The 57,671-nt window shown below is 36.0% G+C and carries 59 protein-coding genes and 1 pseudogene (1 of these 60 running past the window's edge); 39 read left to right on the top strand and 21 right to left on the bottom strand.

Annotated features, from left to right (window positions below):
• Positions 1-698 carry the 5' portion of a class I SAM-dependent methyltransferase gene (locus tag F6K18_RS06765; RefSeq protein WP_375341295.1) on the bottom strand. It extends 82 nt beyond the left edge of the window, so only the first 698 of its 780 coding nucleotides appear in the window; it begins with the start codon at positions 696-698; the stop codon falls past the left edge of the window.
• A gap of 874 nt (positions 699-1,572) precedes the next feature.
• On the opposite strand from F6K18_RS06765, the gene F6K18_RS06760 reads away from it, so the two are divergent.
• The 4 genes from F6K18_RS06760 to glgA all read left to right on the top strand — a co-directional run bounded on the left by F6K18_RS06760 (position 1,573) and on the right by glgA (position 5,196).
• Positions 1,573-1,908: a nucleoside triphosphate pyrophosphohydrolase gene (locus F6K18_RS06760; protein WP_287519678.1), complete on the top strand. Its 336-nt coding sequence runs from the start codon at positions 1,573-1,575 to the stop codon at positions 1,906-1,908.
• A gap of 57 nt (positions 1,909-1,965) precedes the next feature.
• Positions 1,966-2,214 carry a Rid family hydrolase gene (locus tag F6K18_RS06755; protein ID WP_287519677.1) on the top strand — a complete coding sequence of 83 codons (249 nt, stop codon included), beginning with the start codon at positions 1,966-1,968 and terminating at the stop codon, positions 2,212-2,214.
• 260 nt (positions 2,215-2,474) lie between these two features.
• A complete protein-coding gene (locus tag F6K18_RS06750; protein WP_124146587.1) occupies positions 2,475-2,939 on the top strand; it encodes a DNA phosphorothioation-associated protein 4 in 465 nt (154 codons plus the stop codon).
• 841 nt (positions 2,940-3,780) lie between these two features.
• Positions 3,781-5,196 carry a glycogen synthase GlgA gene (gene glgA, locus F6K18_RS06745; protein ID WP_287519674.1) on the top strand — a complete coding sequence of 472 codons (1,416 nt, stop codon included), beginning with the start codon at positions 3,781-3,783 and terminating at the stop codon, positions 5,194-5,196.
• 178 nt (positions 5,197-5,374) lie between these two features.
• Here glgA and F6K18_RS06740 read toward each other — a convergent pair whose 3' ends face one another.
• On the bottom strand, positions 5,375-5,803 hold the full coding sequence (locus F6K18_RS06740) for a DUF1824 family protein (protein WP_124146585.1): 429 nt from the start codon (positions 5,801-5,803) through the stop codon (positions 5,375-5,377).
• A 797-nt stretch (positions 5,804-6,600) separates the two neighbouring features.
• On the opposite strand from F6K18_RS06740, the gene F6K18_RS06735 reads away from it, so the two are divergent.
• Positions 6,601-7,770: a glycosyltransferase family 4 protein gene (locus F6K18_RS06735; protein WP_287276800.1), complete on the top strand. Its 1,170-nt coding sequence runs from the start codon at positions 6,601-6,603 to the stop codon at positions 7,768-7,770.
• A 58-nt stretch (positions 7,771-7,828) separates the two neighbouring features.
• A complete protein-coding gene (locus F6K18_RS06730; RefSeq protein WP_287519673.1) occupies positions 7,829-9,850 on the top strand; it encodes an ABC transporter ATP-binding protein in 2,022 nt (673 codons plus the stop codon).
• 314 nt (positions 9,851-10,164) lie between these two features.
• On the opposite strand, the gene F6K18_RS06725 is transcribed toward F6K18_RS06730, so the two are convergent.
• Positions 10,165-11,040: an alpha/beta fold hydrolase gene (locus F6K18_RS06725; RefSeq protein ID WP_287519671.1), complete on the bottom strand. Its 876-nt coding sequence runs from the start codon at positions 11,038-11,040 to the stop codon at positions 10,165-10,167.
• A 1,273-nt stretch (positions 11,041-12,313) separates the two neighbouring features.
• On the opposite strand from F6K18_RS06725, the gene speB reads away from it, so the two are divergent.
• From speB to F6K18_RS06700, 5 genes are all read left to right on the top strand, one after another.
• Positions 12,314-13,225 (top strand): agmatinase, encoded by a 912-nt coding sequence (gene speB / locus F6K18_RS06720; protein ID WP_287519670.1) that lies wholly within the window; start codon positions 12,314-12,316, stop codon positions 13,223-13,225.
• 81 nt (positions 13,226-13,306) lie between these two features.
• Complete coding sequence (locus F6K18_RS06715) at positions 13,307-13,864, top strand: thioredoxin family protein (RefSeq protein WP_375341299.1); 558 nt, start codon at positions 13,307-13,309, stop codon at positions 13,862-13,864.
• 585 nt (positions 13,865-14,449) lie between these two features.
• Complete coding sequence (pyrH, locus tag F6K18_RS06710) at positions 14,450-15,172, top strand: UMP kinase (RefSeq protein ID WP_287519668.1); 723 nt, start codon at positions 14,450-14,452, stop codon at positions 15,170-15,172.
• Positions 15,169-15,717, top strand: a complete 549-nt coding sequence (frr, locus tag F6K18_RS06705; protein WP_124143812.1) for a ribosome recycling factor — start codon at positions 15,169-15,171, stop codon at positions 15,715-15,717. The genes pyrH and frr overlap by 4 nt, the downstream gene beginning before the upstream one ends.
• A 260-nt stretch (positions 15,718-15,977) precedes the next feature.
• On the top strand, positions 15,978-17,093 hold the full coding sequence (locus F6K18_RS06700; RefSeq protein WP_287519666.1) for a geranylgeranyl reductase family protein: 1,116 nt from the start codon (positions 15,978-15,980) through the stop codon (positions 17,091-17,093).
• A 33-nt stretch (positions 17,094-17,126) separates the two neighbouring features.
• On the opposite strand, the gene F6K18_RS06695 is transcribed toward F6K18_RS06700, so the two are convergent.
• The 4 genes from F6K18_RS06695 to F6K18_RS06680 all read right to left on the bottom strand — a co-directional run bounded on the left by F6K18_RS06695 (position 17,127) and on the right by F6K18_RS06680 (position 19,775).
• The gene (locus tag F6K18_RS06695) at positions 17,127-17,249 is read right to left on the bottom strand and encodes a hypothetical protein (RefSeq protein ID WP_275670435.1); all 123 of its coding nucleotides are present in this window, start codon (positions 17,247-17,249) and stop codon (positions 17,127-17,129) included.
• A 468-nt stretch (positions 17,250-17,717) separates the two neighbouring features.
• On the bottom strand, positions 17,718-18,485 hold the full coding sequence (locus tag F6K18_RS06690; protein WP_287519664.1) for a pentapeptide repeat-containing protein: 768 nt from the start codon (positions 18,483-18,485) through the stop codon (positions 17,718-17,720).
• 632 nt (positions 18,486-19,117) lie between these two features.
• On the bottom strand, positions 19,118-19,321 hold the full coding sequence (locus tag F6K18_RS06685) for a hypothetical protein (RefSeq protein WP_287519663.1): 204 nt from the start codon (positions 19,319-19,321) through the stop codon (positions 19,118-19,120).
• 208 nt (positions 19,322-19,529) lie between these two features.
• Positions 19,530-19,775: a hypothetical protein gene (locus tag F6K18_RS06680; protein WP_287519662.1), complete on the bottom strand. Its 246-nt coding sequence runs from the start codon at positions 19,773-19,775 to the stop codon at positions 19,530-19,532.
• A gap of 969 nt (positions 19,776-20,744) precedes the next feature.
• On the opposite strand from F6K18_RS06680, the gene F6K18_RS06675 reads away from it, so the two are divergent.
• The 5 genes from F6K18_RS06675 (at position 20,745) to F6K18_RS06655 (ending at position 23,590) form a co-directional block, all read left to right on the top strand.
• The gene (locus tag F6K18_RS06675) at positions 20,745-21,911 is read left to right on the top strand and encodes an RNA polymerase sigma factor, RpoD/SigA family (protein ID WP_353735020.1); all 1,167 of its coding nucleotides are present in this window, start codon (positions 20,745-20,747) and stop codon (positions 21,909-21,911) included.
• 32 nt (positions 21,912-21,943) lie between these two features.
• Positions 21,944-22,441: a GNAT family N-acetyltransferase gene (locus F6K18_RS06670; protein WP_124143817.1), complete on the top strand. Its 498-nt coding sequence runs from the start codon at positions 21,944-21,946 to the stop codon at positions 22,439-22,441.
• The gene (locus F6K18_RS06665) at positions 22,438-22,674 is read left to right on the top strand and encodes a hypothetical protein (protein ID WP_287519660.1); all 237 of its coding nucleotides are present in this window, start codon (positions 22,438-22,440) and stop codon (positions 22,672-22,674) included. Before F6K18_RS06670 ends, F6K18_RS06665 begins: the two co-directional genes overlap by 4 nt.
• Before the next feature lie 212 nt (positions 22,675-22,886).
• The gene (locus F6K18_RS06660) at positions 22,887-23,093 is read left to right on the top strand and encodes a glycogen debranching protein (RefSeq protein ID WP_124143818.1); all 207 of its coding nucleotides are present in this window, start codon (positions 22,887-22,889) and stop codon (positions 23,091-23,093) included.
• A 323-nt stretch (positions 23,094-23,416) separates the two neighbouring features.
• Complete coding sequence (locus F6K18_RS06655; protein ID WP_287519659.1) at positions 23,417-23,590, top strand: hypothetical protein; 174 nt, start codon at positions 23,417-23,419, stop codon at positions 23,588-23,590.
• A gap of 176 nt (positions 23,591-23,766) precedes the next feature.
• Here F6K18_RS06655 and F6K18_RS06650 read toward each other — a convergent pair whose 3' ends face one another.
• The 3 genes from F6K18_RS06650 to F6K18_RS06640 all read right to left on the bottom strand — a co-directional run bounded on the left by F6K18_RS06650 (position 23,767) and on the right by F6K18_RS06640 (position 26,359).
• Positions 23,767-24,399: a class I SAM-dependent methyltransferase gene (locus F6K18_RS06650; protein ID WP_287519657.1), complete on the bottom strand. Its 633-nt coding sequence runs from the start codon at positions 24,397-24,399 to the stop codon at positions 23,767-23,769.
• Positions 24,400-24,469: 70 nt separating this feature from the next.
• Positions 24,470-25,261 (bottom strand): 3-methyl-2-oxobutanoate hydroxymethyltransferase, encoded by a 792-nt coding sequence (gene panB, locus F6K18_RS06645; protein WP_287519656.1) that lies wholly within the window; start codon positions 25,259-25,261, stop codon positions 24,470-24,472.
• 201 nt (positions 25,262-25,462) lie between these two features.
• Positions 25,463-26,359 (bottom strand): NB-ARC domain-containing protein, encoded by an 897-nt coding sequence (locus tag F6K18_RS06640; protein WP_287519939.1) that lies wholly within the window; start codon positions 26,357-26,359, stop codon positions 25,463-25,465.
• Here F6K18_RS06640 and F6K18_RS06635 point away from each other — a divergent pair.
• Positions 26,340-26,465, top strand: a complete 126-nt coding sequence (locus tag F6K18_RS06635; RefSeq protein WP_287519654.1) for a hypothetical protein — start codon at positions 26,340-26,342, stop codon at positions 26,463-26,465. The two genes, F6K18_RS06640 and F6K18_RS06635, sit on opposite strands and share 20 nt — an antisense overlap.
• Positions 26,466-26,548: 83 nt before the next feature.
• On the opposite strand, the gene F6K18_RS06630 is transcribed toward F6K18_RS06635, so the two are convergent.
• Positions 26,549-26,875, bottom strand: a complete 327-nt coding sequence (locus F6K18_RS06630) for a hypothetical protein (RefSeq protein WP_287519652.1) — start codon at positions 26,873-26,875, stop codon at positions 26,549-26,551.
• A 271-nt stretch (positions 26,876-27,146) separates the two neighbouring features.
• On the opposite strand from F6K18_RS06630, the gene F6K18_RS06625 reads away from it, so the two are divergent.
• Positions 27,147-27,974 (top strand): hypothetical protein, encoded by an 828-nt coding sequence (locus F6K18_RS06625; protein ID WP_287519651.1) that lies wholly within the window; start codon positions 27,147-27,149, stop codon positions 27,972-27,974.
• Positions 27,975-28,043: 69 nt separating this feature from the next.
• Positions 28,044-28,415 carry a hypothetical protein gene (locus F6K18_RS06620; protein WP_287519650.1) on the top strand — a complete coding sequence of 124 codons (372 nt, stop codon included), beginning with the start codon at positions 28,044-28,046 and terminating at the stop codon, positions 28,413-28,415.
• Between the two features lie 113 nt (positions 28,416-28,528).
• On the opposite strand, the gene F6K18_RS06615 is transcribed toward F6K18_RS06620, so the two are convergent.
• The 3 genes from F6K18_RS06615 to F6K18_RS37240 all read right to left on the bottom strand — a co-directional run bounded on the left by F6K18_RS06615 (position 28,529) and on the right by F6K18_RS37240 (position 29,068).
• Positions 28,529-28,696: a CopG family ribbon-helix-helix protein gene (locus F6K18_RS06615; RefSeq protein WP_287519649.1), complete on the bottom strand. Its 168-nt coding sequence runs from the start codon at positions 28,694-28,696 to the stop codon at positions 28,529-28,531.
• 62 nt (positions 28,697-28,758) lie between these two features.
• Positions 28,759-29,016: a hypothetical protein gene (locus F6K18_RS06610; protein ID WP_287519648.1), complete on the bottom strand. Its 258-nt coding sequence runs from the start codon at positions 29,014-29,016 to the stop codon at positions 28,759-28,761.
• Positions 28,979-29,068, bottom strand: a complete 90-nt coding sequence (locus tag F6K18_RS37240) for a hypothetical protein (protein WP_375341294.1) — start codon at positions 29,066-29,068, stop codon at positions 28,979-28,981. The genes F6K18_RS06610 and F6K18_RS37240 overlap by 38 nt, the downstream gene beginning before the upstream one ends.
• Before the next feature lie 198 nt (positions 29,069-29,266).
• On the opposite strand from F6K18_RS37240, the gene F6K18_RS06605 reads away from it, so the two are divergent.
• The 6 genes from F6K18_RS06605 to F6K18_RS06580 all read left to right on the top strand — a co-directional run bounded on the left by F6K18_RS06605 (position 29,267) and on the right by F6K18_RS06580 (position 31,872).
• Positions 29,267-29,476 carry a type II toxin-antitoxin system HicB family antitoxin gene (locus F6K18_RS06605; RefSeq protein ID WP_287519647.1) on the top strand — a complete coding sequence of 70 codons (210 nt, stop codon included), beginning with the start codon at positions 29,267-29,269 and terminating at the stop codon, positions 29,474-29,476.
• Positions 29,469-29,585, top strand: coding sequence for a type II toxin-antitoxin system HicA family toxin (locus F6K18_RS06600; RefSeq protein ID WP_287519645.1), 117 nt, complete (start codon positions 29,469-29,471; stop codon positions 29,583-29,585). Before F6K18_RS06605 ends, F6K18_RS06600 begins: the two co-directional genes overlap by 8 nt.
• Entirely contained in the window at positions 29,557-29,697 is a 141-nt protein-coding gene (locus F6K18_RS06595) for a type II toxin-antitoxin system HicA family toxin (protein WP_287519643.1), read from the top strand. Before F6K18_RS06600 ends, F6K18_RS06595 begins: the two co-directional genes overlap by 29 nt.
• Before the next feature lie 150 nt (positions 29,698-29,847).
• Positions 29,848-30,141: a UPF0175 family protein gene (locus F6K18_RS06590; protein WP_287519642.1), complete on the top strand. Its 294-nt coding sequence runs from the start codon at positions 29,848-29,850 to the stop codon at positions 30,139-30,141.
• Positions 30,142-30,202: 61 nt separating this feature from the next.
• The gene (locus F6K18_RS06585; protein ID WP_287519938.1) at positions 30,203-31,312 is read left to right on the top strand and encodes an RNA-guided endonuclease TnpB family protein; all 1,110 of its coding nucleotides are present in this window, start codon (positions 30,203-30,205) and stop codon (positions 31,310-31,312) included.
• Positions 31,313-31,401: 89 nt separating this feature from the next.
• Positions 31,402-31,872: a DUF3368 domain-containing protein gene (locus F6K18_RS06580; RefSeq protein WP_287519640.1), complete on the top strand. Its 471-nt coding sequence runs from the start codon at positions 31,402-31,404 to the stop codon at positions 31,870-31,872.
• Between the two features lie 305 nt (positions 31,873-32,177).
• Here F6K18_RS06580 and F6K18_RS06575 read toward each other — a convergent pair whose 3' ends face one another.
• The gene (locus F6K18_RS06575) at positions 32,178-34,013 is read right to left on the bottom strand and encodes a serine/threonine-protein kinase (RefSeq protein ID WP_287519638.1); all 1,836 of its coding nucleotides are present in this window, start codon (positions 34,011-34,013) and stop codon (positions 32,178-32,180) included.
• 836 nt (positions 34,014-34,849) lie between these two features.
• Here F6K18_RS06575 and F6K18_RS06570 point away from each other — a divergent pair.
• From F6K18_RS06570 to F6K18_RS06535, 8 genes are all read left to right on the top strand, one after another.
• Positions 34,850-36,280, top strand: coding sequence for a form I ribulose bisphosphate carboxylase large subunit (locus F6K18_RS06570; protein ID WP_124155538.1), 1,431 nt, complete (start codon positions 34,850-34,852; stop codon positions 36,278-36,280).
• A 138-nt stretch (positions 36,281-36,418) separates the two neighbouring features.
• Entirely contained in the window at positions 36,419-36,799 is a 381-nt protein-coding gene (locus tag F6K18_RS06565) for a chaperonin family protein RbcX (protein ID WP_124145528.1), read from the top strand.
• A gap of 116 nt (positions 36,800-36,915) precedes the next feature.
• Positions 36,916-37,251 (top strand): ribulose bisphosphate carboxylase small subunit, encoded by a 336-nt coding sequence (locus F6K18_RS06560; protein WP_287519636.1) that lies wholly within the window; start codon positions 36,916-36,918, stop codon positions 37,249-37,251.
• Between the two features lie 402 nt (positions 37,252-37,653).
• Entirely contained in the window at positions 37,654-37,857 is a 204-nt protein-coding gene (locus F6K18_RS06555; RefSeq protein ID WP_287519634.1) for a hypothetical protein, read from the top strand.
• Positions 37,858-37,891: 34 nt separating this feature from the next.
• Positions 37,892-39,148, top strand: coding sequence for a class I SAM-dependent methyltransferase (locus F6K18_RS06550; protein WP_287276592.1), 1,257 nt, complete (start codon positions 37,892-37,894; stop codon positions 39,146-39,148).
• Between the two features lie 16 nt (positions 39,149-39,164).
• Complete coding sequence (locus tag F6K18_RS06545) at positions 39,165-39,281, top strand: tetratricopeptide repeat protein (protein ID WP_287519632.1); 117 nt, start codon at positions 39,165-39,167, stop codon at positions 39,279-39,281.
• 44 nt (positions 39,282-39,325) lie between these two features.
• Entirely contained in the window at positions 39,326-39,682 is a 357-nt protein-coding gene (locus tag F6K18_RS06540) for a hypothetical protein (RefSeq protein WP_287519630.1), read from the top strand.
• 135 nt (positions 39,683-39,817) lie between these two features.
• Complete coding sequence (locus tag F6K18_RS06535) at positions 39,818-40,231, top strand: hypothetical protein (protein ID WP_287276596.1); 414 nt, start codon at positions 39,818-39,820, stop codon at positions 40,229-40,231.
• 52 nt (positions 40,232-40,283) lie between these two features.
• Here the strand turns inward: F6K18_RS06535 and F6K18_RS06530 are convergent, their stop codons facing one another.
• A complete protein-coding gene (locus F6K18_RS06530; RefSeq protein WP_287519628.1) occupies positions 40,284-41,198 on the bottom strand; it encodes a class I SAM-dependent methyltransferase in 915 nt (304 codons plus the stop codon).
• 338 nt (positions 41,199-41,536) lie between these two features.
• Between F6K18_RS06530 and F6K18_RS06525 the strand changes: the two genes are divergently transcribed.
• From F6K18_RS06525 to F6K18_RS06510, 4 genes and pseudogenes are all read left to right on the top strand, one after another.
• Positions 41,537-41,683, top strand: coding sequence for a tetratricopeptide repeat protein (locus F6K18_RS06525; protein ID WP_287519627.1), 147 nt, complete (start codon positions 41,537-41,539; stop codon positions 41,681-41,683).
• 136 nt (positions 41,684-41,819) lie between these two features.
• Positions 41,820-42,862 (top strand): annotated as a pseudogene (locus F6K18_RS06520) (IS701 family transposase).
• 722 nt (positions 42,863-43,584) lie between these two features.
• Complete coding sequence (locus tag F6K18_RS06515) at positions 43,585-44,412, top strand: spondin domain-containing protein (RefSeq protein ID WP_287519626.1); 828 nt, start codon at positions 43,585-43,587, stop codon at positions 44,410-44,412.
• Positions 44,413-44,434: 22 nt separating this feature from the next.
• Complete coding sequence (locus F6K18_RS06510) at positions 44,435-44,614, top strand: hypothetical protein (RefSeq protein ID WP_287519625.1); 180 nt, start codon at positions 44,435-44,437, stop codon at positions 44,612-44,614.
• Positions 44,615-44,891: 277 nt separating this feature from the next.
• Here the strand turns inward: F6K18_RS06510 and F6K18_RS06505 are convergent, their stop codons facing one another.
• The 3 genes from F6K18_RS06505 to F6K18_RS06495 all read right to left on the bottom strand — a co-directional run bounded on the left by F6K18_RS06505 (position 44,892) and on the right by F6K18_RS06495 (position 51,173).
• Positions 44,892-45,314, bottom strand: a complete 423-nt coding sequence (locus F6K18_RS06505; RefSeq protein WP_287519624.1) for a DUF488 domain-containing protein — start codon at positions 45,312-45,314, stop codon at positions 44,892-44,894.
• 14 nt (positions 45,315-45,328) lie between these two features.
• Positions 45,329-46,072, bottom strand: a complete 744-nt coding sequence (locus F6K18_RS06500; protein WP_287519623.1) for a hypothetical protein — start codon at positions 46,070-46,072, stop codon at positions 45,329-45,331.
• Positions 46,073-46,628: 556 nt separating this feature from the next.
• Positions 46,629-51,173, bottom strand: coding sequence for a caspase family protein (locus F6K18_RS06495; RefSeq protein ID WP_287519622.1), 4,545 nt, complete (start codon positions 51,171-51,173; stop codon positions 46,629-46,631).
• 696 nt (positions 51,174-51,869) lie between these two features.
• Here F6K18_RS06495 and F6K18_RS06490 point away from each other — a divergent pair.
• Positions 51,870-52,736: a sulfotransferase domain-containing protein gene (locus F6K18_RS06490; protein WP_287519621.1), complete on the top strand. Its 867-nt coding sequence runs from the start codon at positions 51,870-51,872 to the stop codon at positions 52,734-52,736.
• Between the two features lie 335 nt (positions 52,737-53,071).
• On the opposite strand, the gene F6K18_RS06485 is transcribed toward F6K18_RS06490, so the two are convergent.
• Positions 53,072-54,139: an AraC family transcriptional regulator gene (locus F6K18_RS06485; RefSeq protein ID WP_287519619.1), complete on the bottom strand. Its 1,068-nt coding sequence runs from the start codon at positions 54,137-54,139 to the stop codon at positions 53,072-53,074.
• Between the two features lie 390 nt (positions 54,140-54,529).
• Between F6K18_RS06485 and F6K18_RS06480 the strand changes: the two genes are divergently transcribed.
• Positions 54,530-57,040, top strand: a complete 2,511-nt coding sequence (locus F6K18_RS06480; protein ID WP_287519618.1) for an arylsulfatase — start codon at positions 54,530-54,532, stop codon at positions 57,038-57,040.
• 84 nt (positions 57,041-57,124) lie between these two features.
• Here F6K18_RS06480 and F6K18_RS06475 read toward each other — a convergent pair whose 3' ends face one another.
• Complete coding sequence (locus tag F6K18_RS06475; RefSeq protein WP_287519616.1) at positions 57,125-57,313, bottom strand: hypothetical protein; 189 nt, start codon at positions 57,311-57,313, stop codon at positions 57,125-57,127.
• Between the last annotated feature and the right edge of the window lie 358 nt (positions 57,314-57,671).

Here is a 57,671-nt window from a genome sequence, read left to right as displayed (position 1 = left end):
CAAACCAAACCCACAGAATTCATTTCTTTTTTTACCTGTTTCTCAGTCATCTTGTGCAAACCTTTAATCATAATCATCGGATTTTCACCCCGATATTCCAATAAAATAACCCGCCCACCAGACTTCAAAGCAGCAACTATTCCCAACATCATTTCTCGCGGATATTCAAACTCGTGGTAAGCATCAACTAACAAAGCAATATCAACAGTAGAAGGAGACAAATTAGGATTATCTACATCCCCTAAAACCGTCTCAATATTAGTAATATTTTCCTCATTTTTAACAAAATTAATTAACTCCAACATCTCCGGTTGTATATCTACCGAAATCACCTTACCTTGAGGAATCAAAGGACTAATTCTAAAAGTAAAATAACCAGTACCAGCACCAATATCTGCCACAACATCTGTAGATTTTAAATCAAGACGATCGATAGCATTTTGAGGATTTTCTCTATAACTTCTGCTAGGTCTTTCTAACCAAGCAGCACCTTCATGACCCATAACTTTAGCTATTTCTCGACCTAGATAAAATTTCCCAATACCTTCCGGATTATGGATAGTTTTATATTTATAAACTCCATCGGAACTAGCAACTACATTAGTTTTTACAGAACAAGCATTTAAGATTAGACTTAGAAAAACTATAGATAAAATTATGCCTACATTTTTTAAATAGTTGATGAACAATTTATTCACACTTAACTAGGATTAAATAACTAGAATAATCTTATCATATTCCACCAAATTAGTAAGTAAAGCCAAAACAAAATTTAGTTATAACTACTTTCCTGATAGTCGCCTTATACCAAATTCAAGAAAGATTGTTACAGTAAAATATAGATGCTTAACGGAATTGAAAAATCTTCATTGTTTATTTATTAAACCTACCACCTACCACCTACCACCTAACACCTAATACCTTGAATAGCCAATGTAGCAATATTTTTTGAAAATGGTATTATATATCTGCTTCTAACCGTTTGATTGAATAGAGTGAATTAACGACCGCTGCTAAAGCAATAATTTACTCGTTAAACAATTAACAATTAATAATTACCTCTGATTTTTATTCAATCTTGTTATCAAAATAAATATCAATGTTTTTTATTCTTAAACGGAGACGGTTAAAAACTGAAATTATTAATTATAAGTTATGAAGTAAATAGGAAAAAAAAGCTATATATCCAAACAAAAAAAACATGATTTTCAATTTAATAAATTTAGTTATAGCACGATAGATAAACAAGATAAATATCCCCCTTTTTACCGAATGATTAAGGTTTAAAGCCTCTCCTTGGATGCGCCGCGAGTTGTCGCTCTACAAAGAGAAACAAGAAAAAAATTTCCCTACCGCGTCAATCCTCTTCTTTTCAAGAAGAGGTAATTGTTAATTATTAATGATTAATTATTAATGATTAATGATTAATGATTAATGATTAATGATTAATGATTAATGATTAATGATTAATTATTAATTATTGAAAGTCTTGGTATATATTTTAATTTGAGATACAGTAGTTTATATCAATTCAAGCAATCAATAACAATTAGTTGGTAAAGTAATACAATTATGCCTCAAAAATATAATAAATTAGTACGCGATCGCATTCCCGAAATTATCCGTAAAAGTGGTTTAGACTGTGAAACTATCACTCTCTCAGAAACAGAATATCGCCAAGCATTACGAGAAAAACTTATTGAAGAAGCCCAAGAAGCAGCAACAGCAAGTAACGCTGATTTAGCCATAGAAATAGCTGACTTATTAGAAGTAGTAGATGCTTTACTCAAAAGTTATGGAATTTCTCATAATCAAATTACACTCGAACGAGATCAAAAACGCGCAACTAAAGGAGATTTTGAGCAGAAAATCATGTTATTGTGGACAAAAGAAAATAATACTAAATAGAAACTATTAAAAATGTTGAGGAAAAACATCTTAACTAACACACCTTGAGAAGCAATTGTGGGTTATTCTCGTGCAGTAAAAATCGGTAATTTTATTTATGTCTCAGGTACTACTGCTACCGATAAAACTGGGAAAATTATGAGTACACACACTGATGAACAAACTGTACAAATTATCCAGAATATTGAAACAGCTTTACAGACAGTCGGAGCAAGTTTAAAAGACGTAGTCAGAACCATAATTTATGTAACAAATATCGATAAATGGGAAGAAATAGTTCAACAATTAATAATTAATAATTATTAATTATTTTCAAGGAGAGGATTGACGCTTAAGGAAAAATTTTTCTCTCTTGGTCGATTGGATATGGCGAGGAGACCCGTTCTTACAGACCCGCTCCGAAGATCGCCATCCCACCCTACGGGAAGCTACGCTAACGACCGCTTGTTTCTCCTTTAAAGGAGAGAATTTCAACCTTAATTATTCGGTAAAAACTTCATAGCTTCAATCTATAATTTTGAAAATTTTACACATCTCGAACAGATTAATATATTTAATTTTTAGTAATGAATAGAATTAGAATTGCCAGAGATAAAGCAGATTTAGTCAAAGCTTTAACCGAGTCAGAAGAAAAAACAGCTCCTTTTAAAACTTATGCTGATGTAATGGTATTTGCCGCATCTTTAGCCATTAAGAAAAACCACCGAGTTCCACTAACAGAAATTTCTCAAAGAGAACCAGGTCCAATTAGTATTGAAGTTTTTTGGTCTAGGGGATATGACAGTATTATTAAATTAATCGCGATCGCCGACACAAAAGATACACAAATTCTCTCTCCAACAAATGAAGAAATAGAAGAAAATTACATTAAAATATTTGAAGAGTATGCCAATGGAGGGTTAGAAATATTACGAGATGAAATGCGGGGTGCAGTAGATTATTCAGAACGACTTTTATTAGTCTTAATTTCCCAGAGATATCAAAAATCTCAGCCAGAAGCAGAATTTGATTTAACTAAATTTTTGAAATAAATAAAAAAGTTCAAAAATCAACAATTAACAGTTATACCAATTTGATGTGAGGCTTCACAGAATTAGGTGTTAGGTGTTAGGTATTAGGTATTGGTCATTATACCAATTTGATGTGAGGTGGCACAGAATTATCAAATTTATTAACTTGTCTATCTCGATCTACAGTCAACCCCGATCAAAATATTATTCTATGCAACTTCTTATGAATTTAGTATTAACAATTACCTATTTTCAAAAATAATAGGATTGACTCAAAAGAAAAATAAATGATTTTTTTTCTTACCCCGAGAAGCTTAAAATCTGAAATTATTAATTATTAACTATGAATTATTCGGTGATAAATATAGACAAAAATTTAGTTTTAATAACGCTAATTAGCACATAAATTAAGAAAGTGAAAAAACCTAACTAATGTAATGGTAATCTAACAAAAAAACCTCTTCCCTTCCGTCTTCTACTCTCTGTACCTAACTCCCAAACCTAACTGAGACCCTTAATCACAATAATTTTTAACATCTATCTAGCTACTTAATATTAATGTTATCTTTTCTCAGCCTGAATTATCATCAAATCAAATAATATCATGTCCGGATAATAGCGTGATCAAAAAACTTTCTCCTTCTCCTCATCTTTCTTCTTCTTTCTTCCCTCCTGACTCGGTCCTCGGTCCTCGGTCCCCCTTCATCGTTTATTTATAACTGTTCAACCGAAGATGATATAACTCTTTTTTGACTTTTGACTTTTGACTTTTAATTTTTAACTTTTGACTTATATTTAGGTGCGCCCATACAGGTATGATGACGATATTGAGCATCAAAAAGGGAACGCAAATTAAAGAATCATGCGAATTTTATTTGTGGCAGCTGAAGTAGCTCCTTTAGCCAAAGTTGGTGGTATGGCCGATGTAGTCGGAGCCTTACCCAAAGTGCTACGGGCCATGGGTCACGATGTCCGTATCTTTATGCCTTACTATGGCTTTCTGGGCGACAAAATGGAAATTCCAGAAGAACCAATCTGGGAAGGAAATGCCATGTATCAAAGCTTTAGCATTTATGAGACGGTACTACCAAAAAGCGACGTGCCGTTGTACCTATTTGGCCATCCGTCTTTTTGGCCACGTCGTATCTACTACGGAGATGACGAAGACTGGAGGTTCACTCTATTTGCCAATGGAGCGGCTGAGTTTTGCTGGAATGGCTGGAAACCAGATATTATTCATTGCAATGACTGGCACACAGGCATGATTCCAGTTTGGATGCATGAAACCCCAGATATTAAAACCGTATTTACTATTCATAACCTAGCTTATCAAGGACCTTGGCGCTGGTTATTAGAAAGAATTACTTGGTGTCCCTGGTATATGGAGGGACATAATACAATGGCTGCAGCAATACAGTTTGCCGACCGGGTAACTACTGTTTCTCCTACTTATGCAGGTCAGATCCAAACACCAGCTTATGGCGAACGCCTAGATGGTTTAATGTCTTTTATTAGCGGTAAGTTAACAGGTATTCTTAATGGTATTGACCTGAACTTTTATAATCCAGCTAATGACAGATACATTGCTCAAACTTATACTATCGATACCTTAGAAAAACGTGCTGCTAATAAAATTGCTCTCCAAGAAGAGGTAGGCTTTGAAGTAAATAAAAACACGTTTTTAACAGGAATGGTCTCCCGACTGGTAGATCAAAAAGGACTTGATTTAATGCTGCAAGTATTGGATCGGTTTATGGCTTATACCGATAGTCAGTTTATATTGTTAGGCACAGGCGATCGCTTCTATGAAACCCAAATGTGGCAGATAGCTACTCGTTACCCTGGTCGTATGAGTGTCCAACTTTTATATAATGATGCCCTATCTCGGCGGATCTATGCAGGTACCGATGGTTTTTTAATGCCTAGTAGATTTGAGCCTTGTGGTATTAGTCAAATGTTGGCCATGCGTTATGGTAGCGTACCTATTGTGCGTCGCACAGGAGGGTTAGTTGATACAGTATCTTTCCATGATCCAGTTAACAATGCTGGTACTGGCTATTGTTTCGATCGCTATGAACCACTAGACTTCTTTACTGCAATGGTTAGAGCTTGTGAAGCTTTCCGCTTTAAAGAGCAATGGCAAGAATTACAGAAACGCGGTATGAGAGAAAACTTTAGTTGGGACAAATCAGCTCAGGAGTATATTAAAATGTACAAATCAATACTTGGCTTACCTGAGGAAGAAACAACAACAGACAAGGAGCCTGAATTAGTCTAGTAAAACCTAATTTTAGAATAGGAATTGAGTTAAAACACCCAATTCCTTATTTCTTTATTTCTTTTCTTTTTATAGAAAGCTTGTACTGAAATTTATCAGTTGTCAGCTTTTTTATTTCTCCGAACGTCTTGCTTTTCAAGCTAGTTAATTTACTGAATTAACATCAAAAATGCTTTTTTTAAGTAAATAAATCTAGCGGTAAATGACCATAAGTTCCATTAATTCCTGTATCTTCAGCAGATTGACAAGATACTAATACCCCTCTATATTCTCCAATATAGGATTCAAGATGATATGACTCTTTTATCCCATTAAACTTGATATAAACTGAACCTTCAATTGTTCTAAAATTAGAATCATCAATTAGGGTAGTATTATATCCTAATGCCCCTAGATAGCTTTCTAAAGCAGATAAAGCTTCAGTAGTTGATTCGGCACAAATTCCCAACATTTGATAGTCAGACAAATTAGCTAATAGCAAAATTGCTGCTTGAGTAATAGCTTTTTCCTCTGGTGATTCTACTAACTTAATGTTTTGACAGGCAAATTTATGGAGGATTTCTTCAGCTTGAACAACAGTGAGATTCTGAATGTTTTGAGTGGACATATAATACTGTAAATTGTATGACGATAATATCTGTAATATTGGTTGGATAACAGGAGTTTTATAAAAATTATACAATTTTCAATAACTCAACTAAATAAAGTTAATCAATGACAGCCTAATATTACATCTATGATATTGTCTAAAGTACAAAATTTATAATAGTTAACTGAGAATATGAAAAATACTATAGTAACCAGCCTATTTTATACTTCCTACTCTCTAACCCTTGAAATAATTAGCTATCTCAAGAGTTCAGGGTTAATATTGACTTCTGAACTTTCATGTAATAATTGACAGGAAGCTTTAACATGAGTTATTATCACTATTAATCAACTATAGCCATCCTAAGATAGAATATGAATATAAGCTACATATAAAGAGAATTAACCGTTAGTATTTAGATGATTAAAACTTTTTCAAAACCTATTTAGATAATTTATATTATATTATTTAAGTAAAAATATTTGATGAAACAATCTTTTTGATGATGAACTACAAGTTTAGTCAAATTTATTATTATATCAATAAACTAGAAAAACTTGCTATCTTGCTATCCATAAATAAAAAAAATAATTTATGACTATCTTCATAGGTCTTAAGTTGTATCAATACTTTTTAAATTTATCCATTACACTAATCTCTACTATTTTTATTCAAAAATATCGCACAAATAAAATATCTACATAGGAATATAGAATAAAATTTCTCAATAACTAATTACCAAATTAATAAAATCATCCTTAGATCCAATAAATAAAATTATAATAGAAGTAGTAAACTCAGGAAATTAATCATCAGTGAAAATATCATTAGTTGTTAGTGACTTATCAACCAGTGGTGTGGGAAGATGGGGAGGCGCAGTACGTCCTTTCTTATTATCTCAAGCACTAAAAAAACTACAAGTAGATGTAGAAATTGTGGGCTTTGTTAGTGGAGAAAAACAACAACTAACAACTAATCAGGAAAATACTATTATCGCCATAGATAGCCACAATTACTATCCCAAATTTTTATTATCAGCCAAACAACTTCTAGATAAAATAACAGGAGACATAATTTACGCCTACAAATTAAAACCTACCAGCCTAGGTTTATCTCTAATCAGAAAAATGCAAATCCATCGCCCAGTATTTTTAGATATTGACGATTGGGAGTTAAGCTGGCATGGAGGAGATAGTTGGAAATATCATCCCAGTCTTAAACAATTAGCTAGAGATATCTTGAAACCAGAAGGAGCATTGCGACAACCAGACCATCCCTTTTATTTAAAATGGATAGAAAGTTTTGTCTCCAAAGCAGACAGGGTAACTCTACACAATCAATTTCTCAAAAAACGTTTTGGTGGGACTTATTTACCAAATGGAAAAGATACCACTTTATTCGACCCAACCAAGTACGATCCAGAGGTAAGTAGAACTCGTTATGGCTTGAGCGATTATAAAATTTTAATGTTTCCAGGGGCACCACGACCATATAAAGGCGTAGAAGATGTTTTAATCGCCCTAGAGAATATCAATCAGCCAGATTTAAGGTTGGTCATCGTCGGAGGTAGTCCTTATGATGATTATGACCGTCAACTCATGGAAAGATGGGGACATTGGATAATTAAAATGCCAAAATATCCACCTACAGTTATGCCAGAAATTGTAGCCGCTGCCCATATAATAGTAGTCCCCCAGAGAGATACTCCAGAAGCTCAAGCACAATTTCCATTAAAACTAACTGATGGAATGGCAATGGCCAAACCAATTATCGCCACAAAAGTAGGGGATATTCCAGAAATTGTAGGCAATACTGGCTATTTAGTCGATCCTAGTTCTCCCGAACAAATTGCAGCACAAATTGAATTAATATTTAACGACTTAGCTACAGCAAATACCAAAGGCATGAAAGCTAGAAAAAGATGTATTAAATATTATAGTATTGATGCTATGGCAGCAATTTTATCAGAGTTAATCAAAATTTAGTGAGCAGGTATTAAGAGTAGTAAAAATTGAGATATTGTAAGATACAAGGAAAATATAAATGTCTACAAAAGAATTTATTTTAAGATTTATTCGGCGTTATCCTTTCCACATAATAGGAAATATTATATTAGGCTTTGCCGGAGGATTATTTAATGGAGTTAATACAGCCCTAATAGTACCTATACTACTGCAAATTTCTGGGCAAAAAATTGAACTGAAGGGTTCTCCACCTATAATTAATTTTTTATTATCTCCTTTTGATGGAATTTCAGATAATAATTATCGCCTTGTGGTGATGCTTTTAGCAGTGATATTAACTATTATTCTGAAAAATTTAACCATATATTTAAAGAGTTTGTTATCAGTAGCCTTTAGTCGTAGGCTCACAAATAGTATTAAATCGGAAATGTTCCAAACATTAATGGACAGCGACTTAGACTTCTTCACAAAAGTAAAAGTAGGAGATTTAACAAAACGTTTAGGCTCAGATACAGCTCAGTGTACTGCAACAGTTAATGCTTATATTAATTTAATAACTCAATTAATAACTGTTTTATTATTTGTAAGCATACTAATTTCTATCTCTTGGCAACTTACTTTGATTTCTACTCTATTGGTAACCTTAATAGCAGGTATTAATCAATTATTTATCCTTCGTTCAAAAAAATTTGGGTCTTTGTTGAACCGGGCACAAAAAACTTATGCAATCAAAGTAATTGAAGCTCTCAGTGGTATCCGGTTAATTAAATCAGTAAGTAGCGAAAATAGAGAATATAAACAGTTAAGAAAATTAATGCTGTCCTTGGAAAATATAGCGCTGAAAGAAAAAATGAATTCAGCGTTAATCGCACCAGTTAATGAAGTGACAAGCATAATTACAGTAATCTGTATTTTATTATTAGGTAAAAATTTATTTGCCGGTACAATGGAAAATGTTTCTGCTATCTTACTTACCTATCTTTTAGTTCTATTTCGGTTACTACCAATGATATCAGGAATTAATAGTACCCGTAATCAAATTGCCAAAGGGTCTGCTAGTTTTGATATGGCTGTAGACTTATGGAGAAGAGATAATAAACCAATAATGAAACCTGGTTCCATACCCTTTCAAAAAGTTAGGAGGAAAATTCATTTTAATAAAATTTCTTTCTCTTATCCAGGTAATAGTAATCTAGTTCTCAAAAATGTTGATGTATCTGTACCTCAAGGTAAAACTTTAGCATTAGTGGGAGGTTCAGGAGCAGGTAAGTCAACATTTGCTGACCTACTACCAAGATTTTATGACCCTACCTCTGGTTCCATTACTATAGATGGCATTGACTTGCGTGAGTTCGATATTACCAGTCTCAGAAAAAGAACTGGTATTGTTAGTCAAACGACTCATTTATTCAACGACACAGTCAGAAATAATATTTTTTATGCTTGTCCTGATGCCACAGAAGATGAAATTATTCAAGCTGCCAAACAAGCTAATGCTTATGATTTTATTATGGAATTGCCGAAGCAATGGGATACCGAAATAGGCGATCGGGGTGTTATGCTTTCTGGGGGTCAACGTCAACGCTTGGCTATTGCTAGAGCATTATTGCAAGATCCAGAAATATTAATCTTAGACGAGGCCACCAGTGCCCTTGATACTGTTTCTGAGCGTTTAGTGCAGGAGGCCATCGATCAATTAAGTCGAGACCGAACAGTTTTAGTTATTGCCCACCGTCTCTCAACAATTCAAAATGCAGACAAGATAGCTGTTTTAGAGCGTGGAGAATTAGTGGAAATTGGCACTCATTTAGAACTTCTACAAAAAGAAGATGGTTACTATCGCCGTCTCTATTCTATACAGTTTGGCGACCAATCTAAGGCAGATAATTATATTGACCAGCAACTTTTGACTAAAGCTTCTTATGAAGCTCGTGGTTTTCTCAATCAAATTATTGGTTCTTTAAGACTATTAGTTGATGAAATAATTGATACACCCGAAGAACAAACAGAAATTACTGAGGAAGCTTTTCAGTCCGCAATTTATCTTTTAAGAACCTTAGAAATATTTGAAAATCAAATGGTAAATGGGAACAAAGGTTAACGCTCAAAATTTTATCGGCTCAGTTATTATTATTATTATTATTATGAATAATTAATCAAAAATTTTGATATATTTAGATAATTAGCTGATTTTATATAATGTTTTTATTTGAGATGTAAATCTAGATTGAGGTTTTTTATTATCAAAAAAAGTGCACTGATGGAGTAGCTTCTATCCTTGTGTTTGCTAGTATTTATTGCTGTTTTCTCTCCTTTACTATTCTCTCCATACCTTTTTGATAACACTTAGTCTCCACATCCCAGATAAAAACGCTATAGAACAAAGTTTGTCATACTAAAACGCTAACTGGAGTTCTATCGCTCCCATTTTTCAAATATCCATTCTTGCAAAATAGGATTGACTAATTCCGGTGCTTCATCTTGAGGACAATGACCAACCCCAGGTAAAGGAATAAACTTTTCTACTGTTTCAAACTTAGCAAATTCTTTTGCCAATTCAATATTCTCCCAGGGGTCTTCCTCTCCCCATAAAATGAGAGCTGGACATGGTAATATTGGCAATAAATCTTCAGGTAAAGGTCCTTGAGAATAACCAGTAAAAGCCACAAAAACATCAACTGCTCCCTCATCTTTTGCTGGTGTTAAGAGTATATCTATTAATTCATCAGTAACAGCTTCAGAACGTTTATAAGCTTGCAACAATACTCGCCTGACTGTTTTCTTTGTTGCTAACTGATTAAAAAATATTTGACTTATCCACTTGACTTTGAGCACTTTTTGTACTATTGATGCCCCTTGACTGCGATACCAAGGAAGAGTAGACCGTTTCCGTTCGTGCAAAAGTCGCAAAGAACAATTGATAATTCCTATACCCAAAGCAATATCTGGATAATCCACTGCGGCCTGCATCATGGCAATACAACCAACAGAATTTCCGACAAGAAAAGCAGGGGTGCCAACTATCTCTCTACAGAAATCAGCAATTTGTTGACCCCAGGTTTCAAATGTATAGGTAACATCTTTGCTTGGGGTTGGTTTAGCTGAAGCACCAAAACCAAGTAAGTCAATAGCATAACAGCGACAACTGGTAGCTAGTACAGGAATATTTTTGCGCCAGTGTCCCCAGGAAGCACCAAAACCATGTACGAGTAATACAGACGGGCCTTTTTCTCCTTGGCTTTGGTAGCAGATAGGCCAACCTCGCCATATCCAAGTTTTAGCGGTAGTCATCAGATTTTAAGATGTATCGATCGTTAGTTTGATTATTTTACCTGAATTTACCTTGAGGAATTTTCTGTAGTTTGCGATCTAATAATTTTCATCTTCAACCTTCAGGACTTAGACATTTTTCGGACAAAAACGCTATATATACCATAGTGCTATAGTTTTTATATACTATATATAGTACCTTTGCGTAAGTCCTGGCCTAAAAAAAATGAGTAATTTATCTCAATAATTATCTTCTAAATTAGATTCATTATTTGTTGATATATATAGCGTTTCTCAAGTTACTGAGGTACAGTTGTTTTTCTGATTTTCTATTACCGAATAATTAATAATTAAATAATTAAATAATTAAACAATTCAGCTTACTCTGCCTCCCCTTCCAAGGGGAAAAAAATCACGAAGTCAGAAGTCAGAAGTCAGAAGTCAGAAGTCAGAAGTCAGAAGTCAGAAGTCAGAAGTCAGAAGTCAGAAGTCAAGCCACCCCTCGCCCCTCCCCCTCCCAGGAGGGGAAGTAGGGGATTAGAGCAACGCTCCAAAAATATTGCGCCTTAAAAGGCGGGGTTGCGCGACCCATATTATTTTGATAAATTTTTTCCTTATTGGTCAATCCTCTTCCTTTTAGGGAGAGGTAATTATCCATTATTCATTATCGATTATTGATTATCGATTATACATTAATGAAAGGAGAAACAAGAAAAAATTTTCCTTTTATTCAATCCTTTTCCTTTTAGGGAGAGGTAATTATCAATTATCAATTATCAATTATTGAATACTCCCTACTCTCTAAAACAAACAAATTTTGTATCTCACGCTTCTTGGGAATTGCTGTAGCAATAATTAGTTTTGTAGAAAATATCTACAGCATTAATAAATAGTAGGAATAGTTTTAGAGCTTTTATCTAAAATAAATTTTTATATTAGCGTTGTGATTTTTATATTTATACTTTGTTGTCAAGTATAATTGCTATTCATCATTAATATGAAAGTAAGCATTTCCTGCGGAATGCGGAGCTAACAGCTATTAGCAGTCAGCTCTCAGGAATTAGTAATGAGTAATTACTTCTAAGGTTTAGTCACGGGATGCATGCCAGCAACTTTTATTCTTTCTCAATTTCAAAGGTTGTTTTTATCTTCTTCAAAATTAATAGCTGAGGTGCTAAATGCTTACATATCAAAAACGTTATAATATTCTACACTTAAAACTTACAATAACTATAACCATCAAAATTTTGCTAAATGTTAAATTATTTAACTCTAGAATACTAAAATATTAAAAATGTCAGCAATTTACCCTACATCAACTCTACCATTTATCGGTTCGGAAATTGAACCAGACTATACCACCGCCAAAGTAGCAATTTTACCAATTCCTTATGAAGCAACTACCACTTATAGAAGGGGTTGTGTTAACGGTCCATCAGCAATATTAGATGCGTCTCAACAGTTAGAATGTTATGACGAAGAATTAGACCGAGAAACTGGTTTAGAAGTTGGTATCTATACCCATGAATCTATAGCAGATACTGGTAATGGAAAAAAAATATTACCATTAGATATGCTAAAAGTCACTCAAGAAACAGTAGAAAAATTAGTGACTGATGGAAAATTTGTCATTGCTATCGGTGGAGAGCATAGCATTACAAATGGGATTGTTAAAGCTTATAAAAAAATATATTTGGATGAAAAATTTACAGTAATTCAAATAGATGCTCATGGCGATTTACGTTATGAATATGAAGGTTCAATATATAACCACGCCTGTGTAATGCGACGGATAATTGAAATGGGATTGCCAACAATACAAATCGGTATTCGGGCGATTTGCAAAGAAGAAGCAGATTTAATCAAGGAGAAAAATCTCACAGTTTTTCGTGCAAGGGAAATAGTTATTCAGCCAGATTGGATAGAGAGAGCGATCGCTAGTATTCGGACTCAACAAGTTTTTTTAACAATAGATTTAGATGGAATTGACCCAACATTAATTCCTGGAGTTGGTACCCCAGAACCTGGTGGACTAAATTGGTATTCTTTAACTGCATTTTTGCGGAAATTATTTGAATTACACGAAGTAATAGGTTGTGACATTATGGAGTTAGCTCCAATAGTTGATTCTGTAGTATCTGAGTTTACAGCAGCTAAATTAGTCTATAAACTTATTGGATATCAGGCATTAGCTCAAGGCTGGTAAAAATATAGGATATGATAGAAAAATATTTGTTCTAAGTAAGGCAATTTTTGAAAGGTAATTAGAGAGATGAGTTTGACTGAAATGACAGGAACAGAAATTGATAATTATGCTCCAGATTTTGAATTGCCAGGAGTAGATGGTGAGGTTCATCATTTAGCAAGATATTTAGAAAATTTTAAAGTAGTTTGTGTGATATTTTTGAGCAATCAATGCCCAGAAGTAGATTTATATATTGAACGCATTAAGCAACTGCAAAAATATTTTCAAAACCAAGGAGTAATCATAATTGGAATGAATGCTAATGATGCGACGATTTCTCCCAAAGATAGTTTTGAAAAAATGAAAGAATTTGCAGCTAATAATCAACTAAATTTTCCCTATATTCGGGATGTAACTCAAGACGTAGCAGAAAGCTTTGGGGTTGACAAAACACCCGAGGCTTTTTTATTGGATCGGGAAGGTAAGTTACGATATCGTGGCCGAATAGACGATAATGTTAATCAGCCAGAAGCAGTAAAAGTTGCTTATCTACATCAGGCAATTACCCAACTTCTTCATCTTGAAGAAGTAACCCCATCTCATACAGAAGTCGTTGGTTGCTCAATTAAATGGCGCGATTCATTAATGGATAATGGATAATGGATAATGGATAATGGATAATGGATAATGGATAATGGATAATGGATAATGGATAATGGATAATGGATAATTACCTCTGGTTAAAACCGTTACGGAATTGAATGTAAGGAAATATTATTTCTTCTCTTGGTCGATTAGATATGGCGAGGAGACCGAGCCATCTCACCCTTCGGGAAGCTGCGCTAACGACCGCTTTTTTCCCCTTGAAAGGGGAGGCAGAGTAAGCTGAATTATTTAATTAATAATTATTAATTATTAATTATTCGGTAATTTCTAACTTTTGATAGTTTAACTCCCATAGGAATTTTATGTGAGTCTGCCAATAATTATGAAATTTATTAACTTATCTGTCTCAATCTCAAGTCAACTTTGATGAAAATATTAGACATATCTAATAATCAAAAATCCAATCAATTATCACACATAAATCATCAATTATTTCTCCCTACTCCCTATTTTCTGGAGAAGTCTATGATTCTATGCAACTTCAATATTAATTTAGTATCAAGAATAAAATAGTGGAAAAAAGCAGAACAACTGGTATCGTATTGTGGAAGCAACTTTAGTTGAGAAAAGACTCAAAGTATGGGGACAGTCGATCGACGGGTTTTGCTGAAATTGAGTGGCGAATCCTTGATGGGAAGTCTTGGCTATGGCATAGATCCGGCAGTAGTCCAAGGAATTGCTCAAGAAGTGGCCGAAGTAGTGGCCACAGGAATTCAAATGGCAATTGTTGTTGGGGGCGGTAATATTTTTAGAGGTGTAAAAGCAGCCTCGAAAGGAATGGACCGAGCAACAGCAGATTATGTGGGCATGATTGCCACTGTGATGAATGCTATTACCTTACAAGATGCCCTCGAACAAGCAGGAGTGCCGACAAGAGTCCAAACGGCGATCGCTATGCAAGAAGTAGCCGAACCTTACATTCGTCGTCGAGCCATTCGCCATCTGGAAAAAGGCCGAGTGGTAGTTTTTGGCGCAGGTTCTGGTAATCCATTTTTTACCACTGATACTACTGCAGCTCTCAGAGCAGCAGAAATTGACGCAGAAGTAATTTATAAAGCCACTAAAGTCGATGGGGTCTATGATTCCGATCCAGAAAAGAATCCACAGGCCAAACGATACGAGTCCCTAACTTATGGGGAAGTATTAAGACAAGACTTACGGGTAATGGACAGTACAGCGATCGCTCTTTGCAAAGAAAATAATATCCCGATTATTGTATTTAATCTTTCGGTTACGGGTAATATCCGTAAGGCCATTATGGGAGAAAAAATTGGAACTATTGTCAGAGGTTTTGATGAATGAATATAGAAGAAGCTGAAAAGAAAATGAAAAAAGCAGTTGAAGCTACTCAAAGTTCCTTCAACACGATTAGAACTGGAAGAGCTAATGCTTCTCTTTTAGACAGAGTAATAGTTGAATATTATGGAGTTCCAACTCCACTCAAATCTATGGCAAATATTGGCATCCCAGATGCTAGTACCATTACTATTCAACCTTTTGATAAAAGTAGTCTGGGCTTAATTGAAAAAGCAATTAATATGTCAGACGTTGGTTTAACTCCTAACAATGACGGATCTATTGTACGGCTAAATATTCCCCCACTCACAAGTGAACGTCGTCAGGAAATGGTCAAGTTAGCAGCTAAACTTGCTGAAGAAGGGAAAGTTTCTGTCCGTAATATTCGTCGTGATGCTGTAGATTCAGTTCGTAAACAAGAAAAAAATAGCGATATTTCTAAAGATGAATCACGAGATTTACAAGACAAAATTCAAAAGAAGACAGATAAATACATAGCCAAAATAGATGAGTTATTAGCTGCTAAAGAGAAGGATATTACAACGGTTTAAAAAAATCTTGAAAATCACAGATAAACAAAAGTAAAAAGTAAAAAATCAAGAGTTAAAAAACCTATATATCGACAAGATATGTAAAATAAAGTATCTTAGAAAATCATAGGTAAGATGGGAACTCTGTGATTTTTGCAGGGGGTAGGTTTTATAGATGGTTTAAGCAAGTAAATAACTTTTCTATAGAAACTACCCCTGCTCAATAAGTATTTTCCCATCCCCAAAAATCATAAAAAACCTCAATATTAAAGTTAGAAGAAATGTTTGATTGTATAATCGTAGGATCAGGCCCAGCAGGAGGTACAGCAGCTTATCATTTGGCTAAAAAAGGACGTTCTGTTTTAGTCATAGAAAAAGAATCTTTACCTAGAAAAAAAGCTTGTGGTGGTGGGGTATCTCCAGCCATCGCTGAGTGGTTTGACTTTGATTTCACTCCAGCAATTTCTCTCAAGGTCAAGAAAATTTGCTATACATGGAAATTAGAAGACCCCGTAGAAGCAGATTTACCTTCTGCAATGTGGATGGTTAAACGGGATATTTTCGATCATTTCCTGATCCAAAAAGCTCAAGGAGAAGGTGCAGAATTAAGAGATAAAACAGAAGTTACAGGTATTGAATTTAAAAGCGATCATTGGGAAGTTAAAACAAACGGAGAACCTGTTACAGGTCGTTATTTAATTGCGGCTGATGGAGCAAAAGGCCCAATGGCTAAATGGTTGGGTTTCAAAGAATCAAAAAAACGGCAAAGTTTGGTTTTTGAAGCAGCATTAAAAGACCAAAATCAACAAGTTAACTTTGAATTTGGCTCAGTTAAAAACGGCAATATCTGGAGTTTCCCGAAAGCAGATTCTTGCTCAATTAATATTGCTACTTTTAGAGGTGGGGAACCCAAAAATTTATCCAAAGATTTGATGGAATATGCACAAAAAATTGGTTTAAGTGCAAATCAAAATGAATTATTAGAACATCCTATTTCTCTATGGGATGGAGATAAAAATCTCCACACAGAAAATGCAGTATTAGCAGGAGAAGCAGCAAGTATATTAGACCCCTTATCTGCCGAAGGAATTCGCCCCTCAATTTTCAGTGGTGTCAAAGCTGCTGAAGCTATAGATAAAGCTTTGGGAGGCGATGGAGATGCTCTCAAGCAATACACTCAGGTAATAAATGAAGAATGGGGTGCAGATATGGTTTGGGCAGGTCGTCTAGCAGGAGCATTTTATAGGTTTCCCAAAGTAGCTTATAAAATGGGAGTTAAATTACCTGCAGCTACCGAAGTAATGAGTAAAATTCTTTGTGGAGAATTGCGTTATGCAGATATTGCTAACAAGGCCATTAAAAAACTCAGTGGCAGTTTTTTACCAGGAAGAGGTTAATTAAAGTAAGTTATGCTTAAATTTCTCAATTTATCATTTTCTTTGTGGGTTTAATACCCCACCGTCAACTGGAGTGTTCAAAATTACTTGGGGGAGCGAATCCCCATGTAATTTTCCTCCTGTCTCCTGTCTCCTGTCTCCTGTCTCCTTCTTCAAACAGCAATAAATTTTGTTGATCAAAATCACAGATTAAAGTTATGCTTTTACTGGCATAACTTTACTGTTTTGTTTAACTGGAAATTCTGAATTTAACGGCTGAGATTTTTGACTTTTATTTAGGCAGATAAGCAAATAAGATGTAACTGTTTACCTGATAGTAATTTTTATAAAGATTGAGCTTAGGGTAAAAGCAAAAACCTTTAAAGGGACGTTTTATCGAACGTCCCTACTGTGTTTAATATAAACGAAAATTTCTGTAAGTTTTGATAAGTTAAGTATTAAGTATTAAGTAAGTAAAAACTAATAAATAATAACTGAACTAAGAGCTGATCTATATAGTAAATATTAAGAGGCTGAATTCCTTATAGTTTCTATACTTATGGAACGTCTTTATGAAATTCAAGAAGGTTGTACTTTTACTTATCAATATCAGATAACTCTGTCAAACAAAAAAAACATAAATACCTAAAATGCCAACCTTAATAAAGAAGGAAGTAAAGAACCAATAGCGTGTACAAATTGATTAGGCTTTTTTGGTTCAGGAGGATTCAAACGTAGGTCAATAACTTCAACCAAATATTGTGATAATTCTTCACCCTCTTTACTACCTTTAGAAATAAAAATTTCGCGAGATTTTTCAGCATCTGCAAGTGCAGCATCAAGATTTCCCAAGTCTGCAAGAGCCATACTTCTAGCAAAATAAGCAGCAGCTAAATCAGACTTTAAATTAATAGCTTGATTATAATATCTAACAGCATCTTTATAATGTCCGGCCTTTGCTTCTGCAATTCCTAACCGATAAAAATCTTCAGCTTCACCAACATTAGATGGCATTCCCACAGCACCCAACAAAAAAGTATTTTTGAGGTCAACATCAGTTAAATTAGCACCAGTTAAATAAGCACTTCTCAAATCGGTGCCAGCCAAATTTGCCCCAGTTAAATTTGCCCCAGTTAAATTAGCACCAAATAAACTTGTACCAGCCAAGTTAGCACCAGTTAAATCTGCCCCAGTCAAATTAGCACGACTGAGATTAGCTCCACTCAAGTTAGCCCCTTTGAGATTAGCTCCTTGAAGATTTGCTAATACCAGGCCAGCACCACTTAATTCACAATTTGGACATTGTTTACTAGATAATAACTTTTGTGTATGTTGGATATTTTCAGCAATCACTGGAACAAGAGGGCAAACCGTACTTAAAACTAAAATAGCAGAAAAGATTTTGAGTCTCATCTTCAAATCTTCCAAACTAAAGATTATATTTTGCTGCTATGTTAGCACTCAATTAGTACATCTAGTACCGCCTCACGGAACTGAAAAGCAAGAGTATAATTCTGAAGTCTCCATAACAAAATGACATTATAAGAGTTTTCATCTAAATTATGTATATAGCGTTTCTCAAAAAGCGTGAGATACAGTTGTTTTTCTTTTTTCTATCCCCTGTTTCTCGAATTACTACTCCCTACTCCCTACTCCCTACTCCCTAAAACAAACGAATGCGCGTACCTCACCAATATGAGAATTGCCATAACACAGAGACTATAGCTTAAAAAAATAAGGTATTAATACTGAAGAAAGAAGTTATGTTTTCCAGTCAAAATAAAATTGTATGAGGAGCCAAACTTTAATTTAAAACTATTTCACACTTGATTCTAAATTGAGATTAGCTTTATGATGATGTAATACAAGTCAATATATGAATAAGAGCTAGCTCCACAGTTTCATGGCAATTATCTGAAACATCAGACTTGTCGCTTTATAACTTAAAAATCCCCCAAAAACCTTGTTCTGTAAGGATTGTAGCTATTGGATGGCAAAAATGCTGGGAATTATTGCTCTGTCTAGGTTAGAGTGATTTTTTCCCTTTATTTAGCGACAACTCTATCAAAGAATGGAAAACCATATCGAACACAGTCTCTTTCGATGACTTGACTCAATGAAATAAAACTTTGCACAGTTCTTAGTAATTCTAAATCTTCCATTTGATGAGACCAACAGCAAGAATCGTCAAGTGCTGCTTTGTGAATTTCGTGAAGTTTGCGTTCAGGATCGGTATTTGGATATCCCAAAAATAAAGTAATGGGTTTGATATACCAAAGACGTTGAATAATAAGTTTATGTGAGATGAATGAAGACTCATAAACGCGAAGATAGTTAAATTCTTTACCCATCAGGACTTACGCAGGGACTCTACAGATAGCTAGTGCGAATACCATTTGCGCTCCGCAAAGCTCCGAATGGCACCCCTACAGATGCTGCTTCAAAGATCAATTTGCGTCAGTCCTGACCCATATTAAGAATAGCTTTCACCAATACCGTATCACAATAATCTTTACATATCTCCTTCTCTCTAGGAGTAAGTATGGGAGCAGGATAGTTATTGCGAACAGCATTTAAAAATGAGTCTAAATGCACAACAGTACATCGGGTTTGCTGAAAAACGAGATTAGCGAATCGAGACTTACCAGTACGACTAACACCTCCAATAATAACTGTACCAATGCTCTCAATTTTTTGTTCCACGACTACTCCAACAAGTTAAATAGTCATTTATACAGGACTTACACAGGGACTCTAGAGATAGCTAGTGCGAATGCCATTTGCGCTCCGCAAAGCTCCGAATGGCATCCCTACAGATGCTGCTTCAAAGATCAATTTGCGTCAGTCCTATTATAGTAAAAAAATATTATTGTAGCTAATTGTCTACACCAATAAAACTAGATAATACAAGTCCAGAGATTTATTGCTAAAATTTAATTATATTGCTTATAGTATAGCGTAAAATTCGCGATCGCTCTCTACTCATTTGATTTTTGATATCAGAAAACAGCGCTGCAACTCCAAATCAGGGATGGTTCCAAGGAAAGAAATGCGTACAAAAAGACGGAACAAAAAATATACTTAAGTAATAAACAAAAAAAAATTTGACTTGACTACTTAATTATTTAATCTAATTGCGATCGCATCGCCTTCTAATTTAATTGAATAAATACAGCATACATAATTTGAAGAAGCAGTCAATCTTGTTACAAATTATTATAATTAGAGTTATTTTAATTATTATTAAATAAGATTAGAAATAAACTAGCTGCTTTGTATTGATTAATACAGCTAATTAAATACTAAAGCTTTGAAATGTATATTGTTATCAGTACAGAAACAGATAACTTAATGTTAAGTAATTATTAGGTATATAAACTCTTGTAGATATAGGAATAGACAGGTAGGTTAGGATCCGAATCAAGGAAAATGTTTTTCCCACTGTTCCCTGCTATAAATCTTAGGAAGTCCGGTCTAAATAGAGATTTGCGATCGCTCTTAGCTATTCATTGACATAAAGCATGAAATATGGTAAGATTTATACTTTACAAAAAACTTTAATATTGAGTTTATTGTTAAGTAATGATAAAGGAGTAACAGTATAAAACAACACTCCCTCTACGCTTCATCAACCATTTACAGTCAAAAAACTATATAATAGGAAAAAACACCATGAAAATTCTACTAACAGAGAATTCAGGTCAGCATAAAGTCGAATTTCCAGCTCCCACTAATAAACCAGATAATAAACCAGAAATGGCAACTCAAATGCAACAAATGAGTTTGATGATTGCCGAATCACTACATGAAGAAGATCAATATCAGGAGGACTCTAGTATGAATATACAGGCTGTAACTCTCCCATTATCAGAAAATTCACAAGACATAGATGATGCAGTAGGAGCATTATTTAAGCAAATGTCTCGCTATCCTCTTCTCAGCCAAAAAGAAGAAGTAGAATTAGCAAGGCTGATCCAAGAATTAGTTATCTTTGAACAACTGCCAGAAAAACTAGCAAATGACTTAGGGCGAATACCTACAAAAGCTGAAGTAGCAGCAGCAGCAGGTTTAACAGAAGCACAACTATCTCATCGCTTACATAAGTGTCGTGCCGCCAAACGCCGAATGATTAGCTCCAACCTCCGTCTAGTAGTTTCCATAGCCAAACGCTATCTAAACCGAGGAGTACCCTTTCTAGACTTGATTCAAGAAGGAGCATTAGGACTAAACCGTGCCACAGAAAAATTTGACCCAGAGAAAGGTTACAAATTTTCTACCTATGCCTATTGGTGGATTCGTCAAGGAATAACTCGCACTATTGCTAATCAAGGACGTACTATTCGTTTACCAGTTCATGTAGTTGAACAGATTAACAAACTTAAACGAGTTTACCGCGACTTACGACGGAAGCTAAATCGTATCCCCAGTGATACCGAAATTACTCAAGCACTAGAAATTTCTCACCAACAACTGCGTAACCTCCAGCAAATTCGCCGGAAAACTCTTTCTCTAAATCATCGTTTAGGTACTGACGAAAATAGCGAACTGCTAGACTTCTTAGAAGATAATGAAAATAGCACTCCCGAAGCGCAAATGAATGACATGATGATGCGCCAGGATATCTTGGAAGTCTTAAATCATGTATTGAATGATCGCGAACAAGATGTCATCACTCTCCGGTATGGTTTGCTCACAGGAGAACCTCATACTTTAGATGAAGTGAGTCGCATGATTAATCTCTCCCGGGAGCGAGTCAGGCAAATTCAAGCTAAGGCCATGCGGAAATTGCGTCGTCCTCAAGTAGCTGAACGTTTGAAAGAATGGTTAAATCGATTTTAATAAAATGTAATAGCTGTAATAGCGATTAAATTATGTCTTTAAATGAAGTAAAATTGCGTAGTGCTAGGCCAGCAGATGTACCTGTAATATTTGAGTTAATTAAGGCGTTAGCTGAGTATGAAAAATTATCCCATGCTGTTACAGGTAGCGCTGCCTCCTTAAAAGCTCATTTATTTAGCGATCATCCCTACGCTGAAGCGATTATTGCTGAATTTGCGGGCCAACCTGTAGGTTTTTCTCTCTTCTTTCATAACTACTCAACTTTTCTCACTCAACCGGGAATTTATATAGAGGATTTATTTGTTTTACCGGAGTATCGAGGACGGGGTATTGGAAAACAACTGGTCAGTTATGTAGCACAGTTAGCAGTATCTCGAAACTGTGGACGTTTAGAGTGGAGTGTTTTAGATTGGAATAAACCAGCGATTGGATTTTATCAACGTATAGGTGCGTCAATTTTAGATGAATGGCGTATATGCCGTGTTACTGGTAATTCTCTTAAGAGTTTAGCATCTGGACAGCAATTTTGAAGAAGGCAGAAGGCAGAAGGCAGAAGGCAGAAGGCAGAAGAGAAAATTACTTATGGATAGTCTTCGACAAGCCACTTCGTGTCTACAAACCCCAAACAATTTTAAGCACCCCTGTTGACGGTGGGGTATTATATCAAATCCCGTTAAACAGTTATAGAATGGTTAAGTTAGGAGGAGTCAGTCGGACCGAGTCAGGAAGACCGAGTCAGGATGAGAGAGAATTACAAAGATGAGCGTAGTTATGACAATTGGAGAATTTTTTTATGTCCAATAAAACGGATTTGATATTAAACCCGCAAAAGAAAAGATAAGATTCAGGTTGAATTTAATCCCATTTAATATTAAAAATTTAGTGCCAACTGAAAATTCTGAATTCTCTAGAGTTCAGAATTTTCTTTGTGTAATGAGTTTATAATTTTGTTAACTTTTAATGAGGCTATTAACCATGACTATTTGGGTAAATGAACAGATAGATCCATCTGGTATTATCTACTCTTGTATTGCTTGTGGCGATCGACAACAGGCCCAAGAATGCCATGAGTCTTTTCAAAATAATTTAACTGAGACTCAAAAGGAACAAGGATGGAAAGCTATACTGCGAACCGTTGAATCTTGGGATGAAGTACCTGTGAGTGCTTTAAAATTGAACTAATACCCTTTCACAGAAGTCAAAACTCAAAACTCAAAAGTCAAAAGCAATATTTTTAGGACTCAAAACTTTGACACTACAGTAATTTAACCGAAATTATTTCACATCTATAAGGAGCAAAACTATTTGTAACATTCTTTTTTCACGCTTAGTATAATAGCTACGCGCCAGGGAATAGGGAACAGGGAGAAATTTATCACAGAAAACATTTTTATCTTTTCTTTTGCTGCCGAAAATTCATAACTACTCTTGACCTAATTTTCCGGTTGAGTAGGATAAAACTATGAACTTTAAATTTATAGAGTTCAATTCGGAAATTATCAAACATGGAAATCTACGCATACCATCAAGTTGCTGTTACTTGGGAAACATCTCACAAAATTGAGCAACCAAGATGTTTTTCATGCGATCGCATTATAGATTTTTTACGTTTAGGATGGAAGGCGTTGCATATTTGCGGGATGAAGTATAGTTTTAGAGAAATAGGAAGTAAAAGATGAGATTTACCTTTTCTGCAAAGATTCATCCCTAGACTCAGCAACGCCAGAATTCCTACAAGATTGTACCCAGTAAATGTAGATGAAAAATCCAACGTATCTCTTGTACAACATACATTGTGCCCTTTTGTCAAAGGGGAAGTTCAGGTATAATACAGACAAAACGCTTTATATGGTATTTAACATATTGTCTTTTGCAGGACAATATTAAACATTTTAGGAATAGCATCGTGATATGGCTGTTCGAGCTTTTGAATCAGATTTGCTGGTAGCTGAGAAATAACTCTTTCATAATCTCTACTATCACTTTCCCATACACGAGCACTTACAGAAAATACACAATAACCAGAAGGCTTCAAAACTCTGATAATAGTGGGTAAAGCTTGAGAATTAGCAGAGCCTGATTTTCGATTATCTTCATTACTAACAAACACACCTGCTGAAATCACAATATCATAGCTAGAGTCTGGATAAGGCATTTCAAAAATATTACAGCAAGTGAGCATTCTATAAATACCTTTCTGCTCTGCAACTTTCAACATTTCTTGAGATATATCGCAGCCATCAATATATAAATTTTCTTTCTGACGGCGGATAATGACTTCGCCTACTAAACCTGTACCGCATCCAACATCAAGATAATTACCAGAAGCTTTAAGCTTTAAAGCTGTTTCTGTCAATAGCTCTGGTGCTTGATAGTTAACTGCTGCTACTTCTTCCTCATAAGTTAGTGCCCACGAACCATGAGAATGTTTTTCAGACAATGCTTTTTCTAGATGTTTGAGGAATTTCTGGTGTTTTTCCTGTTCCATGACACTTGTATATATATCTAACTAGGAAATTTTTAAACTAATGCAGTCTTACTATATCAGAAGTATTGACTTATAACGATGGTGGTTGAGGAAATTTTCTTTCCTTAACTTCCAAACTATATTCCTTAACTGCTTGAGTAATATTTTCTCGCAAGTTAGCATAAGATTTAGCAAAAGGAGGTTGCCAATCAGAAATTCCTAAAACATCATTAATAACTAATACCTGACCATCACAATAGACACCTGCACCAATACCAATAGTAGGAATAGAAACTTTTTCGGTAATCTCTTTGGCTAAATCTGCTCCAATATGTTCTAAAATCATGGCAAAAGCACCAGCTTCTTCCACAGCGACAGCTTCTGCTAAAATACGCGCCCTAGCATCGGGGGTTTTGCCTTGTTTGCGATAACCTCCAAATTGATGAACAGATTGGGGAGTTAGACCAATATGACCCATAACCGGAATACCTATTGAGGTTAATTTACTTATCGTTTGAGCGATCGCTTCATTTCCACCTTCTAATTTTACAGCTTGAGCACCCGTTTCTTTGAGTATTCTTCCTGCAGAATGTATAGCTTGTTGAATACTTTCCTGATAAGTTAAAAATGGTAAATCTACCACTATCAAAGCTTGCTTAACACCTCGTCGTACCGCTTTAGCATGATGAATCATTTCATCAAGAGTAACTGGTAGAGTTGTATCATAGCCTAATGCTACCATTGCCAGAGAATCTCCCACCAAAATTAAATCTACTCCTGCTTGGTCTAAAATTTGAGCGACCGCATAATCATAAGCTGTTAAAGCTACTATGGGACGACCTTTTTGTTTCCATTGAATTAGTTGTTTTGTGGTAACTGTCATTTTAATTAAGTTGGAAATTATATAATTAAAGCATAGTTTATATTAAATCAATTCATGCAGCAAATTCGATCAGGCGTGAGGTGCCCCTAGAGGGCAAGATGCCTAGAAAAATTCCCTCAATATCTGTACTTCAATTGGTTGGGGTCAGAAACCCCATACAATTGTTCCTTCTGCCTTCTGCCTTCTGCCTTCTGCCTTGCTTCATTGCTCCGATGCTAATAACATTTTGCCAAAAGATTTAACAACAGGTTGAATAGTAAAAAACGAACCTTCTGTTTCCATGATTTTTTCTACTAAACAACGTCTTTTTAATGACTGTATTCCTTTCCATAAATCTGAGTGGGAGTGTGGAAAATCTGCGGGAGTAATAGAAATATCAACTGTTGTTTCTTGATTAGCTATCCAAAATATTACTTGTTTTTCCAACTCTGATAAACGCTGAAAAATTCTCTCTAATATTGGTTCTAAATCTCCTAAATATAAGGTTGAGCAAGATAGGAATTGAGCTACACTTGCATCACATAAATCTTCAATAGCATCGGCAATTATATTTAACCATAAAGGATTTCCGCCATAGAGATTAATCAACTCTAACCATCTATCTTCATCTGTTAAATTTCTTTCTTGTAAAAGCATTTTGCACGCCTCCAAAAAGCCATGAATTTTTAAAGTATGACAGTAATGATTTCCTAGTTCTATTTTTGGCTCTTCCTGACTCAGGAGTAATAAACAACTTTGGTGGGATGATGTGGCTATTTGTTTAAAAAGTTTGCCATAATTTTCATGGTCTGGCAGGTAAGTTCCTGCTAATTCTCCACTGGCAAAAATTTCTTGTAGGTTATCAAAAATTAGTAAGCAACGATATTTACGGAGGTAATTTATTAATTGATTATTGGTAGTTTTGGCAGGAGAAAAATCTGCTGTTTTTTGGGAAGAAGAATCAGGTGGAGATAAAAAATTAATAATACTTGTTTGCATAGATTCTAAAGTAGAGTAGTTATCAATATTGCGCCAGATTATATAGTCAAATTTATCTTTTATTTGTGGAATTAATTGTAGGGCAAGTACGCTTTTGCCGATGCCAGTTAATCCTAATATGGTGATGATGCGGGTGTGGTTTTGTAGTATCGATTGTTTCAGGGTAGTAAGTTCGGTGTGGCGATCGCACAGAGAATATAAATCTGGAGCTTCAGATAAATCATAATTATTTTCTGGGTTAGTGTCGTTTTGATTTTGGTCAGTGGGAGTGGGGGAAGATTTGTTTTTAGGGATGGGAGATTTTCTGTTTTATCCACAGATATTTATATGATTACTATTAATATTTACCCAGTCATCACCTGTATTTGAAATATGTGAAAAGTGGAATTTTTCTAATATGGAACGAGCATTAGATTTTTTGATATTTTTTCCTAATACATCTGAGAGAAGTTTCCATAATTTTGTACCTACCTGTTTGATATGATCAGGATGACGTTGACAATCATCAGCTATTTGTGGGTATTTTTTACCATTTAAAGTACCTTTTAAGACTTCCTTTTGTAGAGAAGTTAAATGTTGTTTAGTGTAGGTAAATATCAGGTTGTCTGTTAATTCGACCAATGTTTCAATGTCCATAGCTACAGGTAGACTGGTAGTTTAGTTTTGTATTGTATAACTTTATAACACTTTTTCTCACTGGAATAATTAAATCACACTTTTTAACACTAACATTAGTTATTTAAAAAATTGCTTTTTACCATTAAATCACATTTTTTTAAGTGGGCAAAATAGAGATATATGTGACTTAATAGAAGATGTAGAAATAAAATATTAAGGAATAGAAAATTTCGGAATCCTATATTGAGGATTTGTAGTTGATTCAAAGTATTAAAATGGAAATTATGCAATGACTTGGAAATTGTTTAATTTGTTTTCTAAAGACTCTTCTAAGGAAGAACAGAAAATAACTCCTGATGAAGCAAAACGACTATTAGCTCAGTTCAAAAAATTGTTGCCAGACATTCTGAAAGTACCAAAACTCAAAGAAATGATAACCTTTGATGAGGCTATTAATTATTTCCAGAGCGATATTCCAGGGGATTATGCTGTAAAAAAAGGAGCAATTATTCGTATAAAAAACTCTGAATGGCAAATCTTGGGGCAGGTATTTCTAGATCAAAATAATCAGATTATTTGTCGTCCAGATGGCACTTCATACGGTCGTCAATTAGGAGTTAGAGAACTGGATAAAAAACTTCTAGAAAATTTAGATGGGAACAACGACATACTTATATTTGAGATGTCAAAAGATGAACAAATCGTTCATAAACCAGAAGTCATAAATGTGTCTGATGATGTTCAATTAACAGTAAAAGGATTGCCATCTGACTTACCCAAAGAAAAGCGTAAAGCAGTATTAGAAAGTTTAATACGCAATACTTTATCCCGTTTACCTCAGCGGGGATATAACAAAGGAGAAAATATTTATCAGGGTAAAGCAAAATTAAATTTTGACAATGAATTATATGATGTTTTTTTCTCCCTAGATGCTATTAGAGTCATAACTGCACTAGAAATTTATAAAGAGGCTTTTGATGCCATAAATGCTGGAGCTAGAGAAGGAGTTTATGACTCCGATTTGGCAGAATTAGCAGCTAATCATATTAAGCAATCTGCTTGGAAAGAAGTGCAGTCAGTAAGGAACTTAAATCGCATAGATTCAGAAGAAAACTGATAATTTACAGATAGTAAATTTCAGAACTTGAAAAAAACAAAACACTTTTTGAACGAAGGATTTTATACAATGACAGTTACTACCGAAAAAATAGGCGAAAAGATTGAACTTATGATCGAAGGATTACCAAAGGCAGAAATGACACCATCTGAGGTATCACAGGCAAGTTTAGCATTAGTTCAGCATGAAATTCCCCTAGGTGCTGATATTAGTGCTGGAATTTTAGGTGGCATCCGTTACGCTACTTTGAGAATTAGTGGCCAAGTTTACAAGCTGAAGTATTCAATTAAAGTTCTGCGTGTTCTCACTGCATTAGAGGTTTACAACGAAGCAGTTACTTGGATTAAGTTTAAAAAAGAAAGAGGGATGTTAGACCCAGATTTAGCTGATTTGGCTATTAAGAAATTAACTGGAGACTTAGAGAATATTTATAAAAGATAATCACCATCAGAAAATTACACACGATGGCGATCGCTCCCTCATCTCCCAACTCTTAAACAAGAGCGATCGCCCCTTCCCAAACAAACCAGATTTTAAGAGATATCGCCTTTTATTCAAGGACGTAAACCTTCTTTAATGTACTCTAACTGCCACTGCTGCACTTGCAAATAAGCATCAACTGCATCATTAAGAATCTCAGAACGAGAGCGTTCCAATAAAGAAGCAATTTTATCAATGGCTTTTCTTTTTTCAGAATTCAGACTAAAGCTGATTGTTTCCATAATACAATTTCGAGAATTAGAAGTTATAGTGATTCGACAGCTCGAATCTTACCAATATCATACTAAAAAATTTCTCCAGATAAAAGACGACCATCCACCCGCTCATAGTCATCCTCAACTAACCATGAGTGAGCTTCATCATAAATAGAACTTTCAAACAAAGGTTTGTAGCTAGCAGTCGCATCATAAATACAATAGTTTCCCTGTTTGCCACTAACTAACATCAAAATTCTAGGTGGAAAGACAACGGGATCTACCCATAACTCAATAAACTCCCAATCATCACTTTGAGCGACGAGGTTTTGTGCGAGGGATAACATGGTATAAATTACCTCCTTTAACAATTTTAATTTCGGCGTATTTTATATTCATAATTATACCCGTTAACTAACTTATTTATTTTAGCACCAGAATCAAGCGATCGCTCCCTCCCATCTCCCAACTTTTAAACAAGAGCGTTCTGCACTGCTTGGGCGATCGCAACGCTATAAAAAAGGTTGCTAAAATCAATCATTTTAGGTAGACTAGATTTTGGAAATAATTCCAATTATATAGAAAAAATTATATACGATGAAAACTAAAAGCTTTACTGCTATCCTTTATAAAGAAGATGATATGTATATAGCTGAATGTCCAGAAGTAGGCACAGTTGACCAAGGTAAAACAATAGAAGAAGCTCTAGCGAATCTCAAAGAAGCTACAAAACTCTATCTGGAAGAATGTCCGCTAACTGAAACAACCCCAAGATTAGTCACCAGTATAGAGGTTAGTTATGCCTAAATTACCAATAATTTCCAGCACAAAAGCTATTGGTGTCTTACAGCGTTTGGGATTCTATCAAGCTAGGCAAACAGGTAGTCATGTCGTTCTCAAAAAAACCTTTGCCTGATGGAGAAATTGTTTGTGTTGTACCAATGCACAAAGAATTAAAAACTGGTACTCTTAGTGGAATTCTCAGACAAGCTAAAGTTATGCCAGAAGAGTTTATAGCCAATTTATGATGGCAAAGCTCACTCTATGGTTGGTGGGAAAAAATGACTTCCCCGTTACCTCACTATTAAACAAGAGCGTTCGCTTTTTTATGGTCTGATAGAATAGTGTGAAAACAATTTATAAATGGTATGATTAGTTGATAACTAAAAGAGGTACTCATGCAGGAAATTCAGATTGTATTGCCAGACGAACTAGCATATTCCTTAAAGGAAAAATGGGGCAATTTAGAACGTAAATTAATGGAAATAATTGTAGTAGAAGCTTATCGCGAAGGTTCTATTAGTAGTGGTAAATTACGAGAACTATTAGGTTTCTCTACTATTTTAGAAACTGATAAATTTCTGAAAGCTAAAGGAGTCGATTTAGATTACGATGAAGAAGATTTTATTGCCGATCGCCAAACCCACGAACAACTAGAAAAAGAAGGGAAATTAAAAATTAAAGAGCATTGACTTAATCAATAAATAACGATATAATACCTTAAAAAGCACACCATTAGACAGGCGGCGCTCAATCTCCATGAAATCCATTAGAACCAAACTCAAATTAAATAATAAACAAAAAACTCTGATGGCACAACACGCTGGCTATTCGAGGTGGTGCTACAACTGGGGTTTAAGTTTATGGAATGCTGCATACACAGATGGTTACAAGCCAAACCCTTCCTTCGGAATGCTGCGCAAACGTAAACTGAGAGAGGTTTTTACTAATCACACCAAACCCCTTTACCCCTGGATGAAAAACTTGTCGTCTAAAGTTTATCAATATGCTTTCATCAACTTAGGTGAAGCATTTAAGAGATTTTTTCAGGGATTGGGCAAACGCCCACGATTTAAGAAGAAAGGTAAATCTGATTCATTCACAATTGATAATTGTGGAAAACCCATAGAATTAAATGGATGGAGTCACAAATTACCTTTTATTGGTATGGTCAAAACTTATGAACCAATTGAAGCAACTACTCAAAAAATCACTATTAGTAGACAGGCAGGTGATTGGTACTTAAGTTTGAGCTATGAATTTACTCCTAGCCCAACCCCAACAACCACTGAAGTTGTAGGTGTGGATTTAGGTGTCAAAACATTAGCAACTTTAAGTGATGGAAAAGTATTTGAAAGCGTCAAGTCATATCGTAGGTTTGAAACCAAGCTTTCTAGACTGCAATATCTAAACCGCAATAAAATTATTGGCTCTGCTAATTGGAGAAAAGCACAACTTAAGATAGCTAGGCTGCATAGACGAGTGGCTAGCATCCGCAAAGATGCACTTCATAAATTGACAACATATTTAGCTAAAAACCACAGCGTTGTTGCCATAGAAGATTTGAATGTTAGCGGTATGTTAGCTAACCATAAGCTAGCTAAATCAATTAGTAGACAGTGCTTTTATGAGTTTCGGAGACAGCTCGAATATAAAACACGATGGCACGGTTCTAAATTAGTAGCAGTTGATAGGTTTTTTCCATCATCAAAAACTTGCAGTAGGTGTGGTCATGTTCAAGATATGCCGTTAAGCCTGAGAATTTATGATTGCCCTGACTGTGGCTTGTCAATAGATCGAGATTTAAACGCAAGTATAAATTTGAGAGATGCGGTCGGATCGACCGTGAATGCCTGTGGATGAGCAACCGCCGACGGCCTCAGTAGAAGCAGGAAGTAAACCTCAAGTTGTCACACTATGTGACGCTTTGTATAAGTTTTATAGAGCAGGTTATGATGGTTGTATCAGATACCTCGCCAATTTGTTATTTACTACTTATTGACGAAATTAAACTGCTGCCTCAACTTTATGGTCAAGTTCTAATTCCTCGAATAGTTCAACAAGAATTATCGGACGAGCGATCGCCTATTGCTGTTAAAAATTGGATTAAAAAACCTCCCCAATGGTTAATAATTCAAGATGTGACTGTTCCTGTGGACAAGGATTTAGAACCGCTCGATGCAGGGGAAAAAGCTGCTATTATTTTAGCACTTCAGGAAAGAGCAAATTTAATTATCATTGATGAGACTTTAGGCAGAAAGGTTGCCCGCAATAAAGGATTGAGGGTAACTGGATTGCTTGGCGTTTTGGATCGAGCTGCCCAACAAAATTTAGTAGATTTTCCCAAAACTATTGCTGCTCTTAAAGGAACTACTTTTCGTGCTTCATCAAAGTTAATTGAGTATCTTTTAAGTCAGTATTAACACGCAAATTGAGTTCTAGTTATTTTAGCTAGAACTACCACAACGAAAGCCAAAAGTATTTAAGTTTTTGTTGGGTTGCGTAGCGCTCCTCTCAACCTACGAGCTTAATTTTAATGGATATTTAGAAAATCCATAGTTAAAAATCCTACAGAATTTATCTATCGAAAAAATCAACTTTTTTTTCTTCTGAAAACATAGCGATCGCTCCCTATCTGCCTACTACTAAATAAGAGCGTTCATGCAAGCGGTGCGAAGCATTATCGCTCCTTCCCAAACCAACCATATTTTATGAGCGATCGCTCTACTTATCGTAAACCTAACCACCGTAAAATAGGAATAATCACATAATGACTCACTCCCAAACAAAAACCACCGATACAACCTAACAAACTGAAAAAAGTTATGCTTGCAAAAAATTCTAATAAATTAGGTTTACTGTGATTCATTGCAGTAAACTGTAAAAATAACTCTGGAAAAATATTTAATTGCTCCAAACCAAAAAAAACTATCGCTGTCAAACTAGCAACTATCAAAGCATAAATAAAATTATGCTTTCTTAAACCAAGTCCTAGAGTAACAAAACCAGTAGCTACCCCCACAGATAATTTACCCATAATTTCTAGGATAATTAAATCTTCTTTTGTCGTATAGACACTACTACCAACTTGGGAAAATTGCCAACATAACCCTCCTAAAATGTAACCAATAATTCCCATAAATGCAGTCCACCCATAACGACGACGTTGACCTAAACCTCCCACATCCGTTAAACCAACTCCCGTTCCCAAACCAGCTAAACCAAAGACAAGTATTTCCGGACCAATATTTAGGGGAACATCCCACACAAGAAAAATCAGATTAGTAAATATACTAGCGAGGCGATCGCCTATTCCTGACCAATAAGCAAAAATTAATCCGAATGTTGCCCCAATACTTCCCCCAATTGCCCCCAACACCATTTCCCAAATTGTATCTACACATCCTGAAACTATTTGATGAAAAATTTTAGACAGGGTAAAAAATAACCTATTAATATTCTCACTGAGATTTTTCAACTGAGCTATTAATAAATTTTTAACAGTTGTAGCTAATGTAGCTAACAAATATATTCTCAGAGACCTCTTTTGCCGTCGATAAATTTTAGCTAAACGGACTTGCACTTCTGCTGCTGTTGCTGGTCGTTGGGCCGCATCTAAGCTCACCATATCATCAAGTAAATTAGCCAAAGCTGGATGAACAGGCTTAAGTTGACGCCACTTGAGCTTACCTGTTAAGGGGTCTTCCAATTCTGCTGGATATTGACCAGTTAGTAAATGAATGCAAGTACGACCCAAAGCATAAAAATCTGTGAACGGGCCAATTTCACCCCCATTAATTTGTTCTGGAGGACTATATCCAGGAGATACTAATCTGGTTGTGCTGCGTTTTGCTACAGTTTCTCTAGGTTGGATTCTATAATTACTAATTTGTTTTACCCCACCGAAGTCAATTATGACCAGTTGACCTCTTTTTTTTCGTTGATGATGAAAAGAATAGGATAAGGAAGATTTTGTCAAAGTTGAAGGTTGGATTTCCCGCAACATTAAATTAGAAGGTTTGATGTCCCTGTGAATAATTTTCCGGCGATGTAATTCCCATAAAATTTCTACAGCTTGGGAAAGCCAATTAATTACATAAAAATCTGGACATCCTTGGGGATATTGTTCCAGAATTTCTTCTAGGGTACAACCATCAATTTTTTCCATGACTAGGCATGGGAGAAACCATTGACTAGAGTGGCCAACTGCTGGCTGACTATTTCGCTTGCGTAGGTGAAAATAGTCTCCTGTTTCGACTCTAGGAATACCTGAATGACGCATACTGGCAAGTACCCAAGCTTCTTGGTCAAATAGTTCGAGTGCTTTGGGAGAGCTTTCCAATAATACTTTCAGAATACGTTCGGTTTGAGTTTCTTGGTCCCAAATAATGTAGATTTTCGCAAATCCACCAGCGCTTAATTTTCGCAGGGGAATGTAGCGATCGTTAATGAGAAGTGGGGTTCCACAGCTTTGACAAAAGTTATTTCCCCATGGCTGGATTGGACTTAGACAATGGGGGTTGATACAGTGGACTTTTGATAAAACAGACTGATGTACAGTCATCTACAGTTAGATATGAATTGAGGACAATAGGAAAATTACTTATATTTTTATCTTAAAAGTTCGCTCTTGTTGAAAACCATGTCGCTTTAGCTTAAGGATAATTAGTGGTACTCAGACATTTTATCGTAGGAAAAATGCGTCAAATTCAGTCTAGACAAGGGAATTACGTCGATGCCTTAAAAATGGCTAGAACCCCTGGTTATTCAGGATTTATGCCTTTTTGATGTCAAAGCCTCTGCCCATCTATATTTGATCCTATTTTCTGGCTTGATTTTGTGTAAGTCCCATTAGGTCTAATTATTTTTATTTTGCAGACAAAAATGCAAGTTAAATGTAGATTACTTGAGTCCGATAGTGGTATTAGTTATCGATAGAAAGGTGCTGAATAATTAGCGCTCTAGAAAAATTAATTTACCGATTTTTTTTGTATTAAGTGCTTATTTTTTCTGGAAAAAGTAATTATATTATTTTGATACTAGCAATAATTTCTACATAAAATTATAGTCAAGTTTTTTCCTTATTAGTTCACTACTCAAATCTTGCAATTTTGGTGAATCTCTCGTTTTTTTACGATCCCCTGTATTTGTTCAATATTTAATCTGGGATAATTAAAATTATTTTTACTTTGCATATTTGTGTTTTTTTGTCAATGAGCAATTATTCACTTGATTTATTTTAAATGATTATGGCGATAAAATTAACAAATGTAACAAATAGATTAAAAAAAGTTATTAATAAAAAAATAATCTTTAAAGTGGAAAAGTTCTAATTCTTGATATTATCTAAAATAGTATGCTGTATAGCAGAAAAGTGAATAGATTCTTAGGAAAGAATATATGAGTTACGCTAAAACACAAAGTCAGTCTAAGTCTGGATATCAGGCTGGAGTAAAAGACTATAAACTAACTTATTACACCCCTGATTACATACCAAAAGATACAGATGTTCTGGCAGCTTTCCGTATGACTCCTCAGCCTGGAGTTCCTCCAGAAGAAGCTGGTGCTGCAGTAGCTGCTGAATCTTCTACTGGTACTTGGACAACAGTATGGACTGACTTGTTGACTGACCTCGATCGCTACAAAGGTCGTTGTTATGATATTGAATCCGTTCCTGGCGAAGATAATCAATATATTTGCTATGTAGCTTATCCTCTAGATTTGTTTGAGGAAGGTTCTGTAACTAATATGTTGACCTCTATTGTAGGTAACGTATTTGGTTTCAAAGCACTACGGGCGCTACGTCTGGAAGATATGCGGATTCCAGTAGCTTATCTCAAGACTTTTGAAGGTCCTCCTCACGGTATTACTGTTGAACGTGACAAATTAAACAAGTATGGTCGTCCTTTATTAGGTTGTACTATTAAGCCTAAGTTGGGTCTATCTGCTAAGAACTACGGTAGAGCAGTTTATGAATGCTTGCGCGGTGGTTTAGACTTCACAAAGGATGACGAAAATATTAACTCTCAACCTTTCATGCGCTGGCGCGATCGCTTCCTATTCGTTCAAGAAGCTATTGAAAAGGCCCAAGCTGAAACTGGTGAAATTAAAGGCCACTACCTCAACGTAACAGCTCCTACTGTTGAACAAATGATGGAGCGTGCTGAGTTTGCGAAGGAAATTGGCACTCCAATCATCATGCACGACTACCTAACTGGTGGTTTTACAGCTAACACAACTTTGGCCAAATGGTGTCGTCGTAACGGTGTTTTATTACACATCCACCGTGCAATGCACGCTGTAATTGACCGTCAGAAAGCTCACGGTATTCACTTCCGCGTTTTGGCTAAGTGCTTGAGAATGTCTGGTGGAGACCACCTACACTCTGGTACTGTGGTTGGTAAGCTTGAAGGTGAAAAAGGTATCACTATGGGATTTGTTGACTTGATGCGGGAAGACCACATCGAGCAAGACCGCGAACGTGGTATTTACTTCACTCAAGATTGGGCATCCATGCCTGGTGTAATGCCAGTTGCTTCTGGTGGTATTCACGTTTGGCATATGCCAGCTTTGGTTGAAATCTTTGGTGATGATTCCTGCCTACAATTCGGTGGTGGTACTTTGGGTCACCCTTGGGGTAATGCTCCTGGTGCAACAGCTAACCGTGTAGCTCTAGAAGCTTGTATCCAAGCTCGTAACGAAGGTCGTAACCTCTTCAAAGAAGGTGGCGATGTTATCCGTGAAGCTGCTAAGTGGTCTCCTGACTTGGCCGTTGCTTGCGAACTATGGAAAGAAATCAAGTTCGAGTTCGAGGCAATGGATACCCTCTAAGTCTGTCTTTGAGATGTGGGATTTTAGATTTTAGATGGCAATAGTGAAATAGATATGTCACACTTGTCTGCTAAGGATTAGATCGATCCTCAATCTAAAATCTAAAGTCTAACAACAATATTCAGGCTAGGGTCAAAAATGGATATTAAAAAAGTTGCGAAAGATACTGCAAAGGTACTGACGAGCTACCTGACCTATCAAGCTGTGCGGACTGTAACTGCTCAGTTACGAGAGACGAACCCTCCCTTAGCAATTTGGTTAAGTGGTTTTTCCTCAACAGGCAAAATTCAAGATGGAGAAGCTTACCTACAAGAGTTGCTCCAGGAAAATAAAGAATTAGCATTTAGAGTGATGACCGTTCGAGAACATTTAGCAGAGGAAGTGGCTGAGTATTTACCAGAAATGCTGCGCAGTGGTATTCAGAAAGATAATATGGAACATCGCCGTCGGTATCTGGAAAAGATAACGCAACTGGAAATAGCTGACCCTAGTTTAGATCCAGAGCAACGAACAGATTAGCCACGAAAATTTGCGGTTAAATTTTCCTCCACGGAGAGACCGGGGGGCTGAGATATAAAATCTTGATTGATTCAAAATTTGGCTCCCTTGCACATTGTATTAAACAGTAAAAAAACATGAGAACATTACCAAAAGAGCGTCGTTACGAAACCCTTTCCTATTTGCCTCCTCTGACTGAGATGCAAACTCGTAAACAACTTCAATACATTTTGGATCAGGGTTTCATTGCTGGTGTAGAATTTAGTGAATCTTCAGCACCAGAAATGCACTACTGGACTTTGTGGAAGTTACCTCTGTTTCATGCCAAAACAGTTGAAGAAGTTTTGATGGAAATTGATGCTTGTCGCTCTGAAAATTCTGATTGCTATATTCGCGTGATGGGTTTTGATAACGTGAAGCAATGTCAAGTATTGAGCTTCATCGTACATAAGCCTAATCAAAGAAGATACTAATTCATAAAATTGGTATAAATTAATGTGTAGGGGTAAACGGCTGTTTGCCCCTACAATTTCTTGGTCAGAAGTTACGCAAACCAACCAATAAACCGGGTTTATTGCCCCAAGTTTTATGATTCAAATGAGGAAATTTCCTTAATACACCCGGTTTCTGCGTAATGTCGTCATTGCGACGATAGGAAGCAATCTCCGCGCACCTCTGAGATTGCTTCCTTCCACTCCGTTACAGTCGCAATGACTTGAACATAGTGATTATCCGGATTTGATATAAGTTCTGTTATTACAGAAAGAGTATACATTCCGAATGTTGGGTTTATCCTACGGATAAGCTGACGCTAACGTACCTCAACCCAACCTACAAGATAGGCGATCGCACTTAATAATTTAGGATGGCAAAAAGTGGTATTTTGTGAATATGGAAAAAGTGAGCATTCAAGTTTGATGGGTATTGAACGTCATGGTAAATATCGAGTTGATAATGGATATCCTAATGTTTGGATTGTAGAAAGTACAAGGGGTGAATATCGTTCAGAGTCTAGTATTTTGTCTTATCAAAAACTACTCGATAAGTCTTATGTGAGTTATGTTAGGTCTGGTCATTAAATTTAAAAAGTAATTATGTTTTGCTATATTGAATATGTCAAATACATCAGATAAGTTTTCAAGTATTAAATTAGAATTGGAGTCATCAAAAGTTAGACTAACTCAGATTAAAACTGAATTAAATAGATTTAAGTCTAAGTCAGATTTAGAAAATTCAAATCAACTGGTTCTGGAATACCAAAATAATCAAATTATACAAAATCATCTATTAGCAACTACTGGATTTCTGCAAAAAGTAGCTATTGAAAATCAAGTTTTATTCCTTGAAGGATGGGTAGTTTCATTTGAGGATGATTTAGTTGATAACTTCAAACTTTCTATTGCAGGTGAAGAAATACAGAATTTTGAACTAGAATTAAGACGGCCTAGCCTCCATCTCAAAAAAGCCTTTCCCAAGTTAAAGAATGTTGATCAAGCAGGATTTTTGATTAAATTACCATTCAATCAAGAACAACATAACTGGCAAGATGTTCTGGTTATTTTGACACCTTTATTCGGTGGACGCGAAGGACTGATATTGGTAAATTCTATCCAGTCTTCTATACCAATCCCCAGTGCGGAGTATCTAAAGTGGGCTGGTGGAGGTGGAGAACATGGGGCATTTTTGAGACACTCTTTTGCTTTCCTCAGTTATTTCATACAATTGGCAGAATTAAAACAAACAGACTGCGTTCTAGAAGTTGGATGTGGTTTAGGAAGAATGGCTTATGGTCTAGCTCACTACTTAAAGCCTCCAGGTAGTTATGAAGGTTTCGAGATTATGGCTAGGTTTATTAAGTGGCCTCAACAAGAAATATCAACACGCTGTCCTCATTTTAATTTCCGTTTGGTTAATATTTATAACCATCACTACAACCCTGGTGGAAATGTAAAAGCAAAAGATTTTGTTTTTCCTTATGAAGATCAAAGCTTTAATGTCGTCTTTTTGACCTCTGTATTTACTCATATGCAAACTGAGGAAGTGCGTCATTATTTAGAGGAAATATATAGAGTGTTGAAGTGGGGTGGTAAGTGCTTGTGTAGCTGCTTTTTACTTAATGATAAATCAGAACAATTGATCACTGAAGGAAAAAGTGGATTTCAATTTGTACATGAGTTGAATGAATGTTTTACAACTAACCCTAGTAACCCAGAAGCTGCTATTGCTTTCAAGGAATATTTGTTACTAAAATGGATATCAGAATCTGGCTTTGCTGTTATCAGTAAATACTATGGATCATGGTGTGGTCGAGATAAGTATACCAGTGGTCAAGATATCTTAATTATTGAAAAAAAGGATAGAATAGAATAGATAAGAATATTTGAAAATGGAACGCGAAACAGCAAATATTTATTTAAAAGAAGGGAATAAACTCAAGCGTCTGGGAAAATTAAAAGAGGCGATCGCTTCCTACCGCCAAGCTATAAAAATTAATCCCGAATAGAAAAAATACTGATAAATTTAGACCAGGAGATTTAGATTTAGGTGATGTCAAGCTCAGAAGAAAAATACTCCCGTCTGAAACAAATTAAGATGGAATTAAAAGAATGGCAAGAAAGACTCAAGCAGATCGAACTAGCTGTGGAGCGATCGCATTCTTCTATTCATAACTACTGGAAATATCTGTTTGTCTGTGGTTGCGCTCGTTCTGGGACTACAGCAATAACGAAACTTTTAAATGCTCACCCTCTAATTGCTATTGGAGTTGAAAGGTATAAGCATTATGCAAAGCAAGATCTAATTCACAAACTTAGTCCTGCTTTATTTAAACTATCCGTATTTTTTGATATTAGAGAAGAGCAAACTAATATAAATCCTCAGCATCAAGCTTGGGAAAATCATTAGAAATATTTTGATGAAGAATTGAAAGAATAGTTTAATAATAATCAAACTATTCTTGGTGATAAATTTCCACATTACTATGAATTTTATCAAGAAATAGATCAGCGATTCGCATCGGCAGGAGTAAAGTTTATTTTTATGCTAAGAGATATTAAAGATGTTGCTTTATCTTATGATGCTAGAGCAAGAAATAAACATGATATGGGTTGGTCTAGAAATCGAAACTATAAGTCCGCTGTTTCAGATTGGAATCAGTCGCTCCTGAATACCTGGAACTATCTAGAAAGTAATAAGCGAAACAACTTATTTGTATGTGAATATAAAAAATTATTCTCCGGCAACGATAATTACTTTTATTTTTTGCTTAATTTTCTAGAAATTGAGGAAAATAAAAATATGTATATATATTACAAGTCAATAACAAAAGATTGGGACAGGTTTAAGCAAAGAGAAAAAATTATAGACAAAGATAAGTTAGCGTATATAGAAGAAAATAGTAACTACTTTTTAAGAGATAAAATACTTCAAATCACAGCTCATTTAATTGAATAATCAAAACAGATTTTTTTCCATTAGTATCTATGTTATAACTGTAAAATTTTGCTTATTTAATAGCAATTGCAGTTGCATAATGAGTTTCACCTAATTCCGAACACAAATCATCTATAAGCATTAAAAAGTCTAACAAATATTTATCTTTTGATTCATCAAAATTATGGAGAATATCAGACAAAGCTAAATGGTAAACTACCCCACCAGTAATAGTTATTTCAGCTTGAGGAAAATACTTTTTTATACTATCAATAATTCTCTCTGAATCTGCTGCTTCTGAAGGATCGATTTGAATCATACGTTCGATACTATTTCTAGTCAGAGTTTTTGGCAGTAACTGACTGGGGTTTCTGGGATTAGCTAAATATTTTTCTGGTAAAATACTTCTAACTTGAGAAGCAACTTCTAACATTTTATCAGACCACTGCATTCTATTAGGACCCACATAATCATCCATATAAAACATTCCCCCTTTTTGGAGAACTTCATAACTCCATTTAATAGCTGCTTCTACATCTAACATATGGTGAAGAGAGTTGTTCCAGTGAACAAAATCAAAACATTCTTTTTCTCTAATAATTTCTAAAGCATCACCTTGAATAAAAGTTACTTTGTTTTCTACACCAAACCTAGCTGCTAGTCTCCTACCTTGCTCAATTCTAACTTTAGAAACCTCGTAAAGTTGAAAAGAAGAAACCAGACCTTGACAAACTAAAGTAATTTCTTTTTGCCCGTTTCCACACCCTACAGATATGCCACAAGAAAAAGGATAGCGATCGCCTGCAATTTCTTTAGCTCTCTGAGTAATACCTTGAGAGAACCCATCTATTGGTGAACCTATAACTTTTTTATTTATGTGCTTAATTATATGTGGACTTTGCCACCATCTCAATCGCAGATTTTGGCTTTGCTGGCTTTTTTTAGTCACACCAGACCAATGAGATGCTATTTTATCTTTGTTGTTCATTTCGATTGTTTTCCATCGTAGGTTTTATCCTCTTGATATTAAATTCAAGTTTGAGATTTTTTCAATTTTTATGATTGAGCAAAGTCATGGCTAATACTAAATCCGGTTTAGAAGGGAGATTTACTGTGAAGGCAAGGCAGCTATGTATCCCCCCATAATGTTTCTGTATCAACTTCAGCGCGATGGATATCTAAAATTTCAACTATAGCGTTTTCACTCATATATTTTGATGAATTTATGAACAGGATAAGCTAGATAATGCTAACATTTCTCTAGTTCTATTACAACTTAGCTAAAAATTGTTCAAAAACCAAAAAAAATATTTATTCGATATTATTATGACTATTAACACACAATATTTTGTCGAAGCTAATCAACTCAAACGCCAAGGAAAGCTAGAGCAAGCGATCGCTCTGTACTATCAAGCAATTGAGTTGAATCCTAATTTTTCTTGGTCAGGACTTACGCAAAGACACTATATATAGTGCATACCCTTAAAGGTTTATCTATATTGGCTATCGCTTGAAAAACAAAATATAAAAAACTTAAAATTTGAACTTAAATTACTTTAGTTGTGATACTAGATTAGTATGAAACCAACTATTTGTCAACACTTTGAGAATAAACTTTAATTATATAAAATATTGTCAGTATTTAATAAGTAGTCACAAAAATCACACTCTCACAAACCTTGCTGACCATCTAGAAACAGTGAGCCACAATAGCGTAGCTTTGCGTCAGCAATCAAATTAATCGTTACTTAAAAAATATTGATTTAGCAGCATAAAATTTGTGGCAAAATGTCAGGGAGGAAATTGTAACTTCTGAAGATGGTTATTTGCTGCATTAATAATACAGTTCTTAATAAAGAATACTCCCAAAAAATAGAACTTGTCCGAGGTCAGTATAACGGTAACGAACATAGGGTAGTCCGTGGAATAGGAATAGTTAACTGCTTATATTTTAATCCTCAAATAGAAAGATTCTGGATTTCGCGATTATCGTATTTATGCTCCAGAGAGTGATGAAAAGAGTAAAATAGATTATGTAAAATAAATGATGATTGATGTGGTAAAACAGAAGAAAATACCAGTAAAAAAAGTATTAATGGAGGGCTGGAATCCAACCCAAAGACTTATGGTTTTAATAGATGACTTAGGTGAAATTTACTATTTTTCATTGAAAAGTAATTCCGCGCGTAGACGATACTGGGGGTGTAAAAAAAATATCAAAAAATGGAAGAATTAACATAGAATGACTGGGAATTAGTATCAGGAAAAATTATTAAGATTAAAGGCTTTCCTAGAGATAAAAAAATCCAATTATTTTGGGTTACTGTTTCCGCCAACAGAACAGAATATATTGCTACTAACGACCTGACTCATAAGAGTACAGATGACGTTGATTTTGAGATTCGCACCTAGATGGAAAATTGAGGAGTTTCACGCCAGAATTAAACAGCTAACAGGGCTGGAGTTTTGCCAATGTCGTCGAGGAAAAATTCAAAAAAATCATATTGCTTGTGCTATGTTGGTGTGGAATCATTGGAAAAAAATGGCAAATCCATGGGGGAAAAACTATTGATCAACTAAAACATCAATTATTATCCAAATATAAGCGTATCTGAACTCAAATATCCTACAATTAAAATGATAGTTGTTTAAGTTTGTATGGATTGTTTAGAATGAGCAAGGCTGGGTGATAGCTATAAATTTTCAAGCGTTAGCGGAGCTTTGCGTCAGCAATCGCCTAAATAGGAATCTGTATAATCGGTGGGCGGTTCGATTCTCCGAGCAAGTGAAATTAACTCTCAAACAATGGACAAAATATCAATAAGACCGCTCCTATCTGCTGCTATAAAAACACAAATACCAGCAATCCTTTATAGAATTTTTGTCAGCATTCAGCTATTAGCAGTCAGTTTTTTTTATTCAGAAAACAGTCTGATTTAAGCTGAAAATTATTTCTAATAAAAGATGATAATAAAAAGAACAGGACTTACACATTTTTATGGTAAAAAAACTATATATATAGTGTTTCTCAAATTAGTGAGATACAGTTGTTTTTCTTTTTTTTCTATCCCCTGTTGATCGAATTACTACTCCCTACTCCCTACTCCCTATTCCCTAAAACAAACTAATGCGCGTACCTCACCAATATGAGAATTGCTATACCATAGTGCTATAGTTTTAATTTACTATATGTAGTGGCTTTGCGTAAGTCCTGAAGAAATTAAGAAGGTTAGAGAATTAAGATAATTTTCAGCAAGAATGTAATATAGACCGCAAGAATTAGCAAGACAAAAAAATATTTAGCTCTTATTATCTAATTTAAGCTCTCATCTGAAATTTAACGGAGAGATAAATAATTTGATTGGGAAAAAATAATGAATATAAATAGTAAGACTTGGCTGAATATTCGTGGAGCGATCGCCACAGCAATAGCGGTAACTTCCACCTTTGCTATGACATCTACAGCAACAGCAGCAAGATTAAAAGTTACAGTAGAAAATGTTGCCCCCACTAATGGTTTCTTTTTCTCTCCATTATGGGTAGGTTTTCACGATGGCAACTTCGACATTTTTGACTTAAACCAACCAGCACCCGCATATCTCGAAGCATTAGCAGAAGATGCTAATACAGGACTGATCAGCACTGCTTTTGCTAATAGTGGCGCAGGGGAGACTCAAACTACAATATTAGGCCCAACAGGACCATTTCAGGTGCTTACTGCTGGCGATCGCGCTTCTATGACATTTACTCTAGATGGTAGTCTAGCTAGCAGTCGCTATTTCAGTTACGGAGCAATGGGTTTACCAAGTAACGATGCTTTTATTGCTAACGAAAACCCATTAGGGATAAGAATTTTTGATGAAGATGGCAAATTCTTGGGTGCTGATTTTATTGTTACTGGCGATCGAGTGTGGGATGCAGGTACAGAGGTCAATGACGAAATACCAGGCAATACTGCAGCTCTTGCTCAAGCGACTCCTAACACAGGTGTGGATGAAAATGGAGTTGTCACCTTTCACCCTGGTTTTCTCGAAGGTGGTAATATTTTAGCAGCAGCACCTAATGGTGATTTTACCGCTCCAGATTATCAGATCGCACGGATAACTATTGAATCAGTACCTGAACCTACAACTACTTTAGGATTATTTGCTTTTGGTGGATTTTTATTACTGGGAAATTTGTTCCATAAATCTTTTAAATAGTTGGCGTTGGTGAAGCGCGTGTATGATATTAATCTTAATTATTCAGGAGTCAACCCACCCCTCGCCCCTCCCCCTCCCAGGAGGGGAAGTCAGGAGACAGGAGTCAGGAGGGAAGAAAGAAGAAGAAAGAGCAGTAGAAGGAGAAAGTTTTTTGGTCACGGAGCAGGGAACGGAGTTCTATCGCGCTCTGCTCCTGACATGATATCATACCTCAAATCACCAACGCCAATAAGTAATATCATATCCGTTTAATTAGACATCTCCAGAACAGATGGAACAGGGAACAGGGAACAGGGAACAGGGAACCCACCCCTCGCCCCTCCCCCTCCCAGGAGGGGAGTAATTGATAATTTATAGATAAAAATTGATTTTATTTTTGTTTTTTGGAGATGTCTATTAGTGACCAAAAAACTTCCTCTTCTTCCCTTCTAACTCCTCTATTATTTCAACTATTAAACCGGACATGATATAACATCTAATTATTTCAAATGCTTTACTTGAGCTGAAATTAATTTATTCAAACAATTCGCAACTTCAACTCGATGACATCTAGCTGGATCTAGTTCAGCACATAGTAATAAAATATTTCCTTGAGTAACAATTTCTGCAATTTCAGACAAATCTGCATCTACTTTTTCAGGGGTAGGTGAAACCCAGTTTGCTTTACCTGATGTATTTCCTAAAGAAACTTTGGATATATATTGAATATTTTTGGAGTGGCAAAGATTTTCTATTTTGTCTCCATACCACTTGCGACTCCAAGCACGAGGACTTTTCCTCACATCAATCACACACTTAACATCAAAATTTTGTAGGTATTCTAAAAATTCACTATAATCTTTACGATTTCCATAGCCAAATGTAAGTATATATTTATTTGAAAATGTCTCTGAAATATTCATTGTTTTTTCTCTATTTAGAACAAGCTTAATTGAGTAATAATAGGAGGATAAAATACGCCTATAATCATAAAATAATTTTTGTAGTTTTTTAAATTACCTACTATAAAGTATAGGTCTTTATTGTTCATAAATTCAACCTCTAGCTTTTGTCTTACTTTTTCTACAGCTTCTTTTTCCTTTCCTATTTGAGTCGAACTCAAAGATTTATCTCGACATTTTCGATAAAGCTCTTGAATTTCCCAGTCACTAATACTATAGCGATGTTTATCTCCATCTTCATCAATAAACTCATATCCAAACTTATAAGGTATTTTTTCCAGTTCTACTGTTGGTTCAAACAAATCTAACTGATCTAATACAGCTTGCTGTTTTGGTTTCCAATTACGTTCAGTTTCCTGAAAAAAATATTTTTTAATAATTTTTTGCTTGATTATTCCTAATGATTTATCTTGATTTTTTATTTCTTTAATTGACTTAAATTGTAGTGGCAGTAAAAGTTTTTTTCGTTCCTCCCAATTATTACTTGTTTTAATTTTTCTCAAAACCTCTATAGAAGAATCATTTATACGAAAACTTTCTGGTCTATAATCTCGATCATTTTTTTCAATTATAGCGCTGTGCGCAGGCAACAGGCAACAGCTCATCTGGCAACAGGGGGAATAAAAAACCGATAATATAAGGCTTTTAGCTATTGGACAGTTATTGTAATTTGTAAATATCCCAGCGCACATTGCTATAAAGCCATAATCATAGACCATCTAGGATAGCGCTTATCAAAATCCAATTGTCGAAAGCGAATAGGATAAATTCTAATCCACTCAAGAGGCTGTTCATCTTCACTCAGCAATATTCCTGCTGTACAGACAGTTTCTTGATATTTTTGACTAATTGAAGGGTATGTTTTAGTAGCAATTAGTATTTTTTAAATTCCATATTATACAATCTTAATTTATTACCGAATAATTAAAGTTGAAACCCTCTGCTTTAAAAAAGAAATAAAGAAAAAAAATCCTATTTACTAATCAGATCAAATCTGCTGAATTCGATATAAAAAAATGTTTGATCTTCAGCTATTAGCAAATCTTTCTAAATTCTCCTTCCTCCTGTACGTTTGATCCTGTAAAATCTTACTTTTGTGAGGGCGAATGCCTTTCGCCCCTACGACTTCCGTGAAACGGTATAATATCATGTCCGGATAAGAGCGTGATCAAAAAAACTTTCTCCTTCTTCTTCTTTCTACCCTCCTGTCTCCTGTCTCCTGTCTCCTGACTCCTTCGTCGTTTATTTATAATTGTTCAACCGGACATGATATAACTATATCCCTTCACAAAGAAGCCGATCGCTTTCTTTAACATCGGGACTATTCTGCAAATAGTCGTGAACAATATCACAACCCCGCGCCAATAAATTATCTAAATCAAAGTTCCACAATATTGCTACCCGATCCTTACCAACCGCACCGAGCATTTGACCATCTGGACTAAAGCTAACATCCATTACCCCTTCTCGAATACCTGCTAGACTCACCAACTCTTCACCATCAACAGTCCAAATTTTCACCGTACCGTCATCACTACCACTAGCGATAATTTTGCCATCAGGGGTAAAACTCAGACTATTTACTTGATCCTGATGTCCTCTGAGAGTAGCGATCGCTTGACCTTCAGGAGTTAATAATTTAACTGTATTATCAGAACAAGCTACAGCAAGAATTTTTCCATTTGCACTAAAACTAACTTTCTTGATAACATTACACAACCCTTCAATCTTTCCTAGTTCCTCACCTTCTATGCTCCATATTTTCAGAACAACCTGACTTTCACTCCCAAAACCAGCAGCAGCGATAGCTTTTCCATCTGGTCTAAAAGTCACAGTTCTCAGGTCATCAATACCTCCTGGAATAGTCAATAGTTGTTGACCGCGAATATTCCACAATTTAATTGTTTGATCTAAGCTAGCAGTTGCCAACATTTTACCATCCAAACTATAGCTAATACTATAAACCCGATCTTTATGCCCGGAAAGAGTCGCATTTCCTAAACCTGCTAAATTCCAAACTATTCCTGTTCCATCAGCACTTGCAGAAGCCACTGTTTGACTATCGGGACTAAAGCTCAAGCTATAAATACCGCGTTTATGCCCTTTTAAACTTGCTAACTCCTCTCCATCTCGACTCCAAATTTTTACACTCCGGTCGTAACCCCCAGTAGCGATCATCTGAGCATCTGGGCTAAAACTAATAGCTGTGATATAACTGGTGTGTCCTTTGAGAGTAGGCAATTTTTGTTCTTGAAGATTCCAAAGTTTAATCGTGTTGTCAGCACTAGCAGAAGCAAGAGTTAATCTATCATTACTCAAACTGAGACTACTAACCCAGGTACTATGACCTTTGAGAGTTGCTATTTCTCGACCATAATGAGTCCAGAGTTTAATTATTCCATCAGAACTTCCAGAAGCAATAGTTTTGCCATCAGCACTAAAGTTAACGCTAACTACTGGACTTTTATGACCTTTGAGAGTGCCCATTTTTTGACCATCTATACCCCAGACTCTCACAGTATGATCCCAACTAGCAGTGGCAATAGTTTTACCATCTTGGCTCACACTTACACTCAAAACTCTGTCTTTAAAGCCTTTGAGAATAGCCAATTGTTGGCCTTGAGAGTTCCATAACTTCACCGTTTTATCTTCACTAGCAGAGGCTAATACTTTACCATAGCTGACACTGTAAATTTTATCCTGGTGTGCTTGAATAGACTTCAATAGTTTCCCTTTAAGATTCCATAATTTAATCGTTCCATCTACGCCACCAGAAGCGATCGCTTTTCCATCTGGACTAAAACTCACACTATTAACTGCTCCTTGATGGCCTTTCATGGTTACTAATATTTTACCATTCTGGTTCCAGAGTTTCACAGTACCATCATCACTTGCAGAAGCTAACATTTTACTATTAGGACTAAAGTCAACACTGTAAACCGCACCCTGATGTCCTTTTAAAGTAGCTAATTCTTTCCCAGAGTTACTCCAGAGTTTGATTGTAGCATCATCACTAGCAGAAGCAATTATTTTTCTATCCTTGCTTAAGCTGATGCTATTGACTGGTTGTGTATGTTCTGCTATTGTTCTGCGCGTACTCACACCATAAACAGTTTTGCGCAAAGCAATTAAAACTCGCATTCTTACATCTGCTGATACTTCTGAGGTATTGTATAACTTTGTACCAGCTTTGATAGCAGTAAGTAAAGCGTCAAAGCGTTGGTTAGCAGTAAACTGATTTTCTGCGGATAAACTCAAAGCATTAAGTTGGGAATTTAATCTATCCTTTTCTGCCACTTGCCAATTAATCAAGGAAAATCCACTTAACCCACCTAAAATTAAAATTAATCCTATTATACTTCCGATCCGAAAATTGTTTTGAAAACGTTTGCGGTTGATACTTTTTTCGAGAAATTCTTTGGCTAATACAGATACAAAAGCACTATCAGCATTACTTTCTAATAAACTTTCAGCTAAACTTAACTTGCGCCCACTTAGTAAGTATTTGTCTGATTTATCTTTTTTCAGCCACCTTTGAGCATCAGCTTCCATACCAGGTTTTTGTTTAATTGCCTCTCGGTTTGACTCTACCCAAAAATTTAACTGAGACCAATGATGAATAATAGTATTATGGGCTAATTCTACTACTGTTACTGTTTGATTAGTGTTTTGATAGTTTGTGAATTTAGTAGTTATAATTAATCTGGCTTTTGCTAATTTTTTCAGTATCTTACTCACAACTGCTAATGATTGTTGAGGGGTAATTAAATCAGTTTTTAATACTCGTTTGCAGCTTACTACCGTATCTTCATTTATTTGTACGAGTTTGAGAAATATCTGCTTGGCAACCTGACGCTCTCTAGCATTGAGGGAATGATAAGTTGCATAAGCTTGTTTTTCTAGACAACCTTTTACACCACCTAAGTTAATATATTGATTCAGAGTAAATTGGTCTATTCGTCGCTGTCGCCATAGTTCCGTTAGAGTATATTGTAATAATGGTAAATTACCGTGACTTTCTGTATCTACAATCATTTGCTCCACTAATTCTGGCTGAATTTCTATACCTACTTGTTTGACTGGAGCGGCGATCGCTTGTTGCAACTCCTGTCGAGTCATCGGCGTTACCGTCACTAAATGAGATTGAATTTGCCTAGCTAACCCAGAATATTCCTGCTCAAAGCATTTACCTAAAAATTCTGCCCCCATACTAATAATTAACAGAAATGTACTAGCATGAGAGTTATCTTGGTAATTTTTGTCTATTGCTCCCATCAAACAGTCAAAAAATTCCTGCCTTTCGATTTTATCTAAACACAGAGTAAAAACTTCCTCAAACTGGTCTACTACCATTACTATTCTGGGTGCTTGAGTATTTTGCAACACTTGTCTAAACCCACTAGCACCCTGATTAATTAACTCTTCGATTTCTATAGGTGAATAAATTATACGTTCAACTTCAGCCTTTTTGATCTCTTGCTCTAGGTTTTCATTGTGAGAATTTTTGATTTTAGGAGGTGATGTGACACCGGACTTTCTTTTTTCTGGCGATCGTCTACGGGTTCCTTTTGTTTCTTGTGCTGGTGGTGGAGGTGGATAAGGAATAGATGATTTTGGCGGTCGCTTTTTTTGTTGATGCTGCTGAGAAGTTGATGATAATTTTTTAGTAGTGTAAAGTTGTAATGATTCTTCCTCTGGAGCTGTTGTTTCTTCTGTTGTCGGCGTTAACAATGTCTGTAGTTGATAATCTACAAATGCTGCTGCTAAATTTTTTAAAGGATGTTCTCCTGGTCTAATAATTAATATAGGCCAAGTGTTACTCCCAGACAATCTTTGCCCCAGTTTAAGTTGATATAATAACCCTGCTTTTACTACACTTGATTTACCAATTCCACCGGCCCCTACTACGGCCAAAAAATTCCGAGAACGAACCTTTTCTAAAAGTATATTTGTCAAAGTTTTCCGACCATAAAAATATTTAGAATCTTTATCGTTAAACTCAAATGCAGCTAGTCCTTTATAAGGGCAAACTCCGGCTGTCAAGTCTGGATTTTCTGTAGCTTCTTTTTCCCCTGTCAAAATAATTTCATTCCCAGAATTATTAAAGACTGGATGTAGATTAGAAAGATTTAGTTTTTTATTTATATAGTCTATTAAATTATAATTTGTTACGCAAACATTTGGATATTTTTCTGGTTCTAATGCTTCTAATAAACAATTTGTGAGAAAGCTATGTTCTGAAGTTATTTGTGTTGTATAAACTTCTATTTCTTGAGAAACAAAAATATAACACCTATCATTATAAGTTGATTCTATATTACTAAGATTTGTTTGTAAGAAGTCAATTTGTTTTTCCTGATGGTAACAGTCTAACCATACTATTTGTTGTTTAACAGGAGATTTTTGTAATAGTTGACTTAACCAATGTAGTGAAATTCCCCATTTTCCTTTTTGAGGGTTTGTATCACTGGTTGCTAAAAATCCTTCTTGTACCCCTCCTTGTTGATCTAATAAACTATTTCCCACAAAAAACAATAAAGCAGTTTCAGGAACATTATCTAGAGGATTAAATAATTTAGAAATAGCTTCTTTCAAAGCATTTATTTCACAGTTTTTAATCTTAGGATGAGGATCTACTTGCCAAGAACCTTCTATATTAGCTCCTGGAAAGCGCTGCACTTGAAAATTGCCATAGGTTTCTAATAGTTGAGCGATCGCCTCTGCATCTGCTGCTGGTTTAATCAAGTTTCGGGGTTGAGCAGAGCTATCTTTGAGCAAAGGATAATAATTGATACCCACTACTAATGCTTTTCGGTTCATGCACGGTAGCCCATTTTAGTTAATAACTGGCCAGTTTATTATAATATCATGTCTCTTGAAAAACCCACAATAAAAAAAATTTTAGGGAACAGGGAATAGGGAATAGGGAATAGGGAATAGGGAACAGGGAATAGGGAATAGGGAATAGGAAGAAATTTATCAGAGAACACATTTTTATTATCTCTAATTAACGAGACTTGATATAATAGCAATTTTATGTGAAGTTGTACAAAATTATCAAATTCACGATTGAGACTCTAGTTCCTTTGTTTTAAGATTTAAGATAATGTTAAAAGAAATGATTTTGTTCGTGACTTTTACTTCTCTTGCTTACAGAGGTTTTCCTGATTGGACTTCACGAGTATCTACTAATTTGTACTATTCTTGATGCTATTTATACCGTCTAATCCTCTTTTGTGTAATATCATGTCCGGATAATTAGTGATAAAAAAAACTTTCTCCTTCTTTCTCCTTCTTCTTCTTCTTTCTACCCTACTGTCTCCTGTCTCCTGACTCCTTCGTCGTTTATTTATAACTGTTCAACCTGACATGATATAACAAATCCCCGCCAATAAATAAAATTATCAAATTATCAAAACGTCTCAGCGTTAACCAACTCGACCCATTTGGGTAAAATTAGTTATATCAACTACCCAAAGTTGTTGGGATTTGGTAACAAGTAGTAGGATTTAACACATGGCACAATATAAGCAAGCACTGGTTAAGGACGCTAAGAACCCTCCAGGTCTAATTGTCTTTCCTGCGTTCATTACCCAGAAGGAAATGGATGCGCTTAAGGATTTTAGAGTCGGCGATCGGGATACGTTTGTAGTAGCCTATCCTAAATCTGGTACGACATGGATGGAGCAAATTGTTCACTTGCTTGCTAGCAATGGAGAGCAAGGTGACAAAGTATTGAGTGAAGCAATCCCTTGGTTAGAAGGTGCAGCAACTCGTTATGGAGGTTTGGATAATTTGATCGTAAATAGTGGCGATCGCCGTTATTTTCATAGTCATTTACCCTTGTCTCTGATGCCAATGTTTGGAAAAACCAAAGCCAAATATATTTATGTTGCTCGCAATCCAAAGGACAATGCTGTCTCCTATTATTATCATGCTTGCAGCAAAATGGGATACGAGGGTAGTTGGAAGGAATTTTTTCAGCTATATGTTGAAGGCAAAGTTGCCTATGGCTTGATATTCGATCACGTTTGGGAGTGGTGGAAAGTTAGCCAAAATTCAGATAATGTGATGTTTGTCAAGTACGAAGATATGAAAAAGGATTTAGCTCAAGTAGTTACCGATGTTGCTAGCTTTATAGATATCCCCTTAACTTCAGATGTACTGGATGCTGTGGTTGCTGCAAGTAAATTTTCGGCAATGGCGATGAATCCGAAGGCTAATTTGGATTGGGTTCCCCAGCGAGAAGGTATTCCCAAACATATGCGTAAGGGAATAGTCGGAGATTGGAAAAACCACTTTTCTTCAGAAGAGAATATGATTCTTGATGCTCTATATCAATCAAGAATGGTACAATATGGTTTGGAATTTGAATTTGAGTAGGGCTGGAATTATGTTCTATAGAATTAATTTGTTTGGCGTTGGTGAAAAGAGGTATGATATCCTGTCCGGATAAGAGCGCGAACAAAAAATTTTCTCCTTCTATTCCTCTTTATTCTTCTTTCTTCCCTCCTGACTCCTGACTCCTGACTCCTGACTCCTCAATAATTAAGATTAATATCATACACGCGCTTTACCAACGCCATTTGTTTAATTTGTTGGCTCAAATTCTGATGATGATTCATTTTTCTTCTTGAGCTACAAATTGAAGTGCGGAATGTGGGATTAAAGGTGGTTTTCGCCTCGTCAAAAATTTGGGCTAACTCAAAAAAATAATTTTAGGTCATTAAGTAGAGCAGACTATTATTAGCTGACACATTTACATAACTTTTGTAGTGTTTTGCTAACGTCTCTGAAGGCAACTCCCCAAACATGGTTTTATAATCTCTAGTAAAATGACTGGGACTGTAAAACCCAAATTCACTAGCAAGAATAGCTATAGTACAATTTTCTGGTTCCCTTGCCTTAAGGCATTGTCGCACTGCATTAAGTCGTCGTACCTTGAGATAGCGCATCGGACTCAACCCAAATAAGTCTTTAAAACCAAAAGATAACGCACAACTGCTAGATCCTAAATGTTGAGCTAGTTGTTTTAAGGTCAGAGGTTGTTCCAAGTGTGCTAACATTTTTGGCTCTGCTTGGGCAATCAACTTTGCTCTTCGAGAAGGATTTAGGAAAGACTTAGAATTTAACTTAATGGGAATCTGACTAATCAACAAAGGAAGAAAATCATCAGTAATCAGTTTTTCAATATGAGGTTTTTGTAACCAATTTGGTTGGTGTACTGCTAACCAAATCAGTTGTTTGAGATAATCTTTAATTTCTTTCATCCCAGTTAGAAGCAAATTCACATGATTTTTGCTCCGGAAACTATCGTCTAGATCGTGGCGTTGTAGTTGGTCTGCATAAGCATCAAAAGTTTGAACAGGGATGACAATGTTTGTCAATGCTCCACCTTGAGGAAATATTTCGTGTGCTTCAGTGTTATTGAAACCAAAAACAGTCCTTTGAGGTTTGACAGAGTGATAGAAGGAGTAATATTCCCTTTCATTCTCAGACCAAATTATCGCAAAAGATATGTATCCCTTCGTACCATCACCCGAAAATTGAAACCCTTGGTTCACCTGATTATATACGAAAAATATGTCACCAACCTGAATCGACAAAAACTCACCGTGAAGAGAACCGGGAGTGAGTTGTATGATTTCCTTATTTTGATACTCAAAAAACTCTTTGAAATTATCCACATCTGTAAAAGATTTGGAGGCAATCTTATGATTGCCTGTCCCCGAAGTATCCTCAGCTTGGGTAATTTTACTATCGTCTATATCCTTCAACACACTCATTTTTGCAGCACTCTATCAAAAAAAAATAATCAAACAAATTATAAGTAAAACTCATACAAATTAAATACCTCTTTTTTAATTTGTATAGCTTAGAAAGTTATAATTTTCGATCGTTCACAGAGAGAGCTTACCACTAAACTAATCTTTGAAGTCTTTGAATTACCTCATGGCACAACAGAGTAGGACTGACCTACCCTGTTTTGATTAAGGCTTTGGATGAATGCTTTTTTGTGGTGTGGAATTTTCTCCACCCCGCCCTGAAGAATTAGCCCAGTAGAGACCTCCGGCCCTAGCCTGCAGCAATGCTGCACGAACAGGCTCAATCAAGAGGATGTCATAAAAGAGCTAATCAATGAAAGACCCAAATGTTAACAGCACAACACTAAGTGTATGAAGGAAACTTTACTGAAACTTAAAATACTACTCAATTTCCTAGTGGTACTGATCTTTTCCCTAGGAGTATTAGTACCACCAGCCTTGGCTCAGGAAATTCTGCCACAACCAGACCCAGAATTTCAGGGTGACATTGGTGTTACTTACGAAACTTCCGGGCCGCCAGATAAGTCAATTATGGAATCCCCTGAAGCCCCAGAAGATGCCCCTAACATTGTCCTTGTACTCTTGGATGATGTGGGATTTGGCTCCTCAGAAACCTTTGGTGGCTCTATTAAAACACCTACTCTAGAGACACTGGCAGACGAAGGGATAACTTATAATCGATTCCACACAACTGCCCTCTGCGCACCAACTCGTGCAGCTCTACTAACTGGACGCAATCACCACTCAGTCGGCTCTGGAGTGATTCAGGAACTGGCAACAGGTTATCCTGGTTATAAAGGCTTGATTCCCAAAAGCACAGCGACAATTGCCGAAGTCCTCAAAGAGAATGGCTACAGCACAGCTTGGTTCGGCAAAAATCATAATGTTCCTGATAACCAAACCAGTATGGTTGGTCCCTTTGACCGCTGGCCTAATGGTTTAGGATTTGACTACTTCTACGGATTTATTGGTGGAGAAACTGACCAGTGGTATCCAGCACTGTATGAAAATGAGAACCCCATCGATCCACCCGCCAAAATGATGTACAATGGAAAAAAAGAGGACTACAACCTCACCCATGACCTTGCCGATAAAGCAATTGGTTGGATGAACAATCAGCATTCAATTGCACCAGATCGCCCATTCTTCCTTTACTTTGCTCCCGGTGCTACCCACTCACCTCACCAACCACCAGATTCCTATCGCGATAAATACAAAGGTGTGTTTGATGACGGTTGGGACGAAGAGCGTGTTAAAATTTACAATCGTCAGAAAGCTCTCAACATAATTCCTGCTGAGACTGAACTTACCCCTCGCCCAGAAGGAATACCTGCTTGGGAAGATTTCGACGACAGCGCTCATGTGGCATTAGCCAAGGAGATGGAAATCTATGCGGCTTTTCTAGAATACACTGATGTAGAGGTAGGTCGTGTTCTTCGTGCTATTCCTGAAGACGAAGTAGACAACACCATGATCATCTATATCGTGGGTGACAACGGTGGTTCAGCAGGCGGTGGTGTGAATGGAACTTGCAACACCATGAAAAATCTTAACGGACTGGGCTATAACATTGAAGAAATCAAGGAGTGTGCAGAGGATTGGGGTGGACGTGACAGCGGAACCTCGCCAGGATACGCTATTGGCTGGGCTTGGGCTACGGATGCGCCTTTTCAATGGACAAAGGAGATAGCTTCCCATTTTGGCGGTACTCGCAATCCCATGATTATTAAATGGCCAGAGGTTATTCGCCCGACTCCAAACAGAAGGGAGATCCGAGACCAGTTTCACCATGTTATTGATATCGCACCGACAATTCTGGAAGTAACTGGGATTCAGGAACCAGAGATCGTTAACAGCATCCAACAGCAGCCCATAGAAGGGGTGAGTTTAGCCTATACCTTTGGTTTTGGTAAGAAACTTGATAGTGGGAAAAATGCTGAAGGTACTCATAAAACTCAGTATTTTGAGATGTATGGGAATCGAGCCATATACAAGGACGAAGGAGAACACGAATGGATGGCATCAACTATACATGCTAAACCAGTTGGCGATGAACCTCTTAAAGATTTCGATGAAGATGAGTGGGAACTGTACGATTTAAAGGATGATTTCTCTCAATACGACGACTTATCCAAATCGGAGTCAGAAGAAAAAGATGTTTATCTTGATAAATTAGAGGAACTCAAAGACTTATTCCTCGTTGAAGGAGGTAAGTATAATGTTTTCCCTCTGGACGATCGCTTTGTTGAACGAGGTGATGTTAATTTACGTCCCAGTTTTACTGCAGGACGCTATCATTTCAAGTTCTATGAAGGCGCGGTTCGATTGCCAGAAGGGACAGCACCCGATGTGAAAAGCAAATCTCATCAAGTTACTGCTGAGGTAACGATTCCTAAGAGACGCCCTAAAGGTGTAATCCTGGCGCTCGGAGGAGAGACGGGGGGCTATAGCTTCTACATTAAGGACAAAAAACTCCACTATACCTACAACTTCCTTGGCACCCACTATGATGTTGTTTCTCAAGAAGATGTTCCCACTGGTGATGTTGAGCTAGGATTCAAGTTTGAATACTCAGGAGATTATGGAGATGGTGCGGGTAAAGCAGCTACAGTTAACCTCTTCATCGACGGTAATCAAGTTACTGATTGCACTAACAACAGCAATGATTGCACTGATAACATCACACAGACTGTACCTGCACGATTCTCTCTGGAAACTCAAGATGTAGGGATGGATTTACTCACACCAGTAACTCATAAGTATAAGTCACCTTTTAAGTTCAGAGGCACAATTGATCAAGTGACAATAGACATTGAACCACCACCTTGCTCAGAATCAGAATCAGAAGATTGCATAGAGTAAGCCTTCCGTTGAAGTAGCAATAGAATTGTATAGCAAAAGGCACTTATGCATCTCTCCTCCTGCCCCCCGATGATGCGCTATCCCTTATAAGGAACGGCTGAAAAGCTTGTGGGGAGGGTGGAGAGGATGAGGAGGATCGGGAGGATAAGGTCTTGGGGTATCCCAAGTTGCATGAATAAAAGCGGACTTTCCTCCCACACCTCCCACACCTCCCACACCTCCCACACCTCCCACACCTCCCACACCTCTCCTACTTTTTTCTAGGCGTGACAATAAATTGACCCTGCCCTTTGAAGGGGGGAGGCAGAAGGAAAAATCTTGGTTTTTTGGGTTTAGGGTTTTGATGTGGGAGCGCCCTTTGCTTTGACTGCTATAAGCTTAGACCGATTCATGTTTGCTGCTGATATCTTTAACTAAACTCAGTTCTACTCTAATTCAGCTAAGACTGTAGAGTCCCGATCGCTAGCTCGGAACTCTACAGGCCATCCCAAGGCTATCTATATCTAGTGGACTGTTTCATCTAAAATGGTGCAATAGAATAGTCAGCTAAAAGTGACTATTGGACTCACAAGCGATCGTTAAAAACAGACAACCAAAAACAGGCGATCGTTAAAAACAGACAACCAAAAAC

It is taken from the genome of Okeania sp. SIO2C2, assembly GCF_010692625.1.
Classification (GTDB): domain Bacteria; phylum Cyanobacteriota; class Cyanobacteriia; order Cyanobacteriales; family Microcoleaceae; genus Okeania; species Okeania hirsuta.
Note: the sequence above shows the minus strand (reverse complement) of the source record. Positions and strands in the feature narration are given on the sequence as shown.

Coding starts and splice junctions, on each gene's coding strand:
- F6K18_RS06495 (WP_287519622.1), bottom strand. CDS start 51,173: ATGAACCGAAAAGCATTAGTAGTGGGTATCAATTATTATCCTTTGCTC.
- F6K18_RS06655 (WP_287519659.1), top strand. CDS start 23,417: ATGGAAATCTACGCATACCATCAAGTTGCTGTTACTTGGGAAACATCT.
- F6K18_RS06760 (WP_287519678.1), top strand. CDS start 1,573: ATGCCTCAAAAATATAATAAATTAGTACGCGATCGCATTCCCGAAATT.
- F6K18_RS06560 (WP_287519636.1), top strand. CDS start 36,916: ATGAGAACATTACCAAAAGAGCGTCGTTACGAAACCCTTTCCTATTTG.
- F6K18_RS06580 (WP_287519640.1), top strand. CDS start 31,402: ATGATGGTTGTATCAGATACCTCGCCAATTTGTTATTTACTACTTATT.
- F6K18_RS06485 (WP_287519619.1), bottom strand. CDS start 54,139: ATGAGTGTGTTGAAGGATATAGACGATAGTAAAATTACCCAAGCTGAG.
- F6K18_RS06540 (WP_287519630.1), top strand. CDS start 39,326: ATGTCAAGCTCAGAAGAAAAATACTCCCGTCTGAAACAAATTAAGATG.
- F6K18_RS06590 (WP_287519642.1), top strand. CDS start 29,848: ATGCAGGAAATTCAGATTGTATTGCCAGACGAACTAGCATATTCCTTA.
- F6K18_RS06750 (WP_124146587.1), top strand. CDS start 2,475: ATGAATAGAATTAGAATTGCCAGAGATAAAGCAGATTTAGTCAAAGCT.
- F6K18_RS37240 (WP_375341294.1), bottom strand. CDS start 29,068: ATGAATATAAAATACGCCGAAATTAAAATTGTTAAAGGAGGTAATTTA.
- F6K18_RS06565 (WP_124145528.1), top strand. CDS start 36,419: ATGGATATTAAAAAAGTTGCGAAAGATACTGCAAAGGTACTGACGAGC.
- F6K18_RS06595 (WP_287519643.1), top strand. CDS start 29,557: ATGTCGTTCTCAAAAAAACCTTTGCCTGATGGAGAAATTGTTTGTGTT.
- F6K18_RS06650 (WP_287519657.1), bottom strand. CDS start 24,399: ATGGAACAGGAAAAACACCAGAAATTCCTCAAACATCTAGAAAAAGCA.
- F6K18_RS06700 (WP_287519666.1), top strand. CDS start 15,978: ATGTTTGATTGTATAATCGTAGGATCAGGCCCAGCAGGAGGTACAGCA.
- F6K18_RS06610 (WP_287519648.1), bottom strand. CDS start 29,016: ATGTTATCCCTCGCACAAAACCTCGTCGCTCAAAGTGATGATTGGGAG.
- panB (WP_287519656.1), bottom strand. CDS start 25,261: ATGACAGTTACCACAAAACAACTAATTCAATGGAAACAAAAAGGTCGT.
- F6K18_RS06525 (WP_287519627.1), top strand. CDS start 41,537: ATGACTATTAACACACAATATTTTGTCGAAGCTAATCAACTCAAACGC.
- F6K18_RS06505 (WP_287519624.1), bottom strand. CDS start 45,314: ATGAATATTTCAGAGACATTTTCAAATAAATATATACTTACATTTGGC.
- F6K18_RS06510 (WP_287519625.1), top strand. CDS start 44,435: ATGATATTAATCTTAATTATTCAGGAGTCAACCCACCCCTCGCCCCTC.
- F6K18_RS06620 (WP_287519650.1), top strand. CDS start 28,044: ATGACAGTTACTACCGAAAAAATAGGCGAAAAGATTGAACTTATGATC.
- F6K18_RS06570 (WP_124155538.1), top strand. CDS start 34,850: ATGAGTTACGCTAAAACACAAAGTCAGTCTAAGTCTGGATATCAGGCT.
- glgA (WP_287519674.1), top strand. CDS start 3,781: ATGCGAATTTTATTTGTGGCAGCTGAAGTAGCTCCTTTAGCCAAAGTT.
- speB (WP_287519670.1), top strand. CDS start 12,314: ATGTCAGCAATTTACCCTACATCAACTCTACCATTTATCGGTTCGGAA.
- F6K18_RS06630 (WP_287519652.1), bottom strand. CDS start 26,875: ATGGACATTGAAACATTGGTCGAATTAACAGACAACCTGATATTTACC.
- F6K18_RS06715 (WP_375341299.1), top strand. CDS start 13,307: ATGACAGGAACAGAAATTGATAATTATGCTCCAGATTTTGAATTGCCA.
- F6K18_RS06725 (WP_287519671.1), bottom strand. CDS start 11,040: ATGACTACCGCTAAAACTTGGATATGGCGAGGTTGGCCTATCTGCTAC.
- F6K18_RS06550 (WP_287276592.1), top strand. CDS start 37,892: ATGTCAAATACATCAGATAAGTTTTCAAGTATTAAATTAGAATTGGAG.
- F6K18_RS06500 (WP_287519623.1), bottom strand. CDS start 46,072: ATGGTCTATGATTATGGCTTTATAGCAATGTGCGCTGGGATATTTACA.
- F6K18_RS06575 (WP_287519638.1), bottom strand. CDS start 34,013: ATGACTGTACATCAGTCTGTTTTATCAAAAGTCCACTGTATCAACCCC.
- F6K18_RS06545 (WP_287519632.1), top strand. CDS start 39,165: ATGGAACGCGAAACAGCAAATATTTATTTAAAAGAAGGGAATAAACTC.
- F6K18_RS06530 (WP_287519628.1), bottom strand. CDS start 41,198: ATGAACAACAAAGATAAAATAGCATCTCATTGGTCTGGTGTGACTAAA.
- F6K18_RS06480 (WP_287519618.1), top strand. CDS start 54,530: ATGAAGGAAACTTTACTGAAACTTAAAATACTACTCAATTTCCTAGTG.
- F6K18_RS06670 (WP_124143817.1), top strand. CDS start 21,944: ATGTCTTTAAATGAAGTAAAATTGCGTAGTGCTAGGCCAGCAGATGTA.
- pyrH (WP_287519668.1), top strand. CDS start 14,450: ATGGGGACAGTCGATCGACGGGTTTTGCTGAAATTGAGTGGCGAATCC.
- F6K18_RS06605 (WP_287519647.1), top strand. CDS start 29,267: ATGAAAACTAAAAGCTTTACTGCTATCCTTTATAAAGAAGATGATATG.
- F6K18_RS06635 (WP_287519654.1), top strand. CDS start 26,340: ATGCCAGTTAATCCTAATATGGTGATGATGCGGGTGTGGTTTTGTAGT.
- F6K18_RS06660 (WP_124143818.1), top strand. CDS start 22,887: ATGACTATTTGGGTAAATGAACAGATAGATCCATCTGGTATTATCTAC.
- frr (WP_124143812.1), top strand. CDS start 15,169: ATGAATATAGAAGAAGCTGAAAAGAAAATGAAAAAAGCAGTTGAAGCT.
- F6K18_RS06615 (WP_287519649.1), bottom strand. CDS start 28,696: ATGGAAACAATCAGCTTTAGTCTGAATTCTGAAAAAAGAAAAGCCATT.
- F6K18_RS06600 (WP_287519645.1), top strand. CDS start 29,469: ATGCCTAAATTACCAATAATTTCCAGCACAAAAGCTATTGGTGTCTTA.
- F6K18_RS06515 (WP_287519626.1), top strand. CDS start 43,585: ATGAATATAAATAGTAAGACTTGGCTGAATATTCGTGGAGCGATCGCC.
- F6K18_RS06730 (WP_287519673.1), top strand. CDS start 7,829: ATGTCTACAAAAGAATTTATTTTAAGATTTATTCGGCGTTATCCTTTC.
- F6K18_RS06535 (WP_287276596.1), top strand. CDS start 39,818: ATGCTAAGAGATATTAAAGATGTTGCTTTATCTTATGATGCTAGAGCA.
- F6K18_RS06625 (WP_287519651.1), top strand. CDS start 27,147: ATGACTTGGAAATTGTTTAATTTGTTTTCTAAAGACTCTTCTAAGGAA.
- F6K18_RS06675 (WP_353735020.1), top strand. CDS start 20,745: ATGAAAATTCTACTAACAGAGAATTCAGGTCAGCATAAAGTCGAATTT.
- F6K18_RS06690 (WP_287519664.1), bottom strand. CDS start 18,485: ATGAGACTCAAAATCTTTTCTGCTATTTTAGTTTTAAGTACGGTTTGC.
- F6K18_RS06490 (WP_287519621.1), top strand. CDS start 51,870: ATGGCACAATATAAGCAAGCACTGGTTAAGGACGCTAAGAACCCTCCA.
- F6K18_RS06740 (WP_124146585.1), bottom strand. CDS start 5,803: ATGTCCACTCAAAACATTCAGAATCTCACTGTTGTTCAAGCTGAAGAA.